The organism is Methylosinus sp. DMC45 (genome assembly GCF_056313885.1).
In genome coordinates, this window is sequence record NZ_JBQUZK010000019.1 from 226487 (window position 1) to 282640 (window position 56154).

The window sequence follows — 56154 nt, forward strand, 5'->3', positions numbered from 1 at the left end:
CCCAGCCGCTGGCGCGAATTGGCGAGAACGGCGGATCGATAGGCGAGAAACGAAAAAGACGGCCACTGGGGCCGCCTTTCTCATTTTCCGCGAAAGAAGCTCACTCCGTATAGGCGAGCGCCCCGCCCGGCAGCTGCTGCTCCACGCCCTTGTAGCGATTGGAGCGCTGGCCCATCATCGCCTCGAAGGCCTGGTGAACCTCGCTCACCGACTTCGGCTTCATCTTCTTGCCCTCGCGGGCGAAGAAGATCGGCTTATTGGCGCGGGCGGGCCGCGGCAGCAGCTTGGCGGCCGGCGTGTTCGGCGCCTCCTCCACCTTCGCCATGAAGCGCGCGGCGTCGTCCGGCCCCAGGAAGTGGATGAGATAGGTCTCGCCCACGGTCAGCGGACGGCCGAGGCGCTCGGCGATGCGCTCGCCGTCATGCTTCAGCATCTCGGCGGCGAAGACCGCGGAAAGATACGGATCATTGCGCATGGCCAGAATCTCGGAGCGCTTCTGCGGCGCGACGCGATAGTCGCCGTCGATCGCCTCCGCCGCGGCCTCCTGGCCATAGCTGCGGCCGAACATGCGCACGGCCTTCAGCCAAGTCGAATCGATGAACTGGAACAGCCCGCTCGCCGAGGAGGTGCTGGCCTTGGCCTTGGGCGCGAAGCTCGACTCCTTGTCGGCGATCGCCATCAGCATGGCCGGATCGGAGCCCGTGGTCTTGGCCGCCTGCACCACATGCTCGACAATGGCGCGGGCGACGCGCACGGGGCCGAACTGCAGCACAGCCGGAGCGCCGGAGAGGCTCGCCTGCGCCTCATTGGCGAGGTCGGCGGCGCCGGACCACGCTTTCACCGCCTCGCCCATGGCCTCGGCGGCGTCGGCGTCGAGAGGCTGATCGGTGAGGCCGCGATTGGTCAGAAAGAACAAGGGCGGCGGCGCCCGTCGGCTCTGCGCCCCGGCTCGCGACGCCTCGGACAGTCTGAACCGGCCCCATCCATCCGGCATGGACAGCAGCGCCGCAACCAGGGCGAAGGCGAGAGCCGTCGCTATGGCGAAAGCGCGAAGGAGCATGTGAACGGATCCGTCGGCCCCCGCGAGGGGGCGGTCCGCGTCTGCGCGGTTGAGCACGGGCAGAAAGCGCGACCATTTCGGCGCCGACGCTTCGCCGCGAACGGCAGGAGCTATCGCTTCGAAAGACACTCTGTTTCATTCCTCGCTGTTGTTTGGACGAGACAGAGGCTAGCAACCGCGAGGGGCGAAAAATCGACTGCGCGCGTCACGCGCGCGTCACATTCGGGCGGGGCTCCGCATTTCCCACAAGCCCTTAAAAATGAAGCGATCGGCTACGTACGGAGCCGGCGGGCCGATTCGCCCGCCACATTTGCGCCGAATCGACACAGCCACGCTTCTGATTGAAAAAGCTAAGATTTTTTCCAAATCGTCAGAAGCTGGTCAGCTTCGCCAGCATATTGCGCACGAAATTGAACTCGGCCCCGGCCGTGGGCGTCGTGCGGCTGATGAAATCGACGACCTTGCCGTCCTTCAGCCCATAATCGGCGATGCGCTGGACCTTTTTCGACTTGTCGAAATAGACGGCGAGAATGTGCTGGTCGGCGACCTCGGGCGGCAGGAAGGCCAGCTCGCGCTCTATGCGCTGGCTGAAATAGTACCAGGCGTCGCCGCCGATCGTCGATGTCGTCGACGGCGTGCCGAGCAGAGCCAGCACTTGCGGGGCCGGCAAGCCGACCTTCACCTGCGCGGCCTTGCGCTCGTCGATGACGGCGCCGCGATTGATGACGCCGTCATAGCCGAGGCACCCGGCGAGCGGCGCCGCCAGCAGAGCGAGGGCGGCGAGGCGGCGGGCCTGCCGCGAGACGACGACGAGCGAAACCCGAGACCGCATTTTTCTCTCCGCGCTGCGCCTCTCCCGAGGCCGACCTCTGTCGCGACAATGTTCGAGCTTGCCTAACTCTCGCTCTTCACGAAAGCAAGCAGCGACGCCTCCGGCGCGACGCTCGGGCTGGCGTCGGGGCCTCTTCGACCGTATCAATGGCCGGAAAATGGCGAAGCTTCGACCAATGGGCGCGGCGCCCATCTATATTTCATATTGTCGGCCGAAGCGGCGACGTCCGAGAAGAAGGAGCGGCGAATGAGCGACGATCTGCAATTGCCCGAAACCCCGTTCTCGCGCCCGCTCGCCGCCACGGACGTTCCCGAGGACGGGCTGGAGCTGACCATCTCCGCCGACGCCTCCGAGCGCGCGGCCCTCGCCGAAACGGACGATCTCGTCGCGCTGAGAAGCCTCGAGGCGAAGCTGAAAGTGACGCGCGCGGGCCGCGGCGGCCTGCGCGTCGCCGGCGAGCTCACCGCCGATCTTCGCCAGACCTGTGTGGTGACGCTCGAGGAGTTCGACGCCCGCGTCGTGGAGCCCATAGACGTGTCCTTCGCGCCGGAGGCCGCCCCCGCCGCCCCGCCCCCGACGGAACGCATGTCGCGCCGCCGGCGCGAGGCCGAGCCGGAGGAGCAAAAGGAGCCGAGAGCGAGCCGGCACATCGCCGATCTCGACGAGGACGCGCCCGATCCGCTCATCGGCGGGCGAATCGATCTCGGCGCCATCGTCGCGGAATTTCTCGCGCTGGCGCTCGACCCCTATCCGCGCAAGCCCGGCGCGCGCTTCGCTCCGCTGGAAGAGAGTGAGGAGGAAGAAAAGCCGCCGGCGAAAGTCTCGCCCTTCGCCGGCCTGCGCGACGCGCTCGGCAAGGGTCGCCGAAGCTGAACGCGCCCCGCCGGGACCGGCCCGCACGCGGGAAGCGAGAGCGGCGGCAGGAATTGCTCTTGCGCTGGCGCCGCGCAAATGGCAATTCGTCACCCGCTGGCGCCTTGGGCCGGCGGCGCGCCCGATCCACGACGAGAAATCGCGAGGAGCCGAGGGCAAGAGCGGGCCTCAGCGGCTCCGCTTCGCCGCATCTTTCGCGCGTTCGGCGGACCCGTGGGGCGGAGCGTTGCGGGCCGCGCGGACATTCGCAATTCGTATTCAGTTCGGGAGACGAGGCAGAATGGCGCAGCCCATTCGCATAGCGTTGGACGCCATGGGCGGCGATCATGGTCCGAAAGTCACCATCGCCGGCGCCGCCATCGCTCACGATCGTCATCCCGACAGCAGCTTTCTGCTGTTCGGCGACGAAGGGCAGATTCGCGCCGAGCTGGCCGCGCATCCGCGCCTCGCCCATGTCGCGACCGTCCGTCACTGCGATGTCGCCGTCCGCATGGACGACAAGCCGAGCCAGGCGCTGCGCTCCGGCCGCCGCGTCTCCTCCATGTGGCAGGCGATCGAGGCGGTGAAGAAGGGCGAGGCCGATGTCGCCATCTCCGCCGGCAACACGGGCGCGCTGATGGCCATGGCCAAGGTCTGCCTACGCACAATGGCCAAGATCGAGCGTCCCGCGCTCGCCTGCCTGTGGCCGGCGCCGACGGCGCGCGGCTATTCCATTGTGCTCGACGTCGGCGCCTCCATCGGCGCGGACGCGCGTCATCTCGTCGATCTCGCCGTCATGGGCGTAGCTATGGCGCGCTCGCTCTTCGACATAGAACGGCCGAGCGTCGGCCTGCTCAATGTCGGCGTCGAGGAGATCAAAGGCGTCGAGGAGGTCAAGACCGCCTCGCGCCTGCTGAAGGAGGCCGAGCTTCCCGATCTCGACTATCACGGCTTCGTCGAGGGCGATGAGATCGGCAAGGGCGTCGTCGACGTGGTGGTAGTGGAGGGCTTCTCCGGCAATATCGCGCTGAAGACCGCCGAAGGCACGGCGACTCAGATCACCAATTATCTGCGCGAGGCGATCGGCCGCAGCTGGCTCGCCAAGCTCGGCTATCTCTTGGCGCGCGGCGCCTTTCGCGAGCTGCGCGACAAGATCGACGTTCGCAACATCAATGGCGGCGTGTTTCTCGGCCTCGAGGGGATCGTCATCAAGAGCCATGGCGGCGCCGATGCGCTGGCCTTCGCCCGCGCGGTCGAGATCGGCTATGAGATGGCGCATCAAGGCCTGCTCTCCAAGATCCGCGACATGCTGGCCTCGAGCCGCCGCGACGACCAGGAAGCCGCTCAGTGACTCTTATCCAGCGCCCTCTGCGCTCTGTCGTCGTCGGCCTCGGCAGCTATCTGCCGAGCCGCATCCTCACCAATGAGGAGCTCGCCGCCAAGGTCGACACCAGCGACGAATGGATCACGCAGCGCACCGGCATAAAGGAGCGTCACATCGCCGCGCCCGGCGAGACGACCTCCATGCTCGGCGAGAAAGCGGCGCGCGCCGCGCTGGCCGACGCCGGCCTCGGCCCGGAGGATATCGATCTCGTCATCGTCGGCACATCGACGCCCGACTATACTTTTCCTTCGACGGCGACGCAGATTCAGGCCGCGCTCGGCATGACGCACGGCGCCGCCTTCGATCTTCAGGCGGTATGCTCGGGTTTCGTCTATGCGCTGACGACGGCGGAGAAGTTTCTTCGCTCCGGCTCGCATAAGCGCGCGCTGGTGATCGGCGCAGAGACGTTCTCGCGCATTCTCGACTGGACCGATCGCACGACCTGCGTGCTGTTCGGCGACGGCGCCGGCGCCGTTGTGCTCGAGGCGCGCGAGAGCGAAGGCTCGCTCGCAGAGCGCGGCATATTGACGACGCATTTGCGCTCGGACGGACGCCATCGCGCGAAACTGCATGTCGACGGCGGCCCCTCCTCGACCGGAACGGTCGGGCATTTGCGCATGGAAGGCAAAGAAGTCTTCCGCTTCGCCGTCGGCATGGTAACGGATGTCGTTACGGACGCCTTTGCGGCGACGGGTTTCACGGCGACGGACCTCTCCTGGTTCGTGCCGCATCAGGCCAATCGCCGCATCATCGACATGTCGGCGACGAAGCTCGGAATCGCGCCGGAAAAGGTCGTCGCCACAGTGCATTTGCACGGCAACACCTCGGCCGCCTCCATCCCCCTCGCACTGTCGGTCGCGCGCGACGACGGACGCATCAAGCGTGACGATCTCGTGATGCTCGAAGCGGTCGGCGGCGGATTCACCTGGGGTTCGGCGCTCATCCGCTGGTGAGGCGCCACGAAATCCCGGTCGTGAAACTGCAACCTGCGCTTGATTTTCGTCGTAGTTTCTGAAAAATAATCAAATTGAGTTTTTCGCTCCTCGCGAACGGGGCCTGCGGCGCCCTGTTGCGATCATCCGCGACGAACCCGCCTCGCGCGAGAGTTGTCACAAACCAGAAAAAGAAGTCGAGCTCGACGATGTTAGTTTCGTTTTGAATCGATAAGGCCGATCATGTCGCAAAATGTTTCAGAAAAAGCCCCGCCGGCAGTCGAAGACCTTTCCCGGGACGAAAACGTCATTTCCGAGATTCCAACCTCACAGGGACATCACACGGTGACGCGCGCCGATCTCGCGGACGCCGTACATCGCCGCATCGGCCTCTCGCGCGCCGAGTCCGGCGAGTTCGTCGAAGCCGTGCTGTCGGAGATTTTCAACGCCATCGTCTCCGGCGAGGACGTGAAGCTCTCCTCCTTCGGCTCCTTTCATATTCGCTCCAAGGGCGAGCGCGTCGGGCGCAATCCCAAGACGGGCGCCTCGGCGCCGATCACCGCGCGCCGCGTCGTGATGTTCAAAGCGTCCAATGTGCTGCGTGGACGCATCAATGGGCGTCACGACGCAGAGGATTAGCGCTTCTCGTCGAGCGGCGCCGGATCGTTTCGCTTGCCGAGGCCGCGATCGGCGACGTAGAAGCGCGCCATGAGCGAGCGAGCCAGAGACTCTGCGCAGACGGTCGAGCGAGCGTCCATGCCCACCGCCGTCTGGGCGCTGGGCGTCACCTCGCTGTTCATGGATTTCTCGTCCGAGATGATCCATGCGCTGCTGCCGGTCTATCTCGCCGGAACGCTCGGCGTCGCCATCGCCGAGATCGGCTGGATCGAAGGCGCGGCGGAAGCGACGGCGCTCGCTGTGAAGGTCGTCTCCGGCCGCGTCTCGGACATGATCGGCCGCCGCAAAGGGCTGGCGCTCTTCGGCTACGGCCTCGCCGCGGCGGTGAAGCCGATCTTTCCGCTCGCCAGCGGCGCGGCGGAAGTTATCGCGGCGCGCGTGCTCGACCGCGTCGGCAAAGGATTGCGGGGCGCGCCGCGCGATGCGCTGATCGCCGACGTCACCACGCCGGAGCAGCGCGGCGCCGCCTATGGCCTGCGCCAGACGCTCGACACGGTCGGCGCGGTCATCGGCCCGCTGGCGGCGATCGCATTGATGCTGGCGACGCATGACGACACGCGCTTCGTCTTTTGGATCGCCTGCCTGCCGGCGCTGATCTGCGTGCTGGTTCTCGCCGTCTTCGTTCACGAGCCGGAGGAGACGCGCCCGCCCGCCACTGGACGCAAGGCGCTGCTCGCCGGATTTTCCGAGCTGCCGCGCGCCTTCTGGCTGCTGCTCACATTCGGCGCCCTGCTCGCCGCCGCGCGCGTGGGCGAAGCCTTTCTCGTGCTGCGGGCGACGGACGCGGGCTTGCGCATCGCCTTCGCGCCGCTGACGCTGGTGGCGATGTCCTTCGTCGCCATGATCGCCGCCTATCCGGCCGGCAAGCTCGTCGATCGCTGGAACGAGCGCCGTCTGCTCGTCGCCGCGAGCGTGACGCTGGCGATCTCGGAGGCCGCGCTCGCCGCCTCGCGGGAGCTTTCTTTCGTCTTCGTCGGAATCGCGCTCTGGGGCCTGCATATTGCGCTGGCGCAAGTGGCCTTTTCGGCGCTGATCGCCCGCGCCGCGCCGGCGCATTTGCGCGCCACCGGCTTCGGCGTCTTCGGCCTCGCCAACGCCGTGGCGGTGATCGCCGGCAATGTCGCCTTCGGCGCGCTGGCCGAGGCGAGCGGCCAAGGCTTCGCCTATGGCTGCGCCGCCGCCGCCGCTCTGGCGCCGCTGGCGCTTCTGCCGGCCATGTCGGGAGAGGGCGAAGCGCGCAATGGCTAAAGCCCGCCAGAGCTTCTTCTGCCAGAGTTGCGGAGCGGTGACGAACCGCTGGCAGGGCCGCTGCGAATCCTGCAACGAGTGGAACACGATCGTCGAGGAGAATGGCGGAGCCGGCGGCGGCTTCGGTCCGACGGCGCGGGTCGGGCGCGGCCGGCCTTTCGCGCTCGAGGCGCTGGCCGGCGACGCGAGCCCTGCCCCGCGCATCGCTACGGGCATAGAAGAATTCGACCGCGTGACCGGCGGCGGCTTCGTGCCCGGGTCGGTGGCGCTGCTCGGCGGCGAGCCGGGCATCGGCAAATCGACGCTGCTGATCCAAGCCTGCGCGGCGCTGGCGCGGCGGGGCGAGCGCGTCATCTATATCTCGGGCGAGGAGGCCGCGGCGCAGGTGCGGCTGCGCGCCGAGCGGCTCGGCCTTTCCGACGCGCCGGTCGAGCTCGCCGGCGCCACGCAGGTCGAGGATATTCTCGCCACCTGCTCCGCCGGCAAGCGCGCGGCGCTGATCGTCATCGATTCGATCCAGACCATGCATACGGAGGCGGCCGATTCGGCGCCCGGCACGGTGACGCAGGTGCGCGCCAGCGCCCAGGCGCTGCTGCGCCACGCCAAGCTCAGCGGCTCCACCGTCATTCTCGTCGGCCATGTCACCAAGGACGGCCAGGTCGCCGGCCCGCGCGTCGTCGAGCATATGGTCGACGCCGTGCTCTCCTTCGAGGGCGACAGCGCGCATCACTTCCGCATGCTGCGCGCCTCCAAGAACCGATTCGGCGCGACCGGAGAGATCGGCGTCTTCGAGATGACCGGCGCCGGCCTCGCCGAGGTCGCCAACCCCTCCGCCCTGTTTCTCGCCGGGCGCGACGCCGCCGCTCCGGGCGCCGCCGTGCTCGCCGGCATGGAAGGCCAGCGCCCCATGCTGGTGGAGATTCAGGCGCTGGTCGCGCCCACCTCGCTCGGCACGCCGCGCCGCGCCGTCGTCGGCTTCGATTCGAATCGGCTGTCGATGATTCTCGCCGTGCTGGAGGCCCATGCCGGGCTGAAGCTCGGCATGCACGACGTCTATCTCAATGTCGCCGGCGGACTGCGCGCCGATGAGCCGGCAGCCGATCTCGCCGCGGCGGCGGCGCTCGTCTCCTCGCTGACCGGCGCCACTCTGCCCGCGGAGCTGCTGTTTTTCGGCGAGATCGCGCTCTCCGGCGCGGTGCGGCCGGTCATTCACGCCGGCGCGCGTCTCAAAGAGGCGGGCAAGCTCGGCTTTCGCCGCGCCGTGCTGCCGCAGGCGCAGCAGACGAGCGAAGACGACAAAGCGTCGGGAGTCGCTTTGTCGCATTGCGGCCATGTCGCCGCGCTGGTCGCCGACATTGCGAAAGATTCGGTCGGCGCGCGCGAGCGCGGACGCCCGCAGCGGCAGAGCTGAAGCCGTAAAAAGGCTTTTCGCACGCGCCGAACGACCGGCTCCGCCCCGCGCGCCTCTTTGCCCTCCACTCAGAATACGTAGCCACAGCCCTGACGAATAGGTGTTTTTACTTGTCTCCCTCAACAAACATCACAGGAATGACGACGTAGACGCAGAATAATCGGTGCAGCGCCCCGCAGGGATGGTTGCAGAAAATTAACCACGCGCAATAATGATTTCATTCAGCGAATCACACGTTTTTCAAGTTTCCACGAGGCCGACCAATGCAATCTCGGGAATTTGCGGAGACGAGCAGAGAAATCGCCCGCTGGAGTGAGCCATTAGTCGCGGATCGAATATTCAGTGTCTATGAGGCCTGGTTTCGAGGACGTCGACAAATGTGGGACGCTCTGGGGCGGCAGCATTGCCGCATGTGGCGCAGCCTGCTCGAGGGCGAGCCGCTATTGGCGCGCGACGCCCGCAACGATCTCGTTCTGCTCGCCCGCCGCGCCAACATAGAAGAGCGCTCGCTCGAGGCCATAGACGAGACCGTGATGGACGAGCTCTTCCGCGTGATCCTGCGCCGCTGGCAAGGCCGCGACGAGGCGCGCCTGCACGGCATGGCGCTGATGATCGCAGCCTCCACCCTGGGGGAGATTCGCCGCGCCGCCTGAGCCCCTGCGGCGGCCGCCCCGCTTCCTCCGCACGCCTCCCGCGCCACCCTTCTCGCAAATGCCGCAATCGCGGGGTTTGTAGCGCGCATCGCGCGCGCTTGTGGACAAACGGCGCCGCCCGCGCCGGGACGTGACGAATTTGGGCCGCTCCCTTATACTCTGCGCCGAGATTCCGACGGCGACGACGAACGCGCCGGCCTCGAGCTTCGGCGGCGCCTTCGCAGCGCCGCCCGAGCGCCGGGCGCGACCCAAGGGATTCACGTTAGAGCGCGCGACCGCGCTCTAGAGAAGACGAAACACGAGAGGCCTTGCACATGCCGTCCTATCTCGATCTCGCCGTCACCATAGTGGTGCTGGTCTCGGGCCTGCTCGCGCTGCTGCGCGGCTTCACGCGCGAGGTGCTGGCCATTTTGTCCTGGGTGGCGGCCGCAGCCGCGGCATATTATTTGTATCACTTCGTCTCGCCATATCTGGCGACCTATCTGCCGAAGGAAAACATACGAAACCTCGCGGCGGCGGCGGTCGTGTTCTTCGCAACGCTGGTGGTCGTGTCCTTGTTCACCGTGAAGCTCTCGGACGTCATTCTCGACTCCAAGATCGGCGCGCTGGACCGCACGCTGGGCTTCCTCTTCGGCGCGGCGCGCGGCTTGCTGCTCGCCGTGGTGGCCTTTTTGTTCTATGCTTGGCTGGTGCCGGACGCGAGCCAGCCGGAGTGGATCAAGAACGCCCGCACCAAGCCGGTGCTACAGGCCTCCGGCGACAAGCTGCGGGAGTATCTGCCCGACGACATCGAGGGGCTGGTCGCCAAGATCAAGACGAAGAAGGGCGTCGGCGCGGAAGAGCCGCCGGCCGAGTCCGACGGCGACGCCGGCAAGAGCGACGCCGAGACCGCGCCCGAAAAGCGCGGCGATCTTACAAATCGGCCGTCCGTCGCCACATATGGCTCGAACGACCAGCAAAAGCTCGACGCCCTGGTCTCGGGGCGAAAAGCGCGGTGAGCGTAACGCGTCGACGTGACGACGCCTGAGGAGAAGCGACGAATGAACGGTTCTGACCTGGGCGGCGGCGGCGAACGTCCTTCCATGTCGACCATGTCCGACGATGATCTCGACGGCGACCGCCTCCGCGAATATTGCGGCGTCTTCGGCATATTCGATCATCCAGAGGCGACGGTTCTGACCGCGCTCGGGCTGCACGCCCTGCAGCATCGCGGACAGGAGGCGGCGGGCATCGTCGCCTTCGACGGCAAGCGCTTCAACTCGGAGCGCCGCCTCGGCCTCGTCGGCGATCATTTCTCGCATGAGAGCACGATCAAGCGCCTGCCCGGCAATTCGGCGATCGGCCATGTCCGCTACGCCACCACCGGCGAGACGATCCTGCGCAACGTTCAGCCGCTGTTCGCCGAGCTCAACACGGGCGGCTTCGCCATCGGCCACAATGGCAATCTCACCAACGCCCATACGCTGCGGCGCGATCTGATCGAGGAAGGCGCGATCTTCCAATCGACCTCCGACACGGAGGTGATTCTCCATCTCGTGGCGCGCAGCCGCAAGACGCGGCTGGTCGAGCGCTTCATCGAGGCGTTGCGCTCCATAGAGGGCGCCTATGCGCTGGTGGTGCTGTCCAACAAGAAGCTGATCGGCGCGCGCGATCCGCTCGGCATTCGCCCGCTCGTCATCGGCGAGCTGGACGGCAAATATATTCTCGCCTCGGAGACCTGCGCTCTGGACATCATCGGCGCGCGCTTCGTCCGCGACGTCGAGAATGGCGAGGTCGTCATCATCTCGGAGGAAGGGCTGGAGAGCGTCAAGCCCTTCCCGTCGCAGCCGATGCGTCCCTGCATCTTCGAATATATCTATTTCGCGCGTCCCGACTCCATCGTCCACGGCCGGCCCGTCTATGAGGTGCGCAAGGCCATGGGCGCAGAGCTCGCCCGCGAGCGGAGGATCGAGGCCGACGTCGTCGTGCCCGTGCCCGATTCCGGCGTGCCGGCGGCGCTCGGCTATGCGCGCGAGTCGGGCATTCCCTTCGAGCTCGGCATCATCCGCAATCACTATGTCGGCCGCACCTTCATTCAGCCGACGCAGACCGTGCGCGAGATCGGCGTGCGCTTGAAGCATAGCGCCAATCGCTCCGTCGTCGCCGGCAAGCGGGTGATACTGATCGACGATTCGATCGTGCGCGGCACGACTTCGGTGAAGATCGTGCAGATGATGCGCGACGCCGGCGCGCGCGAGGTGCATTTCCTCATCTCCTCGCCGCCGATCACCAATCCCGATTATTACGGCATCGACACGCCGCAGAAGGAGAAGCTGCTCGCCGCGACGCATACGCTCGAGGAGATGCGGCAATATATCGGCTCGGACAGCCTCGCCTTTCTCTCGATCGACGGCATCTACCGCGCCATGGGCGAGGACAAGCGCGATCCCGTGCGGCCACAATTCACCGACCATTGCTTCACGGGCGACTATCCGACGACGCTCACCGATGTGACCGAGGAGCGCGTGCGCACGCAGCTGTCGCTGCTCGCCGAGGCGAGCTGAGGCGCATAGATCGCCGCGTCACGCGCGATTTCGCTGAAATCCGCGGAGCGAATGAGCGCCTGTGGCGCGCAAACCGCCTCCCCCGAAATTCGGGGGAGGCGTAGCCGATCATTCACCAGCTGTATTTCAGACCGCCCTTGCCGCCATAGCTGCGCGTCAAATCCGAAAACTCGCCCTGGAAATCCACGAAGAGCGCCAGGCGATCCTCGAGATAGAGCTGCGCGCCGGCCTTGATCTGCGCAAGATTATAAGCTTCGCGCGGGCCGAAGACGGAGAAGCCCGCCCCTGGCAGCGCGACCAGCGTATTGGCGAGGCGTCGCTGCGGGAAGAACTCATGCACCCAGGCGACGCTGCCCGTCGGCGTGACGCGCCAGCCATTGTCGAGGCGGAAGCTGTCGGAGAAGCGCAGGCCGAGGAAGGTCGGCAGCGATGTCGTCGACTGGCCCCTGTTCGTCAACGCCAGCGGGCTCGCCGGATTGAGGCCCTTCTCGGTAAAGGCGTCGGATTCGTAGAAGGCGACCTCCGCCGCGGCGAAGGGCGTCAGCTTCACGCGGCCAATGTCATAGCCATGGCCGATCTCGCCGCGCGTGCGATATTCGCGCGAGGAGAAATCCGCGGTGAGCTTGTCATAGGGCAGGAAGCCGAAGCCGCCGGCCGTGCGCGTCGTCGAATTTTGGAAGACGCTGAACGTCTCGCTCAATTCGACATAGGAGCGGCCGAAGAGATAGCTCGTGTAGACGCCGCCGTGGAAGGCGGCGACGTCGCCGGTCGTCTGCTGCGATCCGACGCTGAAGCTGGACGCGCTGCCGCCGGCGGCGACGCCGAGCAGCCAGTTCGGATCGATCTGATAATCGAGGCCGATGATTCCGCCGTAGTAATTGGCCTTGGCGGAAGGCGCTCCGAGGCCGGCGTCGGAGGAGGTGTCCACGGCGCCGCCGAAGAAGGCCCCCCAAGCGCGCCAAGTGCGGGTGAAGGCCGGGGGGCTCTTCACGACGATGGGGCCTTTGCGCGATTCGAGCTTGGTATAATTGAGCGCGCCGGCGACGCTCTCGCGCGAGGTGATTCCGGTGACGTCGCTCATCTCGCCGGAGCGCCAGAAGGCGGCCTGATCGGCGATCGCAGAGCTCGCCAGCGCGCCGACATGGATCGCCGTCGATTGCGCGCCCGCGAGGCCGGAGCCGCTCAACGCATCGAAGCTCGCTTGCGCGCCCTGCGCCGTCTGCAGATAGAGCGTGTTGAACAGGCTCGCGCCCGCCGCGCCGTAAGGCCCGACGCTCGCCGCCGTCAACGCATTGGCGACGGCGCGCTGGTTGGAGGTGGCCGCCACCGCGCCGAAGGCGAGATCATTGCGGTTCAAGCTCAGATAGACATTATTCGCGTCATAGCCGAGCCGCGGCGTCAGAAAGGCGAGATTGGTTCCGACGCTGGAGAAGCTCCCCGTAACGCCGCCCTGGGCGTTGAGGATGGTGTAGGACGTGCTCGGCAGATAGAGGCCGGAGCCGGCGAGCACATTCACCGAGCCGTTGAGCGCGGCCGTCCCCGTGACATTGGCGCGATCCGCGAGCAGCGGCGTCGCGCGCACCGAATAGATCGAGCCGGGCTGGAAGGCGAGCGCGCCTTTGACGGTCAGCGTCCCGATGGAGTCGACGGCGCCCGGCGCGAGCGTGCCGCCCGAATTCACCGTCACATTGCCGACCGTTCCGGCGCCGGCCAGCGTTCCGCCCGCATTGACCGTGCTCGCCGAGACGATGGAGCCGGCGACTTCCAGCACGCCGCCATTGACGATGGTCGGGCCCGCGTAAGTGTCCGCTCCCGTGAGCGTCAGACGGCCGGTTCCATTCAGCGTCAGGCCGCCCGCGCCGGAAATGTCGTTGTTCCACGAATCCTTCGCGTTGAAGCCGCCGAGCGCCGTATTCATCGTCACCGAGACTTGCGAGCCGAAGGAGCCATAGCCATCCGCCGCGGCGAAGAGATTGAGCCGCGCATAGCCCGAGCCGTCGTCGAGCGGCTGGCCGGAGGCGAGCTCCGTCGTCGCCAGCACGTCGCGCAGCTGCGCCGTGGTGAGATAGGGAAAGCGGCTGGCGATGAGGACTTCCGCGCCGACGGGAACGACCGGCGCCAGATTGGTGGCGCCGACGGGCGCGAGGCCATAGGTCAGCCAATAGGTGTAATTGGCCTTGTCGGTCGAAACGCTGCTGAAGCGGTCGGTCGCCGATGTCGTCGCGCAAGCGGCGATCCCGCCGGAGCATGTGCTCAGCAGCGTGCGAAGATCGCTCTGCGCGGCGGAGAACAGCGCGGGAAAATTGCTGGTCGTGGTGATGGTCCCGCCGAGCAGGCCGGGCACGGTCCGATTGGCGTAATCGGGATTGCCGTTCAATATCTGCACCAGATCATAATAAGTCTGGATGCGCGCGCCGATGACGTCGAGCGGATAATGCGCGCCGAGCACGATGCGGCTGTTGCCGAATTCGGCGCCGCGCGTGATGAGCTGCTGATAGCGCTCGGGAACCATGATCGCGAGCAGCAGGCTCGAGGTGAAGCCATAGGTGGAATGGCCGCTCGGGAAGGAGGCGTTGCTCTTCAGCGTCGGAATGATCGCCGTGGCGGAATTGGTCGAGACGCCGAAATAGTCGTTGGCGACGAAGGTCTGAATCTGCGTGGGCGCGACCTGCGCCGGACGGCTGTCGCCGACCGTGTTGGCGTTGGCGGGCAGCGGATTATAGGCCTTGTCATAGACATTGAACTGGCCGCCGGCCGGCAGCGACACGCCGACCGCCTGATGCGCCGGATTTCCGTCCGTGCTGCCATTGGCGAAATAATTCTTGGTGAAGGCCGAGTCGCCCGCCGTGATCAGCGTGTTGATCTGGGTGAAGAGGCTCGAGAAATTCGTCGAGAGGCTCGTCGCGGTGAAATTGGCGGCGACGGAATTCTTCGTCGCGAAGACGGCGAAAAGATTGGAGCCGAGGCCGTCCGCCACCGACATGCCGTTCTGCATCGAGCCGACGAGCGAGGCGATCGTATTGTCGGAAATCGCCTGCGCCCGCACAGCCGCGGAGGAATTATTGTTGATGCCGATCGCGGTGGCGAGGTTTTGATTGAGCACGGCGACGCCGGCCGGCGTGTTGTCCAGGAGGCTGAAGCCGGAGAGCAGATTGGCGTTGGCGATATTGGTCGCCGATTGCGCCATGGCGACGGACGGCGCAATGCCGAAGGCGCCGGCGAAAGCCGCCGAGGCCAAGAGACGTCTTTTCATTTTAGGGGCTTCCTCTGGAGAGTGCCTGAAGCTTTGCCGCTCGGTTGCCCCTATTGCTCCTTCGTGTATGCCTGATGACATCGCGGCCGAGACGGCGCGGCCCCGCTCTTGCTTCGCACGCGATCGGAAAGGCTCTCAATGACGCCGGAAGCAGACGACAAGCGCCTCTACGCCCCCGCCGCCGCGCGCAATCGCGGGCCGATCCTCGACGTGCTGCGCGAGGAATTGCCGGCGGAAGGGCTCGTGCTGGAGATCGCCAGCGGCACGGGCGAGCATTCCGCGCATTTCGCCGCCAATCTGCCGGGCCTCGTGTTTCAGCCCACGGACCGCGACGAAAGAGCGCGGGAGAGCGTCGCCGCCTGGGTCGCAGCGATGGGGCTTCCCAATCTGCGCGCGCCGCTCGCGCTGGATGCGACTCAGCAGCCTTGGCCGGTCACGCAGGCGGATGCGGTCGTCTGCATCAACATGATCCATATCTCGCCTTGGGCGTCGACGGAGAGCCTCTTCGCCACGGCTGCGGCGATGCTGCCGGAGGGCGCGCCAGTCTGCCTCTACGGCCCCTATAAGCGCGGCGGCGCCCATACGGCGCCGAGCAATGAGGAGTTCGACGCCAGCCTGCGCGCGAGCAATCCCGCCTGGGGCGTGCGCGACATAGAAACGGTGATCGCCTGCGCGCAGAAAAACGGGTTTTCCGAGCCGCGCATCGTGGAAATGCCGGCCAATAATCTGACCCTCGTGTTTCGCCTGCTCCGTGCTAGATAGGCGCTCATGACAGCGCCCGCCCGCGAGCCGATGACGATAGCGGACTTCCTCGCCTGGACGGAGCGGCATGAGGAAGGCCGCTATGAGCTCATCGATGGCGAGATCATTCCTCTGCCGCGCGAGCCGTCCGAGCATGTGGCGGCCAAGGGCAAGATCTGGCGCGCCATCGCCGAGGCTCTGGTCCACGCCGGCGCGCCCTGCGAAGCCTATGTCGGCGGCCTCGGCGTCGCGGTGGACGCCCACAATGTCTATGAGCCCGACATTCTGGTGAATTGCGGCGCTCCCGTCGCGACGGAAGACGCGCTCGCCCCCGCCCCTATCGTCGCCGTCACGGTCCTCGGCCCCTCCTCCGACGCAGCCGCCGAGAGCGTGAAGCGGAACGGCTATTTCCGTGCGGCGAGCCTCGCCCATTATCTCATCGTCGACCTCGCCCGCCGCGCCGTGACGCATTGCCGCCGTGACGGCGCGGCGGCGATGCGGGAAGAGACCGTGACCGAAGGGTCGATAAGGCTCGATCCGCCGGGCCTCGACCTCGCGCTGAAGGATATTTTCGCATGACTCTGGAAGGCCGCGTCGCCCTCGTCACCGGCGCCTCGCGCGGCATAGGCCGCGCGCTCGCCGTCGCTCTCGCGCGCGAGGGCGCGCATGTCGTCGCGCTGGCGCGCGGGCAAGGCGCGCTCGAATTCCTCTATGACGAGATCACCGGCTTCGGCGGCCAGGCGACCATCGTCCCGCTCGACGTCACCGAGTTCGACAATCTCGACCGGCTCGGCGCCTGCATTCACGAGCGCTGGAAGAAGCTCGACATTCTGGTCGGCAACGCCGGCCTGCTCGGCCCGGTGACGCCGCTTCCGCATGTCGATCCGCCGCAATGGAGCCGTCTCTTCGACGTGAATGTCACCGCCAATTGGCGGCTCATTCGCGCGATGGACGTTCTCTTGCGCGCATCCGACGCCGGACGCGCGGTCTTCGTCACCTCTGGCGCGGCGCATCGCATCAAGCCCTATTGGGGGCCTTACGCCGTCACCAAGGCGGCGCTGAACGCGCTCGGCCGCACTTACGCCGCCGAGACGCAGAACACCTCACAAGTGAAGGTGATGCTGGCCAATCCCGGCCCGCTGCGCACGCAGATGCGCGCCGCCGCAATGCCGGGCGAAGATCCGATGACGTTGCGCACGCCGGAAGATCTCGCGCCCAAGCTCGTCGCTCTGTGCCGCCCGGATTGGACCGAGACCGGCAAGCTCTACGACTTTCCGACCGACAGCATCATCGATTTCGCGTGAGCGCCCGAAAGGCGCCCACGCCGCTCCGCCTCACCTTCAGTGGTGATGATGGTGGTGATGATGATGATGGTGGTGGTGTCGGTGGCAGAAACGGCCGTGATGGCGGCCGTGGCGACCGACCGGCTCCGGCGCGTAGCGCAGGCTGAGATGACCGACGCCAGCCGAGAGAATGAGGCCCGTATTCGCCTCGACCGAAATCGGCTGCAGCGTCACAGTGTCATTGGAGCCGCCGACGAGAACCGAGCCGCCGCCGCCGACGCCGAGCGCGAAAGAGCCATGCGCGCCGACATAATCGCCGGCGAGAGCGCCAGGGCCCGTCGCGCCGCTGGCCGCCACCACGCCCCAGGCGAGCTCGCCCGGACCGCCGACGCCGATCACCGCGCCGACATTGGTGACGCTGCCGACATAATGGACCGGCGGCGCGCCGCTCTCATCCTCGAAGAGGCAATCGACCGTCCGCTCCTCCACGACGATGGCGACCTTGTCGCCGGAGAGCTTGCATTCCAGCACGCCGGCGCGGCCATGCGCCGAGGCGGAGACCGGCGCGAGCGTCGCCAACAGAGCCGCGACGCCGACCGGCGCCGCCGCCACGCGAAAGAGAGTCTTCAGATAATTCGTCATAGCCACCTCCCAATTTTCGCCGCTCCCTCCGCCCTCGGCGGGACGATATGCGCGGCGCTTCGAAAGCCCGTCTTGTGCTTCGCCGTCACATAAGGACAGCGAAGGCGCTCTGAAAGTGCGCGCCCGCACAAGGCCGCGCTCGCCCTTGCGGCGCAGGCTTTTTCATCCGATCTTAGCGGCCGGGGCGGGAGCGATCGGAGAGGAAAAGCAAGCGTGTCGCAGGGACTTCCCGTCGTGATCGAGCGGCCGATGACGGAGGCCGACCGCGCCGCCCTGCAAGCGGCCGTCGAAATTCTGGAGCGCGAGAGCTTCGCCCAGCGGCTCACCGCGCTCGCTGGACGGCAGATCGGCTTCGCCGGCCGCATCATTCCAACAGCGCTGCAGGAAGTGGCCGCGAGCGCGACCCGCCGCGGCATCAAATCGGCCCTACGCGTCGCCATCTCGAGCCTCGATCCCGCCGCCCCGGCGCGCGACGCCTCGCGGCTGCATCTGCGCCTCGCCGCGGCGAGCGGCGCGATCGGCGGCGCCATCGGCCTCGCCAGCCTGCCGATCGAGCTGCCGGTCTCCACCGTCATCATGCTGCGCTCGATCGCCGACATCGCCCGCAGCGAGGGCGAGGACCTCGCCGATCCAGAGGCGACGATCGCCTGTCTGCAGGTCTTCGCGCTCGGCGGCCATGCGGAGGAAGGCAATCTCCTCGAGGGCGGCTATCTCGCCATTCGCGGCCTGCTCGCCAAAACGGTGAGCGACGCCGCGCATTATGTCGCCGCGACCGCCGTCGCCGACGAGACGGCGCCGGTGCTGGCGCGGCTCATCGCGCAAATTTCGACGCGCTTCGGCGTCGTCGTCTCGCAAAAGGCGGCGGCGCAGGCGACGCCCATTCTCGGCGCTCTGGGCGGCGCGGCGGTCAATATCGCCTTCACACGGCATTTCCAATCGCTGGCGCGCGGACACTTCACCGTGCGGCGATTGGAGCGCGCCTATGGCCGCGAGATCGTCTTTGGCGAATATGCGCGCTTGGCGGGACGCGCGTGAGGAGCTGATAGCGAGTAGCGAATAGCGAGTAGAGCTTCTTACTACTCGCTATTCGCTACTCGCTATTCGCTATTCGCTACTTCGCCACTTCCGCCGGATGCAGCGCGCGCCAGAGATTTTCCACCTGGCTCAGCGTGCCGATATTGGCCTCGTTCTCCTCGAGCAGAATAGCGTCGGCCTCTTCGGCGCTGGCGCGCAATTCGGCGAGATCGGCCGGCCGCCGCTCGCCATTGCCGGTCTCGCCGGGCGCGGTGTGATAGCGGACGAGATCGAAGTCGTCATTGGCGAGCCGCATGGAGAACCAATAATCGATCTGCGGCGGACACGGCGCCTGCGCGAGAGAAACAATGATCTCGCGCACGAAGCTGCCGCCGAGCGCGAGCAGCTTCGGCGGACGCGCGCATTGGGCCTTCGCATCGGGCGCGCGCAGAATGGTCGCCACCGGATAATGCGGATCGGGCCAGAGAAGATTGAGCAGATCGAGCAGATCGCGATCCGTTCCCAAAGCGACATTGTCGCGGCGCCAATCGAAATCGAACAGGCCGAGGCCCGCCTCCTCGCCGATGAGGCGCGTCGCCTCGCGCGTCGCCAGCGCGGCGCCGAGCAGATTCCAATGCGTGCCGCCGCGCGGGAAAAAGTCGATGTCGAAATCCTTTTTGCGCGCCTCGAGCAGCGCCGGCGAGTCGACAAAGCGCAGCCCGCGCGCATCCAGAGCCATGCGATAGGGCGCGAGCTTGTCGATGGTTCCGCGCGCCTGCGCCGGGCATTTCATCCCGGCGGGAAAATATTGCGGATATTGCGAGGCCTTGGACGGCGAGATCACATAGGCGAAGCCTTTTCCGCGCGCATGGGCGGCGGCCTCGTTCTCGGCGACGCGCTGCGCCCAGCGTGAGAGCGTCGCCTCGCTCGGCGGCGCGCCGCGGCGGCAGAATTCATCGATATAGAAACGCTCGAACAATTGCGCGTCGCGCCCGATGACGAGGCCCGGCGCTCCCGAGGCGCCGAACAACGAATAGAGCAGCTGATTGCGCGCGCGCACCGCGAAGGGAAACACCGGCAGCGATTGCGCGAGATTGTCGGAGAAGCTCTTCTGCGTCTCGCCGGAGAGGATTTTCTCGAGCGAAACCTGCGTCGGCGCCGGCTTGGCGACGCCGGCGAGCGGATTTGCGCTGCGCAGCCGCAATTTCGGATAGTCGCGCTCGACCGCGTAATTCCACAGGCTCGCGAGAAAGAAGAACAGGACGGAGCCGGCGGCGGCGTAGATCGGCAGACGATGCAGAAGCGTGCGGCGCATCGTTCAGAACCGGAAATAGATGAAGGGCTTGAACGGATCGGCGAGGCCCTTGCCGACTGCGCAGACGAAGAGCAGCGCGAGAACAGCGTTGAGCGCGAAGGCGTGACGCTGCGCCAGCAGGCTCGAGGAGAGCCTGTCGCCGAAGGAGAGATAGAGCCGCTGCGAAAGACAGATCGCCGCCGCAATGGCGAGCGCGACGAAGTGATAGGCGGGGATGACGACCGGCTCGGCGCCGCCCGCGAAAGGCCGCGCCATTGCGAGGTAGAAGGCGCCCGCCTGCTCGAGGGACGAAGCGCGGAACACGGTCCAGCCGATCGTCACGACGATGAAAGTCAGAAGATTGGCGAGGAAGACCGGGCGGCGCTTCAGCCAATCGAGCAGGAACAGCCGATCGAGCACCAAGAAGAGGCCATTATAGGCGCCCCAGGCGACATAGGTCCAAGCCGCGCCGTGCCACAGGCCCGAGGCGAGGAAGCAGAGCCAGAGATTGACCTGCGTGCGCAGCTCTCCGCACCGATTGCCGCCGAGCGGAATGTAGAGATAGTCGCGAATCCAGGAGGTGAGCGACATGTGCCAGCGGCGCCAGAATTCGGTGACGCTCGCCGCCACATAGGGCATGTCGAAATTCTCCTGCAGACGAAAGCCGAACATGCGCGCGAGGCCGATCGCCATGTCGGAATAGCCGGAGAAATCGAAATAGATCTGGAAGGTGAAGAACAGCACGCCCGCCCATGCGTCGAGAAAGCCGATGCGCGACGCCTCTTGCGAGAAGACGAGATCGGCGCCGCCGGCGAGCGTGTCGGCGATGAGCAGCTTCTTGCCGACGCCGAGCATGAAGCGCGCGAAACCCTCCGTGAAATCCTCGCTGGTCGCATGGCGGAACCGCGCCAATTGCTCGGCGATATCGTGATATTTCACGATCGGCCCGGCGAGGAGCTTCGGAAAGAAGAACACATAGAAAGCGTAGAGCGAGAGGCTCTGCGCCGGTTTGGTCACGCCGCGATGCACGTCGACGAGAAAGGTGATCTTCTCGAAGACGATGAAGGAGACGCCGATCGGCAGCGCGACCGAGGCGAAGGCGAGCCCCGGCATGGTGAGCGCGCGCAAGATCACATCGAGATTGGCGACGAGAAAGCCCGCATATTTGAAATAGACGAGCAGGCCGAGATTGGCGGAGACGCCGAGCGCGAGCCAGAGCTTGCGCGATTTATCGTCCGGCGGAAGCGCGGCTATGCGGCGCGCGATGAAGACATCGGCGAAAGCGGAGCCGAGCACGACGAAGACGAAGAGCGGCTCGCTCCAGGCGTAGAAGAAAAGACTCGCCGCGAGCAGTATGGCGAGACGCGCGCCGCGATTGCCGCCGACGAGCAGATAGAGGCCATAGACCGCGGGCGCGAAGAGAAACAGGAACAGCGGTTCGTAAAAGAGCATCCTCTCGTCCGCGGTCCTTTCCCCTCCGAGGACTGCGTCTTAGCAGAGTGGCGGGGCGCGAACAATCGGCGGCGCCAGCGTAAGCTCGGCGTCGGCGTCGGCTGGCGCCTCGCGCGCCACGCGCTATCTGCCTCCGCGACGCTCGCCCACCGGAGGCCGGGATGGATCTCGACTATCTCGTCTCGGCCTTTGTGACGCTGCTCGTCGTCGTGGAGCCGCTCGGCCTCGCGCCGGTCTTCGTCGCCGCGACCTCAGGGCTCGAGGCGCCGATGAAGCGCGCCATCGCCTTTCGCGCCGCCGTCTATGCGCTGGCCATTCTCGCGGGCTCGGCGCTGATCGGTCAGCGTCTGCTCGGCGCAATGGGCATTTCCATTCCCGCTTTCCGTATCGCGGGCGGATTTCTCTTATTTTCGATCGCCTCTGAAATGGTGTTCGGCGTGCGCATTCAGCGCGACTCCAAGGCGGCGGAAAAAGCGCTGGCCGAGCATGTGCACCATCTTGCCGCCTATCCGCTGGCCATTCCGCTGATGGCCGGCCCCGGCGCCATCACCGCGACCGTGCTGCTGGCCGGCGACGCGCATGGCGATGTGACGCTCATCGCGAGCCTGATCGCGGTGATCGCCGGAATAATGGCGATTTGCCTGGTCTTCTGCCTGATCGCGGGAGAGGTGGCGCAATTCTTCGGCACGGCGGCCAATGTCGTGCTGACGCGATTGCTGGGCGTGCTGCTCGCCGCCCTCGCCGTGCAATTCGTCGCCGATGGCGTGCGGGCGTTTCTGCAGGGGTGAGCGGCGACGCGATCTCGCGGGATCGCGTCGCTGCGTCGCGTCAATGGTGGACGTTCGCCCAGATCTTGCGCTTGGTGAAATAGACCAGGAAGGACAGGACGATCAGGAAGCCGACGATCTTCAGGCCGATCGACTTGCGCTCCTCGAGATGCGGCTCGGCGGTCCACATCAGGAAAGCGGCGATGTCCTTCGCATATTGGTCCACCGTCTGCGGCGTTCCATCGTCATAGGTCACGACGCCGTCGGAGAGCGGCGGCGGCATGCCGATACGATGGCCGGTCATATAGACGTTGTAATATTGGCCCGGCGGCAGCTCCACGCCATGCGGCGCATCCGTGTAGCCTTCGAGCAGAGCGACGATGTAATCGACGCCATGCTCCTGATAGGAGAAGCCCGGCAGCGCATCGGCGAGGAACAGCGGGAAGCCGCGCGAATAGCCGCGCGCCTTGGCGAGCACGGACATGTCCGGCGGATAGGCGCCGTTCATCGCCGCGCGCGCCGCCTGCTCATTGGGGAAGGGCGGCGGGAAATGGTCGCTCAGCCGGCCGGGACGCTCGAAATAATCGCCCGCGTCATTCGGCCCGTCCTTGATCTTATAGCTCTCGGCGATCTCCTTGGCCTGCGCCTCGGAGAGCTCCGGCCCGCCCTTCTCGGCGAGATTGCGGAAGGCGACGCGCGAGAGCGAATGGCAGCTCGCGCAGACTTCCTTATAGACCTTGAAGCCGCGCTTCAGCTGCGCCTGGTCGAAGCTGCCGAAGGCGCCGGCGAAGCTCCATTGCTGGCGCGGCGGCTTGGGCTGCGAATGCGCGCCGCCCTCCTCCGCCACAGCGGCGCCCGCGGCGCCGACCAGGGCCGCCGCCATCACGAGGGATTTGACCGATTTCATGATCGATGCTCGCTGACCGTCACGCATGGGGCTTCTCCTCCTCGGTGGCGGCCTCGCCGAGGGAAGCGGCGATCGACCGCGGCTCCGGCAGGGTCTGCTCATATTTGCCGAGAAGCGGCAGCACGACGAGGAAGTGCAGGAAGTAATAGGCCATCAATATGCGGGCGGCGATGAGATAGACGCCCTCCGCCGGCTGCGCGCCGAGATAGCCGAGTCCGACCGACACGAAGACGAAGACCCAGTAGAACTTCTTGAAGGTCGGACGATAGACGCCCGAGCGCACCTTCGACGTGTCGAGCCAGGGCAGCGCCGCCACGATGAGGATGGAGGAAAAGAGCGCGATGACGCCGACGAGCTTGTTGGGGATGGCGCGCAATATGGCATAGAAGGGCAGGAAATACCATTCCGGCACGATATGCGGCGGCGTCACCAGCGGATTGGCCTCGATGTAATTATCGGGATGGCCGGTGTAGTTGGGCGCGAAGAAGGTGAGCCAGGCGTAGAGCACGATGAAGATGACGAGGCCGACCGAATCCTTCAGCGTCGCATAGGGCGTGAAGGGCACGGTCTCCTTCTTTATGTCCTTCACCTCGACGCCCGTCGGATTGTTCTGCCCCGTCACATGCAGCGCCCAGACATGCAGGCCGACGATGGCCACGATGACGAAGGGCAGGAGGTAATGCAGCGCGAAGAAGCGGTTGAGCGTCGCGTTGTCGACCGAATAGCCGCCGAGCAGCCAGGTGGTGATGGAATTGCCCACATAGGGGATGGCGGTGAAGAGATTGGTGATCACCGTCGCCGCCCAGAAGGACATCTGGCCCCAGGGCAGCACATAGCCCAGGAAGCCGGTCGCCATCATCAGCATGAAGATCACGACGCCGAGGATCCACAGCACCTCGCGCGGCTCCTTGTAGGAGCCGTAATACATGCCGCGGAAGATGTGGATATAGACGGCGAGGAAGAACATGGAGGCGCCGTTGGCGTGCGCATAGCGCAGCGCCCAGCCCCAATTCACATCGCGCATGATGTGCTCGATCGAATCGAAGGCGAGCGTCGTCTCCGGCGTGTAATGCATCGCCAGAACGATGCCGGTCACGATCTGCGCGACCAGCATGAAGGAGAGGATCGCGCCGAATGTCCAAAGATAGTTGAGGTTCTTCGGAACGGGATAGGCGACGAAGGATTCGTGGATGAAGCCGAGGATCGGCAGACGCCGCTCGAGCCAGCGCGCAAAGCCGCTCTTCGGCGTGTAGGTCGAATGTCCGGTCATGGATAGTGGTCTCGGAAGTTGGGACGGCGACTTTGGGCCGCGATCAGCCGATCTTGATCTTGGTGTCGCTCAGGAAGGCGTAGTCGGGCACTTCGAGATTGGTCGGAGCCGGACCGCTGCGAATGCGGCCGGAGGTGTCGTAGGTGGAGCCGTGGCAGGGGCAGAACCAGCCGTGGAACTCGCCCTCATGGCCGGTGGGGATGCAGCCCAAATGGGTGCAGACGCCGACGACGACGAGCCATTCGGCCTTCTTCACGCGCGCCGAATCGGCTTGCGGATCGGGCAGCTCGGCGAGCGGGACATTCTGCGCGGCCTCGATCTCTTGGCGAGTGCGATGCCGCACGAAGACCGGCTTGCCGCGCCATTTGACGGTGACGATCTGCCCCTCGGGAATGGCCGAGATGTCGAGCTCCGTCGAGGCCAGCGCCAGCGTCGAAGCGTCTGGATTCATCTGTGCGATCAACGGCCATACCGCGGCGCCCGCTGCGACCGTCGCCGCCGCGCCCGTGGCGAGGAACAAAATATCCCGGCGGTTCGGCTCCGCCTTTGTCGCATTGCTCACTTTCTGGAACCTCTCTCGCGAGTTCGACCCTGGCCCCTGCCTCTCGGCTCGTAACGCGAATGGAAACAAATCCATCCGCGATGGGCGCGCCTGTTTTGAGCAGTTTGGCGTGAGACCGCAAGCGGCCTTCGCGTCGCTGCGACAAATAGCGCGCTTGCGATGCCTCGAGATCACTGACGCAGCACGCCGCTCTTGTCCACAAACGGCCCTTGGGAAATTTTGTCAACCGCCGGAAGCGTCGCGGCGGCGGCGTCCCTTGACGCGAGGGCCCGCGGCGAGGCTCATGCGGATCGCTCTGAGGAGGCGCGTGGGGACATGAGCGGCCGTTATCTGGTTTTCGTGGCGACGGTGGTCAGCCTCATCGCGGTTCCGGGGCCGGACATGCTCTATGTGCTCGGCCGGGCGCTGGCTTCCGGCGCGCGGGCGGGCCGCTTCTCCGCCGCCGGCATAGCCTTCGGCTATGCGCTGCTCACTCTTTTGGTGACGGCCGGCTTTCAGCTCGTTTTCGCGGCTTTTCCGGCGCTGTTCCTCGCCCTCAAATATATCGGCGTCGCCTATCTGTCCTGGCTGGCCTTTCGGCTCATCCGCTCGGACGGCGGCTTCGGGGCGCCGAGCCGCAGCCGGGAGCGCACGGATTGGGCGGCCTTTTCGGCCGGCGTCGGCACCAGCCTGCTCAACCCGAAGGGGCTCTTGTTCTATTTCGCGATACTGCCGCAGTTTTTCGACGCCGCGGACGGACCGTTCTGGCGGCATGCGCTCGTCTATGGCTGGACCACGAGCTTCCTGTGCCTGACGCTCTATTCCGCGCTCGCCCATGCGGCGAGCTATGGCGCCCGGCGCTGGACGCCGGAGCCGACGGCCAGCCGCAATCTCTCGCGTCTCGCCGGCGTTTTGCTGCTCGTCTCCGTTCTGGCCATGCTCGGCGCCGAATGGAGCGGCGCGGCCCTTCATTGACGCGCCCGCGGCCGGGAGAGGCCGCGGACTCGGCGAGGACCGACGCCTTATTTGGTCACGATCGGCGCGACCGTGGGAGCGGCGGGCGTCGTGAAGTGATAATTGAGGCCGCCGCGCACGATATGGCCGGCGCTCTTCACATTGAGCGGCACGGCGCCGAAATTGGTCGAATAGCTGACGCCCGAGTCGGCGAGCTGCGTGTAGAGATATTCGCCCTTCACCGAGATCTTGTCCGACCAGGCGTATTCGAAGCCTGCGCCCGCGGTCCAGCCGGCGCGAACGGTCGTGCCCGTGGAGAGGCGGCCGATCGTCACGGGCAGATTCGAGGTGAAGCCGCCCGGCGCGAAATCCGTCCCATAGGCGAAGCCTGCGGTCCCGTAGAGGATCCATTTCGGCGTGAAAGCATAGCCGGCGCGGCCGCGGAATGTGCCGAACACGCCCGTATCGGTCGGGCTCGGCGTGTTAAAGCCGCCCGTCTCGGCGTTGATCGCGCCGCGATAGCCGAAATCGGCCTCGAGGCCGAGGACGATGGTCGGCGACCATTGCCAATTATAGCCGAGCGTGCCGCCGCCGACGAAGCCCGAGCCGCGCAGCGGCGACTCGCGGAAATAGGTGAAGGTTCCCTCGCCCAGCAGCGCGCCGGCATAGGCGCCGATATAGGCGCCCTGCCAGCTGAAGACCGGCGCCGGCGGCGGAACGGGCGCGGATTTGGTCGACGGCAGATCCGCCGCCGCCGCCCCGCCCGCCGCGATCGCCGCCGCGAGGGCGGCGATCGTGCGGAAGCTTCTCGTCCAATTCGACATTATCCAACTCCTCATGCTTTCAGCTCGTCAGTAGAGCTTTACTTTCAAAGTCGCCCCGTAAGCGCGGAAGGCGTTATCGCCGAAAGTCACCGTCTGAGGAGCCGAGCCCGTGGTCGTCGCCGTGCCGATGGTCTGCGCGGTCACGTAACGCTGGTCGAAGAGATTCTTCGCCCAAAAATGCAGGCTGTAGCGCTCGTCGTCGGTCCTTAGGCCGATGCCGAAATTCACGATCGAATAGGAGGGCTGGAACACCGAATAGATGGAGCCCGGCTGTGATAGCTGCGTCTTGTATTTCCAGGCGAGATTGCCGTAGGTGAAGGCTGTGACCGGCACGTCGGCGAAGCCGCCGATCCCTTCGAATATGCGGCCGAGCGGAAGCTCGTAATTGACGCCGATATTGAAGGAGTAAGGCGCGACCGGGCTATTGCCGGCGACGCCGCCGGTGATGCGCTGGCCGGAAAGATCGACCGAGAGCGGCGCGGCGACGCCATTCACATTGAGCGAGGCCGGCCAAGTCCAATCCGGCGGCGGCGCGGCGTTCTTGTAATTGACGTAGCGCGCATCGGTGAGAGCGCCCGAGAAGGTGATCCACAAGCGCTCGACCGGATTCCAACGGCCGTCGAACTCGAAGCCGCGCAGACGCACATGGCCGATATTGCCGAGATAGGTCTTGCGCAACGGCACGCCCGTCACATCGACGATGGCGGTGTTCACCAATATCGACTGGAAGTCGTAGATGTCGTTCCAATAGAGATTGCCATTTAGGATGAGCTTATTGTCGAGCCAATTGGTCTTGACGCCGAGCTCATAGTCCCACGACACCTCCGGCTTGGTGACGACCGGCTGCCACTCCTTGAAATTCTGCTTGCTGTCGAACACGGGCAGAGCGGCCGTGTTGATGGCGCCAGACTTCTCGCCGCGCGCCGCCGAGCCGTAGAACAGAATGTTGTCGCTGTATTTATAGGACGGATTGACGAGGCCCGAGAGCGAGTTGCGCGTGGCCTTGCGTCCACCCGTGTCGAAGAAGGTGGTGCCGGCCGCGGTCTGCATCGCCGCCGCCTGCGCGCTCGTGTAGACGCCGCTCGACCAGCCGAAATCCGAACCCTCTCTGATCTCGAATGTGTCGCGCAGACCCGCGGTCAGCGCCCATTGCTCGTCGATATGCCAAGTCGCCTGGCCGAATTCCGCGAGGCTGAAGGTGCGCGCCTTGCCGTCCGTATGCTCGGAGGTTCCGTTGAGCAGCGCCGGATCGGCGTTGAAATTATTGAGCAGCCATTGCGACGCCTGATAGCCATAGTCCGTGTGCTGATAGGACGAGACGGCCTCGTGCAACGCATAGACGCCGACCTGCCATTCGATGGTCTGATCCTTGGGCGAGGCGAGGCGAACCTCCTGCGAATATTGATCCACCTTCACGTCGAAGGCGTTGCCGCTGATCTGCGTGTAATTATTGCCGAGCGAGTTGCGCGGATGCAGGATGAACTCGCGCCAAGCGGAGATCGCCGTGAGCGTGTTGTCGCCGATCTGCACATTGATCTCGTTCGACACGCCCGTCGTGCGCTGATCGAGATTGCCGAGGCGCGACAGCACCGGCGCATAGGGGCTGTTGACGAGAAAGGGAATGTGAAGGCGCGACGCGAGATTTTGCGCATAGGTCGTGTTGATCGCGCCATTGGCCCAGACCGGGAAGGTGTTGCCGATGACGCCGCTGTAATTATTGTACTCGTCGGAGCGCAGGCGATCGAAGATCAGGCGGTCGGTGAAATTGTCGCCGACATAATAGAGCTGGCCGCGCACGCCCCAGCGATTATTGTTGAGCAGGTCGGCGCCGGTGAGCGCGTCATTGATCGCGCCGTCGCTCTTGTCGAGAAAGAAGGTGACGCGATAGGCGAGCTTGTCGTCTATGATCGGGCCGCTGATATTCGCCTTCTCTATGATGCGGCTGCGATTGGCGAAGGAAGTCTCGAAGCTCGCCTCCGGCGTGAAGGACGGCAGCTGCGTGTGGATGACGACGGCGCCGACCGTGGTGTTCTTGCCGAGCAGCGTGCCCTGCGGGCCGCGCGCCACCTCGAGGCTCTGCAGATCGACGAAATCCGCCCATTGGAAGCCGACATGCGTGTAGAACACATTGTCGACGATGAGTCCGACGGCCGATTCCGAGCCGTCCGCGCCGCCGGAAATGCCGGAAATGCCGCGAATCGACATGGCGGACGTGCGCGGATTGGTGACATAGGGAACAAAGTTCGGCACTTTCTGCGCGAAATCGCCCAGACGCTCGATATGCTCGCGCTCGGCGGTCTTTCTGCCGACGACGCTGACCGGCAGCGGCACGTCCTGGGCTTTCTCCTCACGCAGTCGCGCGGTCACGGTCACATCGTCGACCTGCGCATTGGCGGCCGCCGCGGCGCCCGCATTATTGGCGTCAGCGGTCGGCGCGGGCGCCGATTGCGTGGCCGCCGGGCCGGCTCCAAAGACCAGAACGCCCGCCGCCGCCAATGAGGCGAAGCCGACGCTGCGCAACAAGCTCGCACGCGACTCTCTCTTCTCTCCACTCGCTCTCGACATCACCACAGTTTCCCCATGTCCCGTCGCACGCGGCCCCTCGCGGAGCCACGGCGACGGTTTACGCAGCGCTCCCCCATGGCGCGCTTACGTATAATATCTATAGACTACGTAGATTTCGTAGGGGACGTCAACAGCTTCGCTCACCCTCGCCGGCGAGCGGCGGCCTTTCGCGCAAGGCCTGTGGCGCCGCCGCAACAGGCGGCTCCATGCGCGAAAAAAAATGCCCCGCCTCCTCTCGGAGACGGGGCATTTTTCTCTCAACCCTATGATGAAAATAAAGAGTTCGGGATAGAGCGGGCGCGGGTCAGGCGGTTTGGGCGGCGCGTCTGGCGCGCCGTTCCCCGCTCGCCGGCTCGGGAACAGGAAGGGAGCGTCGCAGGCGCCGCCACGCCAGCACCACGGCGCTGGCGCTGAGCACAACGCCGAAGGAGACCCAGACGCCCATCCAGCCCCACCACAGCCAATGATTGCGGAACCAGCCGAAGTCCCAATGATGGACGGCCGAATAGACCCAGCGATAGACGCGCCGGCTCGTGTCGAATTTCGCGAGCAGGCGGCCGTCCGCCGGATCGACATAGAGCGACGTATGCTCGGCGTCGGCGAAATCGACGCGCAGCACGGGCAAGGGCTTGTCGAGCGCCGTCTGCCGATGATTGGCGAAATAATAGGAATCATAGTCGGCGAGCGTCTCGGCGCCGGCGATGGCGACGCCCTCCTTCAGCCGAGTCGCGGCGGCGAGAATCGATGGCTCGCCGAGGCCAGCGACGGCGCCCGGAACGGCGACGGCGCGGCGCGCGCCGTCACGCGATTGCGCGAGCAGCAGCGCCTCCTCGCCGAGACGGCTCCAGGCGAGCTCGACGACATCGGCGGAGAGGCCGAGCGCGGCGGTGGGCCGCCAATCGACGACGGCCTGCGGAAGCGCGGCGCCGCGATAGCGCGCCAGCTCCTCCCGGCTCGCTGTGGCCTGCGAGAAAATCTGCCCCGGATTGGTGGAGAGAAACCCGCTCGCCGCCCAGAAGAAAGCGAAAGCCCCGCCGATGAGCCCTGCCCAGAAATGATATTTCAGCCAGGGCTCGCGATAGGGCTGCGTGCGCCCGCGCGCATAGGTCGGACGGCCGAAAAATCCCGGCTTCCATTTGATCCAGCCGATGACGACGCCGCTGAAGGCGCCGATGGCGGCGAAAAATCCGACATAGGTGAGCGCGTCGCGCCGATAATCGCCGGCGCCGAGCATATCCAGCCAGCGGAAGAGATGCAGCCAATTGCCGGCGTAGATGAAAGCGCGCTCGACCCGCGTCGAGACTTGCGCGACCTCGCCCGTGCGCGCCGAGACGATGATCTGCGTGCCCGCGCCGTCCCCCGTCGCGAATCGATGAAACGGCTTCAGCGTCTCGGCGTTGCGCAAGCCGACCGCCGCTTCCACCGTGTCGAGATAGAGCAGCGAGGGCGCGCCGAGCCAGTCGCGCGCGATGCGCTCCGCCGCCTTCGGATCGAAATCGACGAGCGCGCCATTGGTCGCGGAAAGGGCGAAACGCCGGCCGGCGTCGTCCTCGACGAGCCAGATCGGCTCATCGCCCACGCGCTGCAGCCGCGCATCGGAGAGGCCGGGCTCCGCCTTGGCGCCGCCATGCGCATGATGGCCGCCGCCTCCCATTCCCCCGCCATGTCCCATGCCGCCGCCGACAGCCTCGCCGCCGTCCTTGACGGCCTGCGCGCGCGCTGCGGCGCTGGCGCTCAGCGCCTCGCCCAGCGAGAGCCAGCCGTCCTGCGGCAGAAGCGCCGGCGCATGCGCCAGCCTCTGCGCACGGTCGATCGTCGGCGAGCCGATGAAGGCGATGGATAATCCGGTGGAGAACCAGACGAGCATGAACAGCGCCAATACCACGCCCACCCATCTGTGAAGAAAGAGCAATTTCGACATTCGTGACGCTCCGCATCGCGCTGAATGGCCGCGACGGCGGTTCCGCCGACGGCAGGAAAAAGACGTCACGAAATTTAATTGATGAATATGACTAGGTAAATAGGAATATATTGGGTTTTCCCGGCCGTCGCAAAGCGATGGACACAGCCGCCGCTCGGCCCGCGGCGCCCCTCCCCGCGCGGGATTGCGTGGCAGCCACAAGGGGACTCTCCACAATCGCGAAGCCGTCGTCTTCGGCGCTAGCGTTTCTCCTGCGCCTCGGACGCTCGCGACATTTCAGCGGATCGCGATCGATGAGCCGAGCGCTCTGCGGAGGAGCGGCGTGGGCACCTATATCGCGCATACGCGACGCAAGGCGAAGCCGAGCAAGGCGGAGACGTCGACGATAGATGCGGCGGCGATGGCGGCGCGCGAGCAGGCGCTCGCCGAGCTGCGCGAGCAACAGCGCATCGAGGCCGAGCGCCTGCGCGCCGAGAAGGCCGCGCGCGCGCTGCGCCGCGCCGTGAGCAAGCGCATGGCCCCGGCCGACCCCGACACGTCGGGACGCCGCCGCACGGCGACGCGCGCCGCCGGCATCATGCTGATCTCGGCGACCGGCGGCTTGCGCACGCAGAGCGTGTCGCTGTTTCGCGGCTCTGGACGCGCCGGCTCCGATCTCTGGCTCGCCGACGTGCAATTCGAGCAGGAGAAGGGCGTCGCCCATTTCATCAATGATCTCGCCACTCCGGCCGACAAGGACGCGCTGCATGCGATGCGCGCGCTGGCGCCGCGAATCGCCGAGCACATCTTCCTCGGCGCGCCGCCGCAGGACGGGATCGACGACCGCAACATGAACACGGCGTTCCGTCTGGCGCAGTCCTTCATGCACAAGACGCACTACACGACCTCGCTCTCCGAGGAGGAGAAGCAGCGGCTGAGCTTCTCCATCTTCGAGGAGCTGCAATCGGTGACGGCGATGCGGCTGCGCCATTTGCAAAAGGAGCAGGAGCGCATCGTCGAGAGTCTCATGCACAAGACGAAATTGCACCGCTCGGAATGCAACGGCCTGCTCGCGCCGATCTATGAGGGATATGAGGAGTTCCGCCGCGCCGAGCAGGAAGGCCGGCCGGCGCGCGCGCCGCAGCGGCCGGAGGCGCCGGTGGAGCAGGCGCCCATCGAATCGTTCGAGGAAGACCATCGCGCGACGGGCACGCATGGGCGGTGAAGCGCTCGCGGCGAGCGCGATCGTCGCGCCGCGTCAGCCGATCGCGAGATAGACGACGAAGCCCGCGCCGAGCAGCAGCAGCGCGGCGAGCACGACGAGTTCCGCCGTCCCCGCGTCGAAGCCATGCTGCGCCTCATCGGCGATGAGACGCCGCGTGTGAATGAAACGCACGGTTGCGACGACGATAAGCGCGACTCCTCCGAGCACCAGCAGGCCGCCGCCTCCCCAGCTCGTCAATGGTCCCGACAATTTTTCGAAACGCCGCAAGATCGGGCCGCGCTCTACCTCTGGTAGCGTCGCACTGATCGTATGCACGAAAAGATCGAATTTCTCGATCACGAAACCGAGCGCCATGATCGCGACGCCGGTCCGCACCCATGCGAGAAACGTGCGCTCATTGGCGGCGTGGCTGACGTAATCACGAATCATGACGTCTCCTCTCGCATGGTCGGGGAACGCGATTCGCGCGGTCGCGGGCGCGACGAGTCGACGCGTATTGAACCCCTTCGGCGACGCGATAGATAGCCCGATGTCGATCCGCCGACATCTTCGGAGCATCCGTCATGATCTATCCGATGAGGAGCCTCACGGCCGCCATTGTGATCGCCGCGAGCGCCGCCGCCGCCCAGGATTGTCGATCGACGAGCGACTCGGGCGCCACGCGATGCGTCGCGGGCGTGCTCTACCGATGCACATGCACGCGCGGAATCGGCGCGACCACATGCACATGGGACAATGCCGCGGCGCTGTGCTCGGCGCTCTCCGCGCATGACGCCGCGGGCGACACAGAAGCGAAGGAAGAGCCTGCGCCGAGCGCCGCCGCGCTGACGCCGTGACGCTCAGATGCCGGCGCCGAAGGTGAAGGATTCGCTCAGCGGCTTCGCCTGCGTGACATTGCTGCCCGCCGGCACGCCATGCGTCAGCCAGACATTGCCGCCGATGACGGAGCCGCGTCCGATGGTGATGCGGCCGAGCACAGTGGCGCCGGCGTAGATCACCACATCGTCCTCGATGATCGGATGACGCGCGCCGCCTTTCACCAGCGCGCCGGTCTCATCGACCTCGAAACGCTTGGCGCCCAGCGTCACCGCCTGATAGAGCCGCACATTCCGGCCGATGACCGCGGTCTCGCCGATGACGACGCCGGTGCCGTGATCGATGAAGAAGCCTTCGCCGATCTCCGCGCCCGGATGAATGTCGATTCCCGTCGCCGAATGCGCGATCTCCGACACGAGCCGCGCGAGCATGGGCGCGCCGAGAAGATAGAGACGATGCGCGAGCCTGTGGCGAATGATCGCCGAAAGGCCGGGATAGGAGAACACCACCTCGTCGAGGCTCTTGGCCGCGGGATCGCCCTCATAGGCGGCGCGAATATCGGTGTCGAGCAGCGCCCGTATCAGCGGCAGCGCCTGCGCGAAAGCGTCGACGATCTCATGCGCGCGCGGGCGATGGTCGATGGTTCCGTCATCCGAGCCGTTGGCCAGCAATTGCAGCTCGCGCCGCACCTGCTCGCGCAGGGCGCGCAGGCTCTTGTCCAGCGTGTAGAGCACGAAGCCGTCGGCGCTGTCGGTGGTCAGCTCCGGCGGACCGAAATGGCGCGGATAGAGGCTCGCCGCGAGCCCCTCGATGATCTCGATCGTCGCCTCGCGCGAAGGCAACTCGGGCAGGCGCCCATCGCGATAGCGGCGCTTCTGCGAGGCGCGACGCAACTCGCCGAGCTCCGCGACGATGCGGCCGAGCTGCGGAAATCCGCCCGGCTCGGACCCATTTCCTGCATGCGGCCCCTGCTTTGCTTGCGTCACCGCGCCGCTCCTTCGATAGGCGGCGGAAACCGTCGCCCTCATTATATTCAGTCTATAAATCTACTACACTACTAAAGGATCGACGACAACCGCCGAGTCGGCTGGCGCGGCGGCGTCCGAGCCCTTAAAATCTCCCCGCAAAGACCGAGGGATCCGATGACGACCGAAAATCCGCTGCTCTTTGCCTCGACCGAAGCTTTCGGCCTGCCGGCCTTCGGCGCGCTGAAGGCCGAGCACTATCGTCCCGCCTTCGCGGCCGCCATGGCGGAAAATCTGTCGGAGATCGCGCGCATCGCCGACGATCCCGCGCCGCCCGATTTCGAGAACACAATCGCCGCTCTCGAGCGCTCCGGCCGCCTTCTGGCGCGCGTCGGCGGCGTCTTCTGGAATCTCGCCGCGACCGACACGACGCCCGAGCTGCAGGAGATCGAGCGCGACATCTCCGGCGCGCTGGCGCGGCACGAAAATGAGATATTGCTGAACGCCGCGCTGTTCTCGCGCGTCGATGCGCTCTATGCGCGCCGCGACGCGCTGGCGCTGACAGAGGAGCAGGCGCGCGTGCTGGAGCTGACGCATAAGCGCTTCCTGCGCGCGGGCGCCAAGCTCGACGAGACGGCGAAGCGCCGCATGGCGGAAATTTCTGAGCGCCTCGCCAATCTCACCACATCCTTCGCGCAGAATGTGCTCGCCGACGAGGCCGATTATCTGCTGCTGCTCGACGAGAGCGATCTCGACGGGCTGTCGGAAGACTTCCGCGCCTCGGCCGCGCAAGTCGCGCGAGAGCGCGGCGCGCCGGGAAAATATGGCGTCACCCTCGCGCGCTCGAGCGTCGAGATTTTTCTGCAGAGCTCGACGCGCCGCGATCTGCGCGAGACCGCTTTTCGCGCCTGGGCCAGCCGCGGCGAGACGGGCGGCGCGACCGACAATCGCGCGCTGATCGCCGAGATCTTGCGCCTGCGCGAGGAGCGCGCGCGGCTCAATGGCTTTGCGAATTTCGCCGCCTATAAGCTCGACGACACGATGGCGAAGACGCCGACAGCGGTGCGCGAGCTCTTGGATCGCGTCTGGGCGCCGGCGCTCGCGGCGGCGAAGGCGGAGCGCGACGATCTGCAAGCGCTCGCCGAACGCGACGGCGCCAATGTCGCGATCGGCGCCGCCGACTGGCGCCATTACGCCGAGCGCGTGCGCAAGGAGCGCTATGATCTCGACCAGGCGGAGCTGCGTCCCTATTTCCAGCTGGATCAGATAATCGCCGCCGCCTTCCATGTCGCGAAACGACTGTTCGGCCTCTCCTTCGTCGAGGCGCCAGGGCTCGATCTCTATCACCCGAGCGTGCGCGCCTTCGACGTTCGCGATGCGAAGGGCGAGCATGTCGCGCTCTTCCTCGGCGATTATTTCGCGCGTCCCTCCAAGCGCGGCGGCGCCTGGATGTCCGAGTTTCGCGGCCAGGAGAATCTCGACGAACGCATTCGTCCCATCATCGTCAATGTGCTGAACTTCTCGCGCGCGCCCGATGGCGCGCCGACTCTGCTCAGCCTCGACGACGCGCGCACGCTGTTTCACGAGTTCGGCCATGCGCTGCACGGCATGTTGTCGGACGTCACCTATCCGCTCGTCGCCGGCACCAATGTCGCGCGCGATTTCGTCGAGCTGCCCTCGCAGCTCTATGAGCATTGGCTGCTGGAGCCGGAAATTCTCCGCGGCTTCGCGCGCCACGCCGAGACCGGCGCGCCAATGCCGGAGGAATTGCTCGAGCGCATCCAAAAGTCGCGGCACTTCAATCAGGGTTTCGCCAGCGTCGAATTCTGCGCCTCCGCCTATGTCGATCTCGATCTGCACGAAAGCGCGATCGACGAGAGCTTCGACGCTCTTCGCTTCGAGCGCGAGAGCCTCGCGCGCATATCGATGCCGGAAGAGATCATCATGCGGCACAGGACGCCGCATTTCACTCATGTCTTCGCCGGCGACGGCTATTCGGCGGGCTATTACTCCTATCTCTGGGCGGAGACGCTGGACGCCGACGCCTATGAGGCGTTCCTCGAGGCCGGCGATCCTTTCGCGCCCGACATTGCGGAGCGCTTGCGCCGTCACATCTACGCCGCCGGCGGAACGCAGGACCCTGCCGACGCCTATGTCGCCTTTCGCGGCCGCATGCCGAATGTCGACGCGCTGCTGCGCCAGCGCGGCTTCGCGCGTTAGCCGAACGAGAGCGCAGCGGCGCGCCCCACGAATGTCATATTCGTCGCCGCTATGCTGATCGCATGACGACGCCCCCCTCCCCTTCCAAGCGCAGCGCCATCGCGCCTTTCATCGCGATGGATGTGCTGAGCGAAACGCGCGAGCTCGAGCGGCAGGGCCGCCGCATCGTCCATATGGAGCTGGGCGAGCCCGGCGCGCCGGCGCCGCTCGCCGTGCGCGAGGCCGCGGCGCGCGCGCTCGCCCAAGGCGCCATCGGCTATGCCGAGGCGCTCGGCCGCCCGGCGCTGCGCCAGCGCATCGCGCGCCATTATGGCGAGGCCTATGGCGTCGACGTTTCGCCGGAGCGCGTCATCGTCACGACGGGATCGTCGGGCGCATTTCTATTGGCCTTTCTCGCCGGTTTCGATCCGGGCGCGCGCATCGCCATGACGGCGCCCGGCTATCCGGCCTACGCCAACATCCTCGCCTCGCTCGGCCTCGAGCCCGTGCTGATCGATGTCGGCGCCGCCACGCACTATTCGCCGACCGCCGCTCTGCTCGCGGCGGCGCATCGCGCGAAACGCCTCGACGGCGCGCTGCTGGCGAGCCCGGCCAATCCGACCGGCGCGATGATTCCGAGCGACGAATTCGAAAAAATCTGCGCCTTCTGCGAGGACGCCGGAATTCTCTTCGTCTCCGACGAGATCTATCACGGGCTCTCCTATGAGCGCGCTTGCGAGACGGCGCTGGCGCATTCGCGCAACGCCGTCGTCGTGAACAGCTTCTCGAAATATTACGCGATGACCGGCTGGCGGCTCGGCTGGCTGGTGGCGCCCGAATCCCTGGTGCGGCCGATGGAAAGGCTGCAGCAATCGCTCGCCATTTCGGCGCCGACGCTGGCGCAGATCGCTGCGCTCGAGGCCTTCGAGGCGAAGGCGGAGCTCGAGGCGGTGAAGGCCGGCTATGCGCGAAGCCGCGCGCTCTTGCTGGAACGGCTGCCGCGCTTGGGCTTCAGCGATTTCGCGCCGCCGGACGGCGCCTTCTACATCTACGCCGACATCTCGCGCTTTTCCGCGGATTCGGCCGCCTTCTGCAAAAGAATGCTGGAGGAGGCCGGCGTCGCCGTCACGCCCGGAATCGATTTCGATCGCGCGCGCGGCAAGCGAACGCTGCGTTTCTCCTACGCCGGAGCGGAGAGCGAGGTGCGACTCGGCCTCGATCGTCTCGCAGCCTGGCTCGGCGCGCCGAGACCGACCATCTGACAGCGATCGCCGGCTCGAAATCGAAAACACTCGCGCAAAAGAAAAGCGCGGCGGGCTCACGGCCCGCCGCGCTTTTTTGTCATGCGCTTTTCGTCACTCGCCGCCGAGCGAGGCCTTGGCGCGCTGCCACCAGCCGCCCTTCTTGGGACGATTGGGGTCGGCCTCGGTGATGATCGTCTCGGTCGGCTCGCGCGGCGGCGCCGGCGGAGCGGCGGCCTCATGCACGATGGGAGCGGGCGGAGCCGCAGGCTCCGGCGCAGGAGCCGCGGAAGCGGGAGCCGGAGCCGCCGCAAGAGCCTCGGGCGCTGGCGCGCTCGGAGCGACGGCCTCCGCCGGCGGAGCCGCTTCGGCCGGCGCCGGAGCCTCGGCGATCGGGGCGACGGGAGCGGCCTCCGTCACGACAGGAGCCGGAGCCGCCTCGCTCGCCTCATAAGGCGGGATATGCGCCTCGGCCGGGGAAACGGCGGTTTCGGCGACGCCCTCGTCGAGCGGGAAAGCGCCCTGCTCGCGAAATTCGGGCGGCAGCGGCGAGGAGCGCGTCCAACGGCCGGCGCGGCGACCGCGTCCGCCGCGGCTGCCGCGTTCGGCGGGACGCGGAACCTCATTGGCCGGCGCGGTGGGAACGCCGTCGATCTCCGCGACAATGGCGAGGCCTTCGTCGGACGGCTGCTCGGCGCCCGGCGCCGGCGCTTCTCCGCCGGAGAGCCCGCCGCCGCGTCCGCGGCGACGACGCCGACGGCGCGCCCGCGGCTGGTCCTCGCCTTCGCCCTCTTCCTCGACGAAGGGCGGACGCGCGGCTCTCTCCTCGCGGCGCGCGACCTCGGGCCGGCGCTCGACGATCTCGTCTTCCTCGGCGGACGCCTCCTCGACCTCGATCTCATCCTCGAGATCGGCGAGCGAATCGACGCGCAGCGCGGTCTGGGCCGGAAGCTCGCGCACGCCGGTGGCCGGCTCGCCGCGCTCCAGCGCATGATAGGAGGTGCCGGTCAGGCTGTCGTCGGCGGAGACGGTGATGGCGACGCCGAAACGGCGCTCCAAAGCCTGCAGATGGCTGCGCTTCTGATTGAGGATATAGAGCGCGACCACGGTGCGCGTGCGCAGGATGATGTCATGCGCCGCGCTCTTGATGAGCGCATCCTCGAGCACGCGCAGCACATGCAGCGCGATAGAGGCGGTGGAGCGCACCGTGCCGGCGCCGGCGCAATGCGGACAGGGAACCGTCGAGCCCTCGAGCACGCCGGCGCGAATGCGCTGGCGCGACATTTCCAGAAGGCCGAAATGCGAGATGCGGCCGACCTGAATGCGAGCGCGGTCGTTCTTCAGCGCATCCTTCAAGCGGCGCTCGACCGAGCGATTGTTGCGGCTCTCCTCCATGTCGATGAAATCGACGACGATGAGGCCGGCGAGATCGCGCAGGCGCAGCTGGCGGGCGACCTCGTCGGCCGCCTCCAGATTGGTGCGCAGCGCCGTGTCCTCGATATTGTGCTCGCGGGTGGAGCGTCCCGAGTTCACGTCGATGGCGACCAGCGCCTCGGTCTGATTGATGACGAGATAGCCGCCGGACTTCAGCGTCACCTGATTGGAGAACAGCGCGTCGAGCTGCGCCTCCGCGCCGGCGGAGGCGAAGATCGGATTGGGATCGCGATAGAGGCGGACGTTCTTGGCGTGGCTCGGAATGAGCATGCGCATGAAGTCCTTCGCCTCGCGATAGGACTCCTCGCCGGAGACGATGACCTCCTCGACGTCGCGGCCATAGAGATCACGAATGGCGCGCTTGATGAGCGAGCCTTCCTCATAGACGAGCGTCGGCGCGCTGGAGCGCAGCGTCAATTCGCGCACGCTCTCCCACATGCGCAGCAGATATTCGAAGTCGCGCTTGACCTCGGCCTTGGTGCGCGTCGCGCCGGCGGTGCGCAGAATGACGCCCATGCCCTCCGGCACCTCGAGCTCCTGCACGATCTCCTTCAGGCGCTTGCGATCGGCGCCGTCGGTGATCTTGCGGGAGATGCCGCCGCCGCGCGCGGTGTTGGGCATCAGCACGGAATAGCGGCCGGCGAGCGAGAGATAGGTGGTCAGCGCCGCGCCCTTGTTGCCGCGCTCCTCCTTGACGACCTGCACGAGCAGAACCTGGCGGCGCTTGATGACCTCCTGGATCTTATATTGACGGCGCGAGCGCGAGGGCCGGTGCGGCACCTCTTCCATCGCGTCGCCGCCGATATGCTCGACGTGCTCTTCCTCGTCCTCGTGCTCTTCCTCGTCATCATGGTCGTCGTCGCGGCGGCGAGCCTCGGCCTCCTCGCGCTCGGCCTCATGCTCTTCATCGCGCTCGTCCTGGCGACGGGCCTTGACCTCGTGATCGGCCTCGGCCGGCTCGGCCGGCGCTTCCTCGGCATGGCCGGCCTCGACGACGCCGAAGCCCTGCGGATCGATGGAGATCGGCTCCGCCTCGACGGCCTCCTGCGGGCGCGACTCGGCCGAGAAGCTCTCCGCTGCGGCGGATTCGGATTCCGCGTTCTCGGCGCGGCTCTCCTCCGCGGCCGGCGCCGCCTGCTCGGCGGCGTCGGTCTGCTCGTTCTCGGGAGCGCTCTCGGAGATCACCTCATCGGAATTGGCGCGCTTCTCGGCGCCGTCGGAATGGCGGCGGCGCGAGCGGCGACGGCCTCCGCCGCCACCACCGCCATGGGAGCGCGGCTCCTCGTCTTCCTGCTGATGGACGCGGCTCTCCTCCTCGAGCAGAGCGATCCGGTCGGCGACGGGAATCTGATAATAATCGGGATGGATTTCGGCGAAGGCCAGAAAGCCGTGACGATTGCCGCCGTAATCCACGAAGGCGGCCTGGAGCGACGGCTCCACACGCGTGACCTTGGCGAGATAAATATTGCCGCGCAAAGGCCTTTTGTCGGCGGCTTCGAAGTCGAATTCCTGAACGCGATTGCCACGTAGCACGACTACGCGGGTTTCCTCCGGGTGGGAGGCGTCGATGAGCATTTTGTTGGCCATGAGAAACTCTTTGCGGCGCGACGCGAGGCGACGCCGGCGGTCTCGAGCGAACGTCCGGTGAGGGACGATGCGACCGCGGTCCGGCGAAGCGTCGGAGCGTCGACGCGTGTCTTCTGGGAGTTGGTGTCGATCGCGAAACATCGGATACGCGAACCGGCGCGACCGCCGGCGAACTGGGCGAGAGGCCCGACCGGCCGCCGAAGCGGGACCGATCGGGAGCCGAAGTGACGACGGCTCGGCGCGACAGCGCGAATCGATTCGCCCGCCGGCGCGCGATACTCTCGCGCGGAGCGGGACCTCGATTGGCGGCATGTCATGGACTTCGCCATGAGCTCGTCACAAAAACCTTATGTCACAGCGCCTTACGGCGGCGCCCGCCCGTTCGGAACCCGCGCGCGAGGCGTGCATTCGAACGTAATTCGCTCCGTGGAAAAACGCGCCGTCCGTCCCGAGACGATTCCCGGCGCCGTGAGACGCCGAAATTGCGCAAGGCGCATTTCGAACCCTTCCACGGAACGGTTCCATACATAATGTCTCGAAGGCGACACCGCAAGTTGGCCGGCGGCTCCGCCCACAGGCTGGCGATCCCCTCCGCACAAAAATGCGCGGGCTGCCTTTTTCCAAATGATTTCCGATCGATCGCGTGATGCAACTGCGATCGGGACGGGCGCTAACGTCGCGTTAACCAGATATCCTCAGAAAGATTCCGGGCTCGCGCGCATGCGCGAGCCACGCCATATTATTATCGGGCGAACGCGTGAGCGGGGCGATTCAGAACATGGACGAGATGCGACCGACGGGGGCCGGGCCTTCGCGGAGAGGCGGGCGACGTGCGCCTGCGCTGCGCTTTGCGGCGGCGGCCCTCTGTCTCGCCCTCTCCGGCGCGCCCGCAGCAGCCGGACCCGCCGCGCCCGAGCCTGTCTCGGCCATCGCCGTCCGCTTGGAGCAGCAGAAGGACCGCGCCCGTCTCGTCTTCGAGACGACGGCGGAGGTGAAGCCGAGCGTCTTTCCCGTCGCCGACCCTTATCGAATCGTCGTCGATCTCCCCGAAATGGCCTTCCGTCTCGACCCAGAGGTCGGCCGCCCGGCCAAGGACAAGCGCAGCGGCGACGATCTCGTGATCTCCTTCCGATTCGGCCATTTCGCGCCCGGACGCTCGCGAATCGTCGTCGATCTCACGCGGCCGGCCAAGATCCTTCGCGCCGAGAGCGATTCGAAGCTCGGCTCCCCGCGCCTCGTCGTCGAGCTCGAGCCGACAGACGCCGCGAGCTTCGCCGCAGAGGCGACCCGGCTCGCGCCTTCCCACGCCGCTACCGTTTCCGCCGCCCCCGCGGCCGAGCCGCCGGCGCCCGCAGCCGACGCCAAGCCTCTGCTCGTCATCGACCCCGGCCATGGCGGCGTCGATGTCGGCGCCGCCGGCCCGCATGGCGAGCAGGAGAAGACCATCGTCCTCGAATTCGCCCGCGCGCTGAAGGGCAAGCTCGAGGCGGACGGCAAGCTGCGCGTGCTGCTCACCCGCAATGAGGACGCCTTCATGGCGCTCGACGAGCGCGTGCGCGTCGCGCGCCAGGCCGGGGCGGAGCTGTTCCTTTCGATCCACGCCGATACGCTGGGCGAGACCAGCGTCGAGGGAGCGACGGTCTACACCGTCTCCGCCCGCGCCTCCGACTCGGAGGCCGCCAAGATCGCCGAGAAGGAGAATTTCGCCGATCGCGCCGCCGGGCTCGAGCGCAAATCCGAGGACGCCGGCGAGGTCGGCGACATTCTCTACGATCTCACCCGCCGCGAGACCCGCGCCTATAGCCATGTCTTCGCCCGCACGCTGATCGCCTATTGGCAGACCGTCGGCCATCTCAACAAGAATCCGAGCCGCTCCGCCGGCTTCGTCGTGCTGAAAGCCTTCGATATTCCGTCCGTCCTGCTGGAGCTCGGCTATTTGTCCAGCGCGCGCGACCTCTCGCGCATGCTGTCGCCGGAATGGCGCGAGCGCGCCGCAGAGGCCACGGCGCAGGCGATCGAGCGCTATTTCGACGAGCGCCGGGAGCCGGCGCAGCTTCAGGCCAGCGCGCCCTCTCAGGCCGTGGCCACGACGCAACGCCCACAATAAAACATAAAAATTGGGCTAAGGATGGGGATGGCGGGAGGCCGATTCGGTTTCCGTCACGACAAAATATGCTCTAAACGGGACGCCTTCGGCGCGCAGCGCGCCAGATTTCACAGCAACGCGTCTCCCTCGAGGATCATCCTTCATGCGTCTGCTCGTCCGGTTCTTCGGCTTCCTCTTCGCGACCGGCGCCATCGTCTTCCTGATCGCCGTGACGGCGGCGGCCGGCGTCGTCTACATATTCTCGAAGGATCTGCCGGACACGGCGCAGTTGCGCAATTACGAGCCGCCGGTCACGACGCGCATCCACGCCAATGACGGCTCCATCCTCGCCGAATATTCGCGCGAGCGCCGGCTGTTCCTGCCGAGCGCGGCCATTCCGCCGCTGGTCAAGCAGGCCTTCATCTCGGCCGAGGACAAGAATTTCTACACGCATAATGGCGTCGATTTCGAAGGCATCGCCCGCGCGGCCTCGATCCTCGCCCAGGGCGGCCGGCATATGCAGGGCGCCTCCACCATCACCCAGCAGGTGGCCAAGAACTTCCTCGTCGGCAATGAGCGCAGCTTCGAGCGCAAGATCAGAGAGGCGCTGATCTCCTTCCGCATAGAGGCGGCCTATCCCAAGGACCGCATCCTCGAGCTCTATCTCAACGAGATCTATCTCGGCCTCGGCAATTACGGCGTCGCCGCCGCCGCGCTGAACTATTTCAACAAATCGGTCTATGAGCTGACGATACCGGAGGCGGCCTATCTCGCCGCTTTGCCCAAGGCGCCGAACAACTACCATCCCTTCCAGCATCGCGACCGCGCGCTCGAGCGCCGCAATTACGTCATCGACCGCATGGTCGCCGACGGCTTCGTCTCGCAGAAGGACGGCGACAAGGCCAAGACCGAGCCGCTCGGCGTCAATCCGCGCGTCACCTCGCCCAACACCTATGTCGCCGGCTATTTCGCCGAGGAGGTGCGCCGCGAGCTGCTCGACAAATATGGGGACAAGAAGCTCTATGAGGGCGGCCTCTCGGTGCGCTCGACGCTCGACCCCAAGATGCAGGCCATCACGCGCAAGGCGCTGGCCGACGGCCTGGTGCGCTTCGACGAGGCGCATGGCTTCCGCGGCCCGATGCGCCATATCGACATCTCCTATGATTGGGGCCTGCCGCTCGCCGATATTCCGGCGCTCGGCGATGTGAAGCCCTGGCGCCTCGCCGTCGTGCTGGAGACGAACGACAGCTTCGCCCGCATCGGCCTGCAGCCCGGGCGCGAGAAATCCGGCGAGGTGGCGCGCGAGCGCGAGACCGGCCAGCTCTCGCAAGAAGGCATGCGCTGGGCCGGCCGCAGCATTCGCGCCGCGGTGACGCCGGGCGACGTCATTTATGTCGAGCCGCTCGCCGGCCGGCCGGGGCAGTATCGGCTGCGCCAAATCCCGGAAATCTCCGGCGCCATGGTCGCGATGGACCCGTATACGGGCCGCGTCTTCGCCATGGTCGGCGGCTTCTCCTACGATCAGTCGGAGTTCAACCGCGCGACGCAGGCGCTGCGCCAGCCGGGCTCCTCCTTCAAGCCCTTCGTCTACGCCACGGCGCTGGACAATGGCTACACGCCCTCCTCCTCCATTCTCGACGAGCCGATCACCATCGTGCAGGCCAATGGCGAGAGCTGGACACCGGAGAATTTCGAGGGCGCGCACGGAACCGGCGCGCATCCGCTGCGCTATGGCGTCGAGCACTCCAAGAATATGATGACGGTGCGCCTCGCCAAGGATGTCGGCATGCCGCTGATCGCCGAATACGCCAAGCGCTTCGGCATTTACGACGACATGCCGCTCTATCTGCCCATGTCGCTCGGCGCCGGCGAGACGACGGTGATGCGCATGGTCACCGCCTATTCCATGCTGTGCAATGGCGGCAAGCGGGTGAAGGCGACGCTGATCGACCGCATTCAGGACCGCTGGGGCAAGACGATCTATCGCCATGACGAGCGCCAATGCCTGGGCTGCGACGCCCCCAAATGGGAGAGCCAGAACGAGCCCAAGCTGATCGACAAGCGCGAGCAGGTGCTCGATCCGCTGACCGCCTATCAGATCACCTCCATCATGGAAGGCGTCATCGAGCGCGGCACCGGCCAGTCGATCAAGGCCGTCGGCAAGCATCTCGCCGGCAAGACCGGCACCACCAACGAGGCCAAGGACCTCTGGTTCGTCGGCTTCTCGCCCGATCTCGCCGTCGGCGTCTATATCGGCTACGACCGCCCCCGCCCCGTCGGCGAGGGCAAGAGCGCGCAAGCGGCGACCTACGCCGCGCCGATCTTCCGCGACTTCATGATGGTGGCGCTGAAAGACAAGCCCGACGTGCCCTTCCGCGTGCCGCCGGGCATAAAGCTGATCTCGGTCGATCCGCATTCGGGCCTGCGCTCGAAGGGCTCCGGCTCTATCCTCGAGGCCTTCAAGCCCGGCACCGCGCCGCCCGATTCCTACTCCCCGGCCGGCAGTGACGGCGGATTGCAGTCCGGCGCCGCGCAGGATGTGGACAAGCAGGTGGGCAGCGGGACCGGCGGGTTGTACTGACGCGGGCTCCGTCAGGATATCAGCCGCTCGATCTCGGCTATGAGCTTCTCCTCGCGGCCATGAAAACTCTCGATCATGGCGGCGAGGAAGGACTCCGCCTTCAGTCTGCGCAGCTTCGGCGTGCGCCCCGCGTGATCGGCGAGAAGCACAAAAAACGCGAGTTGCGCCCGGCCATTGCCGTCTCGAAACGGATGAACGGCATTGAGCTCGGACAAGAAACGAGCCGATCGAGCGGCAAAGAGAGCGACGGGCAAGTCCCGCAGACCGCCGTCGTTTCGAAGCCCGTCGAATATCCGCGCCATTTCGGCGGCGATATGCTCCGGGTAGCAGAACATGCTCGCGCCCTTGGCGATTCTGATGGAACGGAAACATCCGGCCCAGCGATAGACGTCTCCGAAAATATGGCGATGAAGGGCGCAATAATGTCGAACGCCGAAGCGTCCCATCGGCAGCGGTTCCGAAAACCGTTGCGCCGTCGCTTCGGCCTCGAATGCGTCGAGATCGGCCTGCGCGCGAAGTCCGAGACGATTTTTGAGAACGGTCGTTCCGCTATAGCAATAGGGATCGACAATAGCGCGATACACGGCGCCTCAAGCTTTTTTCGCGTGCTTTTCGTAGATCGCGCGGCGACGCTCTGCGTCGGTCAAGCCACGACGCTCGAAGTCGGCGAACATTCTCTTGCTGTCGGCGTCGAGACGCACGCCCTCGACGGCGCTGATGCGCGAAAAGCCCACCAGCCCCAAGATGAGGGACCGGCGCCGCACAATCGGATGGTCTCGCTTCGCCATTCACGAAGACTATCACGAAGCCGCCGAACGGAAACAGCTATATCGTCACTCCCCCACGCTCCGCAGCGCCGCCGCCGCGGCGAAGGGACAGAGCGCCAGCGACGCCAGGCTGATCGCGCATAGAATCGCGAAGGGCGCGAAGAAGGACACTGTGCCGCCCGTCGCCGCCTCCGCCGCCGACACCCCGAAAATCAGCACCGGAATCGTCAGCGGCAGCACCAGCAGCGCCATCAGCAGGCCGCCGCGGCGCAATGTCACCGTCGCCGCCGCGCCTATGGCGCCGATCAGCGTCAACGCCGGCGTGCCGGCCAGAAGCGTGATCGTGACGGCGGCGAGCGCCGTCTCCTCCTGCTGCAGCATCAGGCCGAGAAAGGGCGCCGCCAGCGCCAGCGGCAGGCCGGTCGTCACCCAATGAGCGGCGCATTTCACCAGAACCGCCAGCTCGAGCGGCGCGCGGCTGAGGTGGAAGAGATCGAGCGAGCCATCCTCGAGATCGGCCTGAAACAGCCGATCGAGGCAGAGAAGGCTCGCCAGCAGCGCCGCGATCCACAAGATCGCCGGGCCGATGCGGGCGAGAAGATTGGGGTCCGGTCCGATGGCGAAAGGCGCGATCGACACCATCACCAGAAAAAACACGACGCCCATGGTCGCCGAGCCGCCGATGCGGCGAGCGACGCGCAAATCGCGCAAGAACAATGCGACAAGCGGAGAATTCACGAATTCGCTCCCAGCGCCAGCTCACGCGCGTCCTCGAGGCCGAGCGGCTCGTGCGTGGCGGCGATGATCATTCCGCCGAGCGCGCGATGCTCCGTCATCAGCCGCGCGAGCCGCGTCCGGGAGGCGGCGTCGAGCGCGCTGGTCGGCTCGTCCAGCAGCCAGAGCGGCCGGAAGGCCACCAGCAGGCGGGCCAGCGCGATGCGGCGCTTCTGCCCGGCGGAGAGCATGGCGACCAGCGTCTCCGACAAATGCGCGAGCCCGACCCGCTCCAGCGCCTCGGCCGGCGGGAGGCTGCGGCGATCCGGCTCCTCGCCCAGAAATTGCGCCCAGAACTCCAGATTCTCGCGGGCGGTGAGCGGCGCCTTCAGCCCATCGGCATGGGCGAGATAATGGAGCAGCGTCGCCGGCTCCTCGGCCTCCGCGGCGCCCTCGATCGCGACGCTGCCGGAAAGGCGCGGCAAAAGCCCGGCGAGCGCGCGCAAAAGCGTCGATTTGCCGGCCCCATTGCGGCCGGTGACGATCAGCGCCTCGCCGCTCGAAAGGGAGAAGCCGAGGCCCGCGAGCACGCGCCGCCCGCCGCGGGCGACGGCGATATCCTCCACCCGCAGGCGCAGGGCGGAGGCGCGCTCGGCGTGGGGACGGGAGGGCGGATGCGGAATGTCTGTCATCGCCAGAGCCAATAGAGCAACTCCGCCGCAGGGGAAATCCCCGCCTCCCGCGCGCCGGCGGAGGAGGACTTCCCCCGCGCCACGATGCTTTCGCTGGCGCTCTGGCGCCGAAGGGTGCTAAGCCTGCGGGCCGACCGCGGACGTTCCGAGGAATCGGGCGTCCTCTTCCAATGCGGCGCCGCGAGACGCGCGCGCGGCCGCAGACTCGAGGGATGACGCACTAAGTGGCGAAGCATAACAGCCTTTCGGACTACGCATCGAGACGATTTCGTTTCGCCGGCAATGCGCTCCTCCAATATCACGATCCCTTCTTCGCGCAGATCGATCGGCTTCGCGCCGATTTCGAGGCGAAGGGGACGCATTTCGTCAGCTTCGCCAATTACGACTATCTCGGCCTCGCCAATCACCCCAAGATTCTGGAGGAGGCCGATCGCGAGCTGCATCGGCTCGGCGTCGGCGCGCTGGCCTCGCGCCTCGTCGGCGGCGAGCGCTCGACTCACAAGCCCTTCGAGGCGGAGATCGCCGAATTTCTCGGCATGGAGGCGGCGCTGACGCTGGTCTCCGGCTATCTCGCCAATGTGACGACCATCTCCTGGCTGCTCGGCAAGCGCGACGCTCTGTTCATCGACGAGCTCGCCCACAACAGCATCGTCGCCGGCTGCGAGGCCTCGCCGGCCGAGGTCATCAAGTTCCGCCACAACGACTTCGAGCATCTGGATCATCTCCTCGCCAAGAAGCGCCAGGACTTCCGCCATGTGCTCATCGTCGTTGAGGGCATATACAGCATGGACGGCGACACCGCCGATCTGCCGCGCCTCGTGGAGCTGAAAGACCGCCATGACGCATGGCTGATGGTCGATGAAGCGCATTCGCTCGGCGTGCTGGGCGAGACGGGCCGCGGCCTCGCCGAGCTGCAGGGCGTCGATCCCGGCCGGCTCGATCTCGTCGTCGGCACAATGTCGAAGACGCTCGCCTCCTGCGGCGGCTTCGTCTGCGCGAAAAAGCCGGTCATCGACTGGTTCCGCTACACTCTGCCGGGCTTCGTCTACAGCGTCGGCCTCTCGCCGGTGATTCTCGCCTCGGCGCGCACCGCCCTGCAGCTGATGCAGGAGGAGAGCTGGCGCGTCGGCAAGCTGGCGCGCAACGCCGAATTCTTCCGTGATTACGCCCACGCCAATGGGCTGAGCACCGGGCCGGCGATCGGCCGCGGCGTGGTGCCGATTCTGTTCCAGGACAGCGTCGAGACCATGTGGGCCTCGCAGCATTTGCTCGGCCTCGGCTTCTATGTGCCGCCGATCGTGCAGATCGGCGTGCCCAAGGACCAGCCGCGTCTGCGTTTCTTCCTCTCCGCCAATCATTCCGAGGATGAGATTCGCGCCGTGCTCGACGCGCTGCGCGATCTGCCGCCGGTGGCCGCGGAGGCGCATGAATTGGTGAAGAAGGCGATGGCGGGCGCGAGCCTGTGAGGGCGCGGCTGCGGCCGCTCCCCGCGCTTTCCCTTTCCCGCGTCGATATGCCCGCTTTCGCTCGCTTCTCTAGCTCGATAGGTGTTCGCTATGGCCGGCATCGAGATTGTTCCCGTCGATAATCTTTCGCGATTCCTGACCTTCTGCAAGCTTCCGCGTCTCATCTATAAGGGCCATAAGGGCTTCGCGCCGTCGCTGGACGCCGAGCGCTGGAATCTCTACAGCCACAAGCTCAATCCGCATTTCCAGCATGTCGAGGCGCAGGAGTTTCTGGCGCGCAAGGACGGCAAATGGGTCGGCCGCATCGGCGCGCAGGTCTATAAGACGATTCAGCCCGTCTCCACCTCGCGATGGCAGTTCGGCTCGCTCGACGCCATCGACGACATCGAGGTCGTGCGCGCGCTGACGCAGGCGGCGGAGGAATGGCTGCGCGCGCGCGGGGCCGAGACCATCGTCGGCCCCTTCTCGCCGGATATCAATGGCGAGAGCGGCGTGCTGATCGAGGGCTTCGAAGCGACGCCCATGTATCTGACGCCTTGGCATCCTCCCTATCTGTCGCGGCTCATCGAGGCGCTCGGCTATGACAAGGCGAAGGATCTGGTCTCCTATCGGCATCTCTCCGCCGAGCAGGATCTCAGCAAGGAGCGCCGCATCGCCGCCCGCCCCGAATGGCGCGACCGGCTGAAGATTCGCCAGCTCGATCGCGATCATCTGAAGCAGGGCGAAACCGCTCTGATGTCCGATCTGTTCAATGACGGCTGGCGCGACAATTGGGGCTTCGTGCCGCTCGGCAAGGACGAGCTCGACGGCTTCGCGGATCTCATGAAATATGTGATGCCGCCGGAATTCGGCATCGTGCTCGAATTCGACGGCGCGCCGGTCTCCTTCGCGGTGGCGCTGCCCAATCTGCACGAGATCACCGCAGATTTCGACGGCAAGCTGCTGCCCTTCAATTGGCTCAAGCTGATCTCGCGCATCCGCAAGCACAAATTCTCGACCGCGCGCCTGCTGCTGCTCGGCACGCGCAAGACGCTGCAGAACAGCGCGACGGGCGGCGCGATCCTGCTGTCGCTGATCGAGGATATGCGCCGGCGCAGCTGCGTCGACGCCAGCATCGTCGCCCTCGAGGCCGGCTGGGTGCTCGAGGACAATATGGGCATGCGCAAGCCGATCGAAATGTTCGGCGGCAAGATCGACAAGATTCACCGCGTTTATGAGAAGCGCGTGGCGGGCGCGCCGCCCGCTGCAAACGAGGCTGTGAGAGAAGAGGCGACGCCATGAATGTCATCTCGATTTCTTCGACGTCCTCCGCCGATCGCTCGCATGTCGAGCGTCGCCGCCTCATTCTCGAGGCGCATCCCGAGGTGAGGACGCTGTTCGGCAAGGATGATCTCACTTTCAAGATCACCGCCGGGATATTCGCCGGCCAGCTGACGATCGCCGCCATTCTCGGCTGGCTCGGCCTCTCCTATTGGCCGCTGACCCTGCTGCTGGCGATTTGCGTCGGCGCCTTCGCCAATCACGCGGCTTTCGTTGCCATTCACGACGCGATCCACAATTGCGTGTTCGAGAACACGCTCTACAACAAGCTCACCGCCTTGCTCGCCGATCTCCCCAACGCCTTTCCGACGGCGATGGGCTTTCGCTGCTATCACATCAAGCATCACTCGCATCTGTCGGCCTATGATTACGACGCCGACATTCCGAGCCATTGGGAGGTGGAGTGGGTGGGCAATAGCACATGGCGCAAGGCGCTGTGGCTGTTCTTCTTCCCGGCGATCCAGCTGGCGCGCCTCTCGCGGCTCAAGGGCACTGTGCCTTTCATGGGCTTTTGGACCTATATCAACACGGCCGTCATCCTGATCTTCGACATCTTCGTGCTCTGGACCTTCGGCGCCAATGCGCTGCTCTATCTGATCCTCTCCTTCTGGTTCTCGGTCGGCGGGCTGCATCCTCTGAGCGCGCGCTGGGTGCAGGAGCATTTCGCCTTCGGCCCCAATCAGGGCACGTTCGACTATTACGGCCCGCTCAACAAGGTCGCGCTCAACATCGGCTATCACAACGAGCATCACGACTTTCACGAGATACCCTGGCGCCGCCTGCCGGAGCTCACCGAGATGGCGCCGGAGTTCTACAAGCCGCTCGGTGCCCATTATTCGTGGTTCGCCCTGCTCGTCACTTTCGTCTTCGACCCGCGCTATTCGCTGCAGACGCGCTCCGCCAATGTGGAGGTCGCCAGCGCCGCGCAGCTCGTTCCCGTTCCGGCGGAGTAGAGTTTCCCATGACTGCCATCGAAAACGAGGCGCTCGACGCCTCGCCGCGCCTCTTCGAGAGCGACCTTCTCGACAAATATTCGCGCGTCCACCATCTGACCCCGCCGCTCGTCTATGGGCCGATCATCCTCTGGCTCCTCGCCTATGCGAGCAATTATGCGAGCGCGGGCTATATTCTCCTCGCCTTCGTCGCCGGCTACATCGCCTGGACGCTGACCGAATATTTCGGCCATCGCTTCCTGTTCCATACGGTGTTTCCGCTGCCCTTCGGGCTCGGGCCGCGCTTCCAATTCCTCATCCATGGCGTGCATCACATCTATCCGAGCGATCCGCTGCGGCTCGTCATGCCGCCGCTGCTGTCGACGCCGATCATGCTGATCGCGCTCTCGCTCATCCGCCTCGTCTTCGGCGGCGATTTCGCCTGGCCCATGCTCGCGGGTTTCATCGCCGGCTATGTGCTCTATGACTGCGTGCATTACTGGACGCATCACGGCCAGCCCAAGTCCAAGCTCGGCCATCTGGTGCGCCGCCTGCACATGCTGCATCATTTCCGCGATCCAGAACGCGGCTTCGGCGTCCATGCGATCTGGTGGGATTATGTCTTCGGCACCAATTATGAGAAGGGCCAGACGCCCGGCAGCCGCGCCTTGTGACCGGCTCATCGTCGCGACGGGCTTATCGTCGCAGGCGCTTCCATGCGCCGCTTTCGGTCATAAATGAGCCCGAGAGCGCGCGCATAGGGCGCAAAGGCCGGCGTCCGCCGCGCCCTTTCCGTCGGGAAGACTAATTCCCGACAGGACCCTCGAGGACGCATCCGCGCCAAGCGAAGCGCGCCGCTTCGATGTCCGCGGATGCGAGCGAGCCCAAGCATGCCGAGCCTCAAAATGCCGCCGACCGCGGCGAGCTCCGACCTCCCCCACGCCGAGCGCGGCCGCTTGCGGGCGCTCATCGTCGCGCTCGCGCCACGGGTCGCGCGCTGGTATCGCTCGCCGCTCTCCTGGCGCATCGCCATCGGGCTGCTCGCGGCGGCGGCGGCCGTCGCCTGGCGCATGGTCATCACCGGCGAGAGCGGCGGCCATCTCTATCTCACCTTCCATCTTCCCCTGCTCGTCGCCTCCTTCGTCGGCGGCGCGGCGTCCGGCGTGACGGCCCTGCTCGTCATTGTCGCGGTCATTCAATTCTGGCTCGCGCCGGTGGACGGTCTCGAGGATGCGCTGGCCTTCGCTGCCTTTCTGACGACGGATGCGTTCATCATCATCGTCGGCGAAGCCTTTCAGCGCACGCTGACCCATGTCGACAATCTGGAGACGCTCCACGCCATGGAGCGGCTCGCGGCGCAGAATGCGCGCCTCGTCGAGCAGTTCGGCAATGTCGCGCTGGCGGCGCCCGGCGTCGTCTTCTCCTTCCGGCTCGACACGGGCGGCTTCAGCTCCTGCCCCTATCTCGCGGAGAATGTGCGCAATGTCTTCGGCGTCGCGCCGGAGGAGATTTGCGACAACGCCGCGCCCATGCTCCGCCGCATCCACGGCGACGACGCCGAGCGCATGCGCGCCAGCTTCGCGCGCTCGGCGGCGCAGATGACGCTGCTGCGCGAGGAGTTCCGCTACGACCATCCCTCCAAGGGGACGATCTGGCTGGAGACGCAGGCGCAGCCGGTGCGCCAGGCCGACGGCTCCACCGTCTGGCACGGCTATGCGCAGGATGTGACCGAGCGTCGCCGCGAGGAGGCGGCCCGGCTCGCGGCAGAGCGGGCGCTGGAGCAGCGCATCGTCGAGCTCGAGCGCGTCAATGAGCGGCTCGCCCGCTTCGCCTATGTCGCCTCGCATGATCTGCAGGAGCCGCTGCGCAAGATCGTCGCCTTCTCGCAAATGCTCGACTCCGCCGTCTCCTCCTCCGATCAGAAGGACATTTCCTATGCGAGCGAGGTGATGCGCGGCTCGGCGCTGCGCGCGCGCGAGCTGGTCGAGGATCTGCTGGTCTATTCGCGCATCGTCGAGGCTCCGCTCAAGCTGCAGCGGCGCAATCTGCGCGTCGAGATTCAATCCGCTCTGGCCGATCTCTCCGAGCTGATCGAGGAATCGGGCGCCGATGTCAGCCTCGACGCGCCCTGCGTGGAATTCGAGGCGGACCCGCCGCAATTCGCGCGGCTCATGCATAATCTCGTCAGCAATGCGATAAAATTCCGCCGCCAGGGCGAGACGCCCCGCATCGCCATCCACGGCCATGTCGAGGACTCTGTGCTGCGCCTCTCCGTCTCCGATGACGGCGTCGGCTTCGAGGCGAAATATGCGAGCGCCATTTTCGAGCCGTTCAAGCGCCTGCACAGCAAGGCCGAATATCCGGGCACCGGAATCGGGCTCGCGATCTGCAAAACCATCGCCGATCGCCATGGCTGGACGCTGACCGCGCGGTCGCAGCCGCTGCAGGGCGCTACATTCGAGGTGACGATGCGGCTGCCGAGCTGACAGCCGCGCTCACGAATGAGACTTCATCATGCATGAGCTTCTCGCGCTGGCCGCGCGCTCGCGGGCGCTGCCCATCTGGGCGCGTTTTCTCGGAGCGACGGGCCTCTGCTTGGGCGCGCTCGCGCTGCACATATCGCTGCGCGAGAAATTGCCGCCGGGACAGCTGCTCCTCTTCGTCCCCGCCGTCATGTTCTCGGCTCTGCTCTTTGGCGGCGAGGCGGGCGGCTGGTCGGCGGCCTTCGGCGCGGCGCTCGCCGCCTATTTTCTGTTTCCGGGCGAAGGCTTCGCCGTCTCGGACCCGGCCGAGGCCCTGGCTCTGGTTCTATTCATCGGCGTCGCTCTCGCCATCGTCTTCGTGATGCAGGAGCTCGCCGGCGTGATCGACCGACGCGGCGACGAGACCGCCGCCGCTCATGCGCTGGCGACCAAGACCGAGCGATTGAGGAAGCTCTATCTCCAGGAAATGGCGCATCGCACGAAGAACGATCTGCAATTCGTCTGCTCCATGCTGCAGATGGAGGCGCGCGCGCTCGACGACGACGATGCGCGCGCCCCATTGCTGGCGGCGGCGAGCCGGGTCGCAGTGGTGAGCCGCGTCTATGCGCTGCTCCAGCACGACGGGGCGCGCGCCGTGTGGATGCGGCCGCTCATCGACGACCTCTGCGCCAATCTTCGGCTCGCGATGATCGGCGTGCGGCCGATCGCGCTGCGGACCGAAGTGGCGGATTGCGCGCTGGAGATGGATGATGCGCGCTCGGTCGCGCTGATCGTCAACGAGCTCGTCGTCAATGCGCTGAAACATGCGTTTCCCGACGAGCGCGCCGGGACGGTGAAGGTGCGGCTGACGCGCGACGGCGAGAATCTCGTCCTGACAGTGGAGGACGATGGCGTCGGCCCCGCCTCCACGGAAGCGATGGGCCTCGGCTACGGGCATAAGCTGGTGCGCTCGCTCGGCCAGCAGCTCGGCGGCGCCGCCATCATAGAGCCCGGCGCGAAGGGCCTGCGCTGCGAGCTGCGTTTCCCTGCGCCGCCCGAGTGAGGCTCACCCCGCCTTCTGCTCGATCTCCTCCATATCCTCGTCCGAGAGGCCGAAGTGATGGCCGATCTCATGCACGAGGACATGGGTGATGATCTCTTGCAGAGTGTCCTCGCCATCCGCCCAAAAGTCGATGATCGGACGGCGATAGAGCCAGATCATATTGGGCGGCTCGCCGGTTTGCGCCGCGGCCTCGCGCTGGGCGAGGCCCTGGCCGCGGAACAGCCCCAGCAGATCGAACTCCGTCTCGCATTCCATCTCCTCGAGGATTTCCTCGTCCGGGAAATCCTCGACATGGATCACGAGACCTTCGCAGAGCCGCGTGAAGCGCGATGGCAGCGATGCGAAGGCCGCATCGGCCAGAACCTCGAGATCCTCGAGCGAAGGGGCGCGGAGCTGGGCGAGAGCGCTGTCGTCGAGAGGCGAGGCCATGCGAGACTTACCTCCAGCTGCGGACATCCACGAAATGGCCGGCGATGGCCGCCGCCGCCGCCATGGCCGGCGACACGAGATGGGTGCGGCCCTTGAAGCCCTGGCGGCCCTCGAAATTGCGGTTCGAGGTCGAGGCGCAGCGCTCGCCGGGCGCGAGGCGGTCCGGGTTCATCGCGAGGCACATGGAGCAGCCCGGCTCGCGCCATTCGAAGCCGGCGGCGGTGAACACCTTGTCCAGCCCCTCCGCCTCCGCCTGCGCCTTCACGAGGCCGGAGCCCGGCACGACGATGGCGTTGACCTTGGCGTTGATCTGCTTGCCGGCGACCACGGCGGCCGCGGCGCGCAAATCCTCGATGCGGCCATTGGTGCAGGAGCCGATGAAGACGCGATCGATGGCGATGTCGCTCGCCTTCTCGCCGCCCTTGAGGCCCATATAGTCGAGCGCGCGAGCGATGGCCTGACGCTTGGCCGGATTGTCGACGCTGTCCGGCGTCGGCACCAGGCCGGTGATCGGCATCACATCCTCGGGCGAGGTGCCCCAGGTGAGGGTCGGCGGCAGAGCGGCGGCGTCGAGCACGATCACGCGGTCGTAATGCGCGCCCTCGTCGGAGCGCAACGTCTCCCAATAGCGGACGGCGGCGTCGAAGACCTCGCCCTGCGGGGCCTTGGGCCGGCCGCGGAGATATTCATAGGTCTTCTCGTCCGGCGCGACGAGGCCGGCGCGGGCGCCGCCTTCGATCGACATGTTGCAGACGGTCATGCGGCCCTCGATCGAGAGGTCGCGGATCGCCTCGCCCGCATATTCGATCACATGGCCGGTGCCGCCGGCGGTGCCGATCTCGCCGATGATGGCGAGAATTATGTCCTTGGCGGTCGCGCCCTCGGCCAGCTTGCCGTCGACGCGCACCAGCATGTTGGCGGCCTTTTTCTGGATCAGCGTCTGCGTCGCCAGAACATGCTCGACCTCGGAGGTGCCGATGCCATGGGCGAGCGCGCCGAAGGCGCCATGGGTGGAGGTGTGGCTGTCGCCGCAGACGATCGTCGTGCCGGGCAAAGTGAAGCCCTGCTCCGGGCCGACGATATGCACGACGCCCTGACGCGAATCATGCTCATTGTAATATTCGACGCCGAATTCCGCGGCGTTGATGGCGAGCTGCTCGACCTGCGCCTTGCTC

General features: G+C 66.1%; 50 protein-coding genes (2 of these 50 only partly in view). 28 read left to right on the forward strand and 22 right to left on the reverse strand.

Annotated features, from left to right (window positions below):
• Positions 1 to 42 carry the 3' end of an AraC family transcriptional regulator gene (locus tag ACT53T_RS05660; RefSeq protein WP_476160467.1) on the forward strand. The gene continues 1014 nt to the left of window position 1, outside the view, so 42 of the gene's 1056 nt are visible here — the last part of the coding sequence; its start codon lies off the left edge, out of view; the stop codon is at positions 40 to 42.
• A 58-nt stretch (positions 43 to 100) separates the two neighbouring features.
• Here ACT53T_RS05660 and ACT53T_RS05665 read toward each other — a convergent pair whose 3' ends face one another.
• Complete coding sequence (locus ACT53T_RS05665; protein WP_476160468.1) at positions 101 to 1060, reverse strand: transglycosylase SLT domain-containing protein; 960 nt, start codon at positions 1058 to 1060, stop codon at positions 101 to 103.
• Positions 1061 to 1430: 370 nt separating this feature from the next.
• Entirely contained in the window at positions 1431 to 1892 is a 462-nt protein-coding gene (locus tag ACT53T_RS05670) for an outer membrane protein assembly factor BamE (protein WP_476160469.1), read from the reverse strand.
• A gap of 246 nt (positions 1893 to 2138) precedes the next feature.
• Between ACT53T_RS05670 and ACT53T_RS05675 the strand changes: the two genes are divergently transcribed.
• From ACT53T_RS05675 to ACT53T_RS05690, 4 genes are all read left to right on the forward strand, one after another.
• Positions 2139 to 2765, forward strand: coding sequence for a YceD family protein (locus ACT53T_RS05675; protein ID WP_476160470.1), 627 nt, complete (start codon positions 2139 to 2141; stop codon positions 2763 to 2765).
• Positions 2766 to 3045: 280 nt separating this feature from the next.
• Positions 3046 to 4095: a phosphate acyltransferase PlsX gene (gene plsX / locus ACT53T_RS05680; RefSeq protein WP_476160471.1), complete on the forward strand. Its 1050-nt coding sequence runs from the start codon at positions 3046 to 3048 to the stop codon at positions 4093 to 4095.
• Positions 4092 to 5081: a beta-ketoacyl-ACP synthase III gene (locus ACT53T_RS05685; RefSeq protein WP_476160472.1), complete on the forward strand. Its 990-nt coding sequence runs from the start codon at positions 4092 to 4094 to the stop codon at positions 5079 to 5081. Before plsX ends, ACT53T_RS05685 begins: the two co-directional genes overlap by 4 nt.
• A 222-nt stretch (positions 5082 to 5303) precedes the next feature.
• Positions 5304 to 5699 carry an integration host factor subunit alpha gene (locus ACT53T_RS05690; RefSeq protein ID WP_018266264.1) on the forward strand — a complete coding sequence of 132 codons (396 nt, stop codon included), beginning with the start codon at positions 5304 to 5306 and terminating at the stop codon, positions 5697 to 5699.
• Here ACT53T_RS05690 and ACT53T_RS05695 read toward each other — a convergent pair.
• A complete protein-coding gene (locus ACT53T_RS05695; RefSeq protein WP_400769193.1) occupies positions 5696 to 5818 on the reverse strand; it encodes a hypothetical protein in 123 nt (40 codons plus the stop codon). The two genes, ACT53T_RS05690 and ACT53T_RS05695, sit on opposite strands and share 4 nt — an antisense overlap.
• On the opposite strand from ACT53T_RS05695, the gene ACT53T_RS05700 reads away from it, so the two are divergent.
• The 5 genes from ACT53T_RS05700 to purF all read left to right on the forward strand — a co-directional run bounded on the left by ACT53T_RS05700 (position 5817) and on the right by purF (position 11593).
• Complete coding sequence (locus tag ACT53T_RS05700) at positions 5817 to 6986, forward strand: MFS transporter (RefSeq protein WP_476160473.1); 1170 nt, start codon at positions 5817 to 5819, stop codon at positions 6984 to 6986. The genes ACT53T_RS05695 and ACT53T_RS05700 overlap by 2 nt on opposite strands.
• Positions 6979 to 8397, forward strand: a complete 1419-nt coding sequence (radA, locus tag ACT53T_RS05705) for a DNA repair protein RadA (RefSeq protein ID WP_476160474.1) — start codon at positions 6979 to 6981, stop codon at positions 8395 to 8397. Before ACT53T_RS05700 ends, radA begins: the two co-directional genes overlap by 8 nt.
• Before the next feature lie 377 nt (positions 8398 to 8774).
• Positions 8775 to 9050 (forward strand): hypothetical protein, encoded by a 276-nt coding sequence (locus ACT53T_RS05710; protein ID WP_108918117.1) that lies wholly within the window; start codon positions 8775 to 8777, stop codon positions 9048 to 9050.
• Between the two features lie 314 nt (positions 9051 to 9364).
• Positions 9365 to 10048, forward strand: coding sequence for a CvpA family protein (locus tag ACT53T_RS05715; protein WP_018266270.1), 684 nt, complete (start codon positions 9365 to 9367; stop codon positions 10046 to 10048).
• 84 nt (positions 10049 to 10132) lie between these two features.
• The gene (purF, locus tag ACT53T_RS05720) at positions 10133 to 11593 is read left to right on the forward strand and encodes an amidophosphoribosyltransferase (protein ID WP_476160536.1); all 1461 of its coding nucleotides are present in this window, start codon (positions 10133 to 10135) and stop codon (positions 11591 to 11593) included.
• A gap of 112 nt (positions 11594 to 11705) precedes the next feature.
• Here purF and ACT53T_RS05725 read toward each other — a convergent pair whose 3' ends face one another.
• Positions 11706 to 14846, reverse strand: coding sequence for an autotransporter family protein (locus ACT53T_RS05725; protein WP_476160475.1), 3141 nt, complete (start codon positions 14844 to 14846; stop codon positions 11706 to 11708).
• A 138-nt stretch (positions 14847 to 14984) separates the two neighbouring features.
• Between ACT53T_RS05725 and ACT53T_RS05730 the strand changes: the two genes are divergently transcribed.
• The 3 genes from ACT53T_RS05730 to ACT53T_RS05740 are packed head-to-tail and all read left to right on the forward strand — an operon-like array spanning position 14985 to position 16891.
• On the forward strand, positions 14985 to 15608 hold the full coding sequence (locus ACT53T_RS05730; protein WP_476160476.1) for a DUF938 domain-containing protein: 624 nt from the start codon (positions 14985 to 14987) through the stop codon (positions 15606 to 15608).
• A 6-nt stretch (positions 15609 to 15614) separates the two neighbouring features.
• On the forward strand, positions 15615 to 16166 hold the full coding sequence (locus tag ACT53T_RS05735) for a Uma2 family endonuclease (protein WP_476160477.1): 552 nt from the start codon (positions 15615 to 15617) through the stop codon (positions 16164 to 16166).
• Positions 16163 to 16891: an SDR family NAD(P)-dependent oxidoreductase gene (locus ACT53T_RS05740; protein ID WP_476160478.1), complete on the forward strand. Its 729-nt coding sequence runs from the start codon at positions 16163 to 16165 to the stop codon at positions 16889 to 16891. Before ACT53T_RS05735 ends, ACT53T_RS05740 begins: the two co-directional genes overlap by 4 nt.
• Positions 16892 to 16927: 36 nt before the next feature.
• On the opposite strand, the gene ACT53T_RS05745 is transcribed toward ACT53T_RS05740, so the two are convergent.
• On the reverse strand, positions 16928 to 17512 hold the full coding sequence (locus tag ACT53T_RS05745) for a DUF992 domain-containing protein (protein WP_476160479.1): 585 nt from the start codon (positions 17510 to 17512) through the stop codon (positions 16928 to 16930).
• 249 nt (positions 17513 to 17761) lie between these two features.
• Between ACT53T_RS05745 and ACT53T_RS05750 the strand changes: the two genes are divergently transcribed.
• Entirely contained in the window at positions 17762 to 18547 is a 786-nt protein-coding gene (locus tag ACT53T_RS05750; protein WP_476160537.1) for an EcsC family protein, read from the forward strand.
• Positions 18548 to 18623: 76 nt separating this feature from the next.
• Here ACT53T_RS05750 and ACT53T_RS05755 read toward each other — a convergent pair whose 3' ends face one another.
• Both ACT53T_RS05755 and ACT53T_RS05760 read right to left on the reverse strand, forming a co-directional pair.
• A complete protein-coding gene (locus ACT53T_RS05755) occupies positions 18624 to 19841 on the reverse strand; it encodes an alginate O-acetyltransferase AlgX-related protein (protein ID WP_476160480.1) in 1218 nt (405 codons plus the stop codon).
• A gap of 3 nt (positions 19842 to 19844) precedes the next feature.
• On the reverse strand, positions 19845 to 21272 hold the full coding sequence (locus ACT53T_RS05760) for an MBOAT family O-acyltransferase (protein ID WP_476160481.1): 1428 nt from the start codon (positions 21270 to 21272) through the stop codon (positions 19845 to 19847).
• Between the two features lie 161 nt (positions 21273 to 21433).
• Here ACT53T_RS05760 and ACT53T_RS05765 point away from each other — a divergent pair, with 161 nt between their 5' ends.
• Positions 21434 to 22060 carry a MarC family protein gene (locus ACT53T_RS05765; protein ID WP_476160482.1) on the forward strand — a complete coding sequence of 209 codons (627 nt, stop codon included), beginning with the start codon at positions 21434 to 21436 and terminating at the stop codon, positions 22058 to 22060.
• Positions 22061 to 22100: 40 nt separating this feature from the next.
• Here ACT53T_RS05765 and ACT53T_RS05770 read toward each other — a convergent pair whose 3' ends face one another.
• Genes ACT53T_RS05770 through petA form a run of 3 tightly spaced genes read right to left on the reverse strand, consistent with a single transcriptional unit; the run spans position 22101 to position 24778 of the window.
• The gene (locus tag ACT53T_RS05770; RefSeq protein WP_476160483.1) at positions 22101 to 22973 is read right to left on the reverse strand and encodes a cytochrome c1; all 873 of its coding nucleotides are present in this window, start codon (positions 22971 to 22973) and stop codon (positions 22101 to 22103) included.
• On the reverse strand, positions 22966 to 24216 hold the full coding sequence (locus tag ACT53T_RS05775) for a cytochrome b (RefSeq protein WP_018266283.1): 1251 nt from the start codon (positions 24214 to 24216) through the stop codon (positions 22966 to 22968). The genes ACT53T_RS05770 and ACT53T_RS05775 overlap by 8 nt, the downstream gene beginning before the upstream one ends.
• A gap of 43 nt (positions 24217 to 24259) precedes the next feature.
• Positions 24260 to 24778: a ubiquinol-cytochrome c reductase iron-sulfur subunit gene (gene petA, locus ACT53T_RS05780; protein WP_018266284.1), complete on the reverse strand. Its 519-nt coding sequence runs from the start codon at positions 24776 to 24778 to the stop codon at positions 24260 to 24262.
• A gap of 315 nt (positions 24779 to 25093) precedes the next feature.
• Here petA and ACT53T_RS05785 point away from each other — a divergent pair, with 315 nt between their 5' ends.
• On the forward strand, positions 25094 to 25732 hold the full coding sequence (locus ACT53T_RS05785) for a LysE family translocator (protein ID WP_476160484.1): 639 nt from the start codon (positions 25094 to 25096) through the stop codon (positions 25730 to 25732).
• Between the two features lie 47 nt (positions 25733 to 25779).
• Here ACT53T_RS05785 and ACT53T_RS05790 read toward each other — a convergent pair whose 3' ends face one another.
• The 3 genes from ACT53T_RS05790 to ACT53T_RS05800 all read right to left on the reverse strand — a co-directional run bounded on the left by ACT53T_RS05790 (position 25780) and on the right by ACT53T_RS05800 (position 31021).
• The gene (locus tag ACT53T_RS05790; protein WP_476160485.1) at positions 25780 to 26535 is read right to left on the reverse strand and encodes an outer membrane protein; all 756 of its coding nucleotides are present in this window, start codon (positions 26533 to 26535) and stop codon (positions 25780 to 25782) included.
• A gap of 27 nt (positions 26536 to 26562) precedes the next feature.
• Positions 26563 to 29100 (reverse strand): TonB-dependent receptor, encoded by a 2538-nt coding sequence (locus ACT53T_RS05795; protein WP_400769228.1) that lies wholly within the window; start codon positions 29098 to 29100, stop codon positions 26563 to 26565.
• 304 nt (positions 29101 to 29404) lie between these two features.
• Positions 29405 to 31021: a PepSY domain-containing protein gene (locus tag ACT53T_RS05800; RefSeq protein WP_476160486.1), complete on the reverse strand. Its 1617-nt coding sequence runs from the start codon at positions 31019 to 31021 to the stop codon at positions 29405 to 29407.
• Positions 31022 to 31343: 322 nt separating this feature from the next.
• Here ACT53T_RS05800 and ACT53T_RS05805 point away from each other — a divergent pair, with 322 nt between their 5' ends.
• Positions 31344 to 32225 (forward strand): hypothetical protein, encoded by an 882-nt coding sequence (locus ACT53T_RS05805; RefSeq protein ID WP_476160487.1) that lies wholly within the window; start codon positions 31344 to 31346, stop codon positions 32223 to 32225.
• 33 nt (positions 32226 to 32258) lie between these two features.
• On the opposite strand, the gene ACT53T_RS05810 is transcribed toward ACT53T_RS05805, so the two are convergent.
• Positions 32259 to 32654, reverse strand: a complete 396-nt coding sequence (locus tag ACT53T_RS05810; protein ID WP_018266290.1) for a YidH family protein — start codon at positions 32652 to 32654, stop codon at positions 32259 to 32261.
• A gap of 134 nt (positions 32655 to 32788) precedes the next feature.
• On the opposite strand from ACT53T_RS05810, the gene ACT53T_RS05815 reads away from it, so the two are divergent.
• The gene (locus tag ACT53T_RS05815; RefSeq protein WP_400769235.1) at positions 32789 to 33061 is read left to right on the forward strand and encodes a hypothetical protein; all 273 of its coding nucleotides are present in this window, start codon (positions 32789 to 32791) and stop codon (positions 33059 to 33061) included.
• Between the two features lie 3 nt (positions 33062 to 33064).
• Here ACT53T_RS05815 and epsC read toward each other — a convergent pair whose 3' ends face one another.
• Positions 33065 to 33955: a serine O-acetyltransferase EpsC gene (gene epsC, locus ACT53T_RS05820; protein WP_245258490.1), complete on the reverse strand. Its 891-nt coding sequence runs from the start codon at positions 33953 to 33955 to the stop codon at positions 33065 to 33067.
• Positions 33956 to 34183: 228 nt separating this feature from the next.
• Between epsC and ACT53T_RS05825 the strand changes: the two genes are divergently transcribed.
• Together ACT53T_RS05825 and ACT53T_RS05830 are read left to right on the forward strand one after the other, a co-directional pair.
• A complete protein-coding gene (locus ACT53T_RS05825) occupies positions 34184 to 36226 on the forward strand; it encodes a M3 family metallopeptidase (protein WP_476160488.1) in 2043 nt (680 codons plus the stop codon).
• Positions 36227 to 36288: 62 nt separating this feature from the next.
• The gene (locus tag ACT53T_RS05830) at positions 36289 to 37467 is read left to right on the forward strand and encodes a pyridoxal phosphate-dependent aminotransferase (protein WP_476160489.1); all 1179 of its coding nucleotides are present in this window, start codon (positions 36289 to 36291) and stop codon (positions 37465 to 37467) included.
• Positions 37468 to 37560: 93 nt separating this feature from the next.
• Here ACT53T_RS05830 and ACT53T_RS05835 read toward each other — a convergent pair whose 3' ends face one another.
• Positions 37561 to 40467 (reverse strand): Rne/Rng family ribonuclease, encoded by a 2907-nt coding sequence (locus ACT53T_RS05835; RefSeq protein WP_476160490.1) that lies wholly within the window; start codon positions 40465 to 40467, stop codon positions 37561 to 37563.
• A gap of 778 nt (positions 40468 to 41245) precedes the next feature.
• Here ACT53T_RS05835 and ACT53T_RS05840 point away from each other — a divergent pair.
• Both ACT53T_RS05840 and ACT53T_RS05845 read left to right on the forward strand, forming a co-directional pair.
• A complete protein-coding gene (locus ACT53T_RS05840; RefSeq protein WP_476160491.1) occupies positions 41246 to 42574 on the forward strand; it encodes an N-acetylmuramoyl-L-alanine amidase in 1329 nt (442 codons plus the stop codon).
• Between the two features lie 142 nt (positions 42575 to 42716).
• Positions 42717 to 45134 carry a penicillin-binding protein 1A gene (locus ACT53T_RS05845; protein WP_400769245.1) on the forward strand — a complete coding sequence of 806 codons (2418 nt, stop codon included), beginning with the start codon at positions 42717 to 42719 and terminating at the stop codon, positions 45132 to 45134.
• 11 nt (positions 45135 to 45145) lie between these two features.
• Here the strand turns inward: ACT53T_RS05845 and ACT53T_RS05850 are convergent, their stop codons facing one another.
• The 4 genes from ACT53T_RS05850 to ccmA are packed head-to-tail and all read right to left on the reverse strand — an operon-like array spanning position 45146 to position 47307.
• Positions 45146 to 45718 (reverse strand): Fic/DOC family protein, encoded by a 573-nt coding sequence (locus tag ACT53T_RS05850; RefSeq protein WP_476160492.1) that lies wholly within the window; start codon positions 45716 to 45718, stop codon positions 45146 to 45148.
• Positions 45719 to 45724: 6 nt separating this feature from the next.
• Positions 45725 to 45922 carry a hypothetical protein gene (locus tag ACT53T_RS05855; protein WP_476160493.1) on the reverse strand — a complete coding sequence of 66 codons (198 nt, stop codon included), beginning with the start codon at positions 45920 to 45922 and terminating at the stop codon, positions 45725 to 45727.
• Positions 45923 to 45967: 45 nt separating this feature from the next.
• Positions 45968 to 46639, reverse strand: a complete 672-nt coding sequence (gene ccmB, locus ACT53T_RS05860) for a heme exporter protein CcmB (protein WP_476160494.1) — start codon at positions 46637 to 46639, stop codon at positions 45968 to 45970.
• A complete protein-coding gene (gene ccmA / locus ACT53T_RS05865; protein ID WP_476160495.1) occupies positions 46636 to 47307 on the reverse strand; it encodes a heme ABC exporter ATP-binding protein CcmA in 672 nt (223 codons plus the stop codon). Before ccmA ends, ccmB begins: the two co-directional genes overlap by 4 nt.
• A gap of 224 nt (positions 47308 to 47531) precedes the next feature.
• On the opposite strand from ccmA, the gene ACT53T_RS05870 reads away from it, so the two are divergent.
• The 6 genes from ACT53T_RS05870 (at position 47532) to ACT53T_RS05895 (ending at position 54550) form a co-directional block, all read left to right on the forward strand.
• Positions 47532 to 48773, forward strand: coding sequence for an aminotransferase class I/II-fold pyridoxal phosphate-dependent enzyme (locus tag ACT53T_RS05870; protein WP_018266303.1), 1242 nt, complete (start codon positions 47532 to 47534; stop codon positions 48771 to 48773).
• A 90-nt stretch (positions 48774 to 48863) separates the two neighbouring features.
• Positions 48864 to 50054 carry a hypothetical protein gene (locus ACT53T_RS05875; RefSeq protein WP_476160496.1) on the forward strand — a complete coding sequence of 397 codons (1191 nt, stop codon included), beginning with the start codon at positions 48864 to 48866 and terminating at the stop codon, positions 50052 to 50054.
• Entirely contained in the window at positions 50051 to 51046 is a 996-nt protein-coding gene (locus ACT53T_RS05880) for a fatty acid desaturase (protein ID WP_476160497.1), read from the forward strand. Before ACT53T_RS05875 ends, ACT53T_RS05880 begins: the two co-directional genes overlap by 4 nt.
• Before the next feature lie 8 nt (positions 51047 to 51054).
• On the forward strand, positions 51055 to 51699 hold the full coding sequence (locus tag ACT53T_RS05885) for a sterol desaturase family protein (protein WP_476160498.1): 645 nt from the start codon (positions 51055 to 51057) through the stop codon (positions 51697 to 51699).
• 216 nt (positions 51700 to 51915) lie between these two features.
• Complete coding sequence (locus ACT53T_RS05890; RefSeq protein ID WP_476160499.1) at positions 51916 to 53511, forward strand: sensor histidine kinase; 1596 nt, start codon at positions 51916 to 51918, stop codon at positions 53509 to 53511.
• Between the two features lie 28 nt (positions 53512 to 53539).
• A complete protein-coding gene (locus ACT53T_RS05895; protein WP_476160500.1) occupies positions 53540 to 54550 on the forward strand; it encodes a sensor histidine kinase in 1011 nt (336 codons plus the stop codon).
• Between the two features lie 3 nt (positions 54551 to 54553).
• Here the strand turns inward: ACT53T_RS05895 and ACT53T_RS05900 are convergent, their stop codons facing one another.
• Positions 54554 to 54979, reverse strand: a complete 426-nt coding sequence (locus tag ACT53T_RS05900; protein WP_476160501.1) for a metallopeptidase family protein — start codon at positions 54977 to 54979, stop codon at positions 54554 to 54556.
• A gap of 7 nt (positions 54980 to 54986) precedes the next feature.
• Positions 54987 to 56154 carry the 3' portion of a 3-isopropylmalate dehydratase large subunit gene (gene leuC / locus ACT53T_RS05905; RefSeq protein ID WP_476160502.1) on the reverse strand. 242 nt of this gene lie beyond the right edge of the window, so 1168 of the gene's 1410 nt are visible here — the last part of the coding sequence; its start codon lies beyond the right edge, outside the window; it ends in the stop codon at positions 54987 to 54989.

Coding starts and splice junctions, on each gene's coding strand:
- ACT53T_RS05790 (WP_476160485.1), bottom strand. CDS start 26,535: ATGTCGAATTGGACGAGAAGCTTCCGCACGATCGCCGCCCTCGCGGCG.
- radA (WP_476160474.1), top strand. CDS start 6,979: ATGGCTAAAGCCCGCCAGAGCTTCTTCTGCCAGAGTTGCGGAGCGGTG.
- ccmA (WP_476160495.1), bottom strand. CDS start 47,307: ATGACAGACATTCCGCATCCGCCCTCCCGTCCCCACGCCGAGCGCGCC.
- ACT53T_RS05800 (WP_476160486.1), bottom strand. CDS start 31,021: ATGTCGAAATTGCTCTTTCTTCACAGATGGGTGGGCGTGGTATTGGCG.
- ACT53T_RS05760 (WP_476160481.1), bottom strand. CDS start 21,272: ATGCTCTTTTACGAACCGCTGTTCCTGTTTCTCTTCGCGCCCGCGGTC.
- ACT53T_RS05775 (WP_018266283.1), bottom strand. CDS start 24,216: ATGACCGGACATTCGACCTACACGCCGAAGAGCGGCTTTGCGCGCTGG.
- ACT53T_RS05665 (WP_476160468.1), bottom strand. CDS start 1,060: ATGCTCCTTCGCGCTTTCGCCATAGCGACGGCTCTCGCCTTCGCCCTG.
- ACT53T_RS05730 (WP_476160476.1), top strand. CDS start 14,985: ATGACGCCGGAAGCAGACGACAAGCGCCTCTACGCCCCCGCCGCCGCG.
- ACT53T_RS05690 (WP_018266264.1), top strand. CDS start 5,304: ATGTCGCAAAATGTTTCAGAAAAAGCCCCGCCGGCAGTCGAAGACCTT.
- purF (WP_476160536.1), top strand. CDS start 10,133: ATGTCGACCATGTCCGACGATGATCTCGACGGCGACCGCCTCCGCGAA.
- ACT53T_RS05710 (WP_108918117.1), top strand. CDS start 8,775: ATGTGGGACGCTCTGGGGCGGCAGCATTGCCGCATGTGGCGCAGCCTG.
- ACT53T_RS05825 (WP_476160488.1), top strand. CDS start 34,184: ATGACGACCGAAAATCCGCTGCTCTTTGCCTCGACCGAAGCTTTCGGC.
- ACT53T_RS05750 (WP_476160537.1), top strand. CDS start 17,762: ATGACGGAGGCCGACCGCGCCGCCCTGCAAGCGGCCGTCGAAATTCTG.
- ACT53T_RS05830 (WP_476160489.1), top strand. CDS start 36,289: ATGACGACGCCCCCCTCCCCTTCCAAGCGCAGCGCCATCGCGCCTTTC.
- ACT53T_RS05885 (WP_476160498.1), top strand. CDS start 51,055: ATGACTGCCATCGAAAACGAGGCGCTCGACGCCTCGCCGCGCCTCTTC.
- ACT53T_RS05785 (WP_476160484.1), top strand. CDS start 25,094: ATGAGCGGCCGTTATCTGGTTTTCGTGGCGACGGTGGTCAGCCTCATC.
- ACT53T_RS05770 (WP_476160483.1), bottom strand. CDS start 22,973: ATGCGTGACGGTCAGCGAGCATCGATCATGAAATCGGTCAAATCCCTC.
- plsX (WP_476160471.1), top strand. CDS start 3,046: ATGGCGCAGCCCATTCGCATAGCGTTGGACGCCATGGGCGGCGATCAT.
- ACT53T_RS05855 (WP_476160493.1), bottom strand. CDS start 45,922: ATGGCGAAGCGAGACCATCCGATTGTGCGGCGCCGGTCCCTCATCTTG.
- ACT53T_RS05845 (WP_400769245.1), top strand. CDS start 42,717: ATGCGTCTGCTCGTCCGGTTCTTCGGCTTCCTCTTCGCGACCGGCGCC.
- ACT53T_RS05840 (WP_476160491.1), top strand. CDS start 41,246: ATGGACGAGATGCGACCGACGGGGGCCGGGCCTTCGCGGAGAGGCGGG.
- ACT53T_RS05670 (WP_476160469.1), bottom strand. CDS start 1,892: ATGCGGTCTCGGGTTTCGCTCGTCGTCGTCTCGCGGCAGGCCCGCCGC.
- ACT53T_RS05815 (WP_400769235.1), top strand. CDS start 32,789: ATGATCTATCCGATGAGGAGCCTCACGGCCGCCATTGTGATCGCCGCG.
- ACT53T_RS05835 (WP_476160490.1), bottom strand. CDS start 40,467: ATGGCCAACAAAATGCTCATCGACGCCTCCCACCCGGAGGAAACCCGC.
- ACT53T_RS05875 (WP_476160496.1), top strand. CDS start 48,864: ATGGCCGGCATCGAGATTGTTCCCGTCGATAATCTTTCGCGATTCCTG.
- ACT53T_RS05745 (WP_476160479.1), bottom strand. CDS start 17,512: ATGACGAATTATCTGAAGACTCTCTTTCGCGTGGCGGCGGCGCCGGTC.
- ACT53T_RS05890 (WP_476160499.1), top strand. CDS start 51,916: ATGCCGAGCCTCAAAATGCCGCCGACCGCGGCGAGCTCCGACCTCCCC.
- ACT53T_RS05700 (WP_476160473.1), top strand. CDS start 5,817: ATGCCCACCGCCGTCTGGGCGCTGGGCGTCACCTCGCTGTTCATGGAT.
- ACT53T_RS05755 (WP_476160480.1), bottom strand. CDS start 19,841: ATGCGCCGCACGCTTCTGCATCGTCTGCCGATCTACGCCGCCGCCGGC.
- ACT53T_RS05900 (WP_476160501.1), bottom strand. CDS start 54,979: ATGGCCTCGCCTCTCGACGACAGCGCTCTCGCCCAGCTCCGCGCCCCT.
- ACT53T_RS05880 (WP_476160497.1), top strand. CDS start 50,051: ATGAATGTCATCTCGATTTCTTCGACGTCCTCCGCCGATCGCTCGCAT.
- ACT53T_RS05715 (WP_018266270.1), top strand. CDS start 9,365: ATGCCGTCCTATCTCGATCTCGCCGTCACCATAGTGGTGCTGGTCTCG.
- ACT53T_RS05675 (WP_476160470.1), top strand. CDS start 2,139: ATGAGCGACGATCTGCAATTGCCCGAAACCCCGTTCTCGCGCCCGCTC.
- ACT53T_RS05895 (WP_476160500.1), top strand. CDS start 53,540: ATGCATGAGCTTCTCGCGCTGGCCGCGCGCTCGCGGGCGCTGCCCATC.
- ACT53T_RS05735 (WP_476160477.1), top strand. CDS start 15,615: ATGACAGCGCCCGCCCGCGAGCCGATGACGATAGCGGACTTCCTCGCC.
- ACT53T_RS05795 (WP_400769228.1), bottom strand. CDS start 29,100: ATGTCGAGAGCGAGTGGAGAGAAGAGAGAGTCGCGTGCGAGCTTGTTG.
- ACT53T_RS05695 (WP_400769193.1), bottom strand. CDS start 5,818: ATGGACGCTCGCTCGACCGTCTGCGCAGAGTCTCTGGCTCGCTCGCTC.
- ACT53T_RS05765 (WP_476160482.1), top strand. CDS start 21,434: ATGGATCTCGACTATCTCGTCTCGGCCTTTGTGACGCTGCTCGTCGTC.
- ACT53T_RS05740 (WP_476160478.1), top strand. CDS start 16,163: ATGACTCTGGAAGGCCGCGTCGCCCTCGTCACCGGCGCCTCGCGCGGC.
- ACT53T_RS05725 (WP_476160475.1), bottom strand. CDS start 14,846: ATGAAAAGACGTCTCTTGGCCTCGGCGGCTTTCGCCGGCGCCTTCGGC.
- ACT53T_RS05810 (WP_018266290.1), bottom strand. CDS start 32,654: ATGATTCGTGATTACGTCAGCCACGCCGCCAATGAGCGCACGTTTCTC.